This window comes from Candidatus Filomicrobium marinum, from assembly GCF_000981545.1.
GTDB lineage: Bacteria > Pseudomonadota > Alphaproteobacteria > Rhizobiales > Hyphomicrobiaceae > Filomicrobium > Filomicrobium insigne.
This window is the reverse complement of sequence record NZ_LN829119.1, coordinates 3,720,399-3,777,344: the sequence shown is the minus strand read 5'-3', so window position 1 is coordinate 3,777,344 and position 56,946 is coordinate 3,720,399. Positions and strand designations below refer to the sequence as shown.

Sequence of the window (56,946 nt, the reverse complement as noted above, 5' to 3'; positions counted from 1 at the left end):
AACTGTCTGCACGCCCAAGCGGCCATCCTGCCTCATGTGCCCGATTCAGCCCGACTGCCACGGATACGCCAAGGGCATGGCGGAAAGCCTCCCGCTCAAGCTCGCCAAACCCGACCGCCCCTCACGATTCGGCTACGCCTTCCTGGCGCTGAGCGAAGACGGTCACATCCTTCTCCGCCGTCGCCAAGAGGCCGGCCTCCTTGGCGGCATGATGGAAGTCCCCTCGACGGAATGGCGCGATGACTGGCTCTCAGTCGAAGATGCCATGCGCTCAGCCCCATTTAAAACAGACTGGTGGCCGGTCACTGGCACTGTCACACACACATTTACGCACTTCCGCCTGCAGCTGAACGTTTACCGCGCGATCGTACCGGCCGACGCCACGTTAACCTTTTGGTCTGAACCGAACCGCTGCCGCTGGGTGAATCGCCGCGATCTTCACAACGAGGCCCTTCCAAGCCTTATGCGCAAGGTGATTGCACACGCATTGCCACAATAGGAGCGGTGCATCCCAATTTCAGGCTTCGGACAGATGCAGTTTCGAGGCATCGCGAACGGATTTTCCGTCTTCGGCAATGGCCGCTGTTACAAGCTTTAATGCACTTTGCCCCCTGCGCGGTTTCGTCCTATGATACGGGGCCTATGAGGGCTTCACGGTTTCTTGACACCCCCCTGGCCTCTCTCTATGTTCGCGCCGTCAATCAACCCGTCCAGAGGCTGTTTTGTGCCTTGGTTCGAGGACGCGCTCCCATGACAAACGGATCCAAAGGCGACGCACCTGAAAACGGGGCGCCGGACCCTAGGGAAAAGGAAGCGCTCGAACGGCGTTTGGAAGGGTTGGGGCAACGGCTTGATAAAATCAGGTCGGAGGAAGCCGCCAAGGCGGAGGCCGAAGAAGACGCCAGAATTCACAGCCGTGGCATGGCCTACGGCTTGCGGATGGCAAGCGAGCTCGTCGGAGCCGTGCTGGTCGGAGGACTGATCGGGTTTGGGCTCGACACTTTGTTGGGCACGGTACCATGGTTTTTCCTTTTCTTTTTCGTTCTGGGCTTGATCGCCGGCATCCGTAACGTGATACGAGGGTTTGAGCGGCTTCAGGCCGAGATCGCCGCAAAAACACGCGGAGATATCGGAACCGACATCCGCAACAGTGACGACGACGATTGATCGGGAGAGCTACGTGGCATCGACGCATAATGGGGCGGAAGGCGGCATGCCGGATCCTATCCACCAGTTCGAGATCAAACGGCTCCTGCCACTCGAGCTTTTTGGATTGGACGCGTCCTTCACCAATTCTGCGCTTTACATGATCATTACGGTTGCCGTCACATTCGGCTTCCTGATGTACGCAACGCGCGGTCGTTCGCTGGTACCCTCACGTATTCAGTCTCTCGCGGAAATCGCGTACGAATTCATCGCGAAAATGGTACGCGATAGCGCCGGCAAAGCCGGCATGCAGTTTTTTCCGCTCGTGTTCACGCTATTCATGTTCATCTTAATCGCGAACATGATCAGCATGGTGCCGGGCAGTTTCACGGTAATGAGCCATATTGGCGTGACGGCAGCGTTGGCCCTGCTCGTCTTCGCGACGGTTATCATCTCCGGTCTCATCAAGCACGGTTTTGGCTTTCTCAAGCTGTTCGTGCCCTCGGGTGTTCCGATTTACGTTTTGCCGCTGGTTAGCTTGATCGAGATCGTCTCGTTCCTGTCCCGCCCGGTAAGTCACTCGGTGCGTCTGTTTGCCAACATGCTCGCCGGTCACATTACGCTAAAGGTGTTCGGCGGATTTGCAGTCATGCTGATCGGTTCGGGAACCTATGCAGCTTTGACGCCGCTCCCAGTATTCATGGCGATCGCGATTACGGCACTGGAATTCCTCGTGTCATTCCTTCAGGCCTACGTCTTCGCCATGCTGACCTGCATGTACCTTAATGATGCGCTTCATCCCAGCCACTAGGGTTGAAGCCTCGTAACCCGAAATCCAACTCAACAGACCTGTTTTTGAACAAAAGGGAGAAGTCAATGGATCCAGCAGCCGCAAAGCTTATCGGTGCCGGCCTTGCCGCAATTGGCCTGGGCTTCGCCGCTATCGGCGTAGGCAACCTCTTCGGCCAGTTCCTGCAGGGAGCGCTCCGCAATCCGTCGGCTGCCGATGGTCAGTTTGGCCGTCTCATTTTCGGCTTCGCCGTGACCGAAGCACTCGGCATCTTCGCACTGCTGATCGCCTTCCTGCTTCTGTTCACCTGATCATCAAAGTTGCGGCTTGGGGAGTGTGTCGGGGAACCCCGTGTTCCCTTTGGCTCCCCGGGCGGCATCGATATTGGCACGGGCGGAACTTTCCGTCTGGCCTAGGATTCAGGTAAATGACGCGGACACCGAGTTATGGCCACACCTGACAATACCGGCACCGAAATCCCGCACGACGGGGCCCATCCGGTGGCGTTCCCACCTTTGGATGGTTCTACGGTTGCCCCTCAGCTCGTCTGGCTGGCGATCACTTTCGGAGCCCTCTATCTGCTGCTATCGCGCATTGCGCTGCCGCGGATCGGCGAGGTCATCGAGGAGCGGCGCGACCGTATCCAACGTGATCTTGATTCAGCCGAGCGTTTAAAAGGCGAAACCGAACAAGCCTTGGCCGCATACGAACAGGCTTTGGCCGACGCGCGTGCCAATGCAAACGCCATCGCCAAAGAAACCCGCGACCGTCTCGCTCAGCGTGTTGATGCGAAGCAAAAGCAGGTTGATACGGAGATCGAAGCCAAGGTATCCGAGGCCGAACGGCGTATTGATGAAACCCGCACGAAGGCGCTTACGAGCGTTGACGAAATTGCTTCGGGCATCGTCGGACCATTGGTTGCGAACTTGGTCGGAACGTCTCCGTCTGACGACGAAGTCAAAACGGCGCTCGCCAAGCAGTCTGACTGATAAAAGGATCGAACGTTCGCCATGTTGCTAAGCGCTGAGTTCTGGGTCCTCTTCTCCTTTATCGCCTTCATGGCGATTGTGCTCTATCTGCGCGTACCACGCACAGTCGGTTCGGCACTCGATAACCGCGCCGATAAAATCCGTCAGGAACTGGACGACGCACGCCGCCTGCGTGAAGAAGCGCAGGCAATGCTGGCAGATTACCAGCGTAGAGCGCGGGAAGCCGAAGAAGAGGCGAAAAGCATAGTCGACCAGGCCCGCCGCGAGGCTGAAGCTCTCGAAGCGGAAACGGAACTCAAGCTCAAGGATAACCTGGAGCGTAGAACTCGGCTCGCCGAAGAAAAGATTGCACGCGCGGAAGCCCAGGCAATCAGCGAGGTTCGTTCCAAAGCGATCGATGCTGCCGTTGCTGCTGCTGAAGCAATCCTTAGGAACAAGACCTCCGGCCAAAGCGGCAATGAGTTGGTTCAAGACAGCATTCGCAAGCTGTCGAACCGACTGAACTAGGCTACACCGCACGATCACAACAAATACTGAAACGGCCGGACAGCGATGTCCGGCCGTTTCGTTTTGAGATGATCTTGCGGCGTAAAAAAAACGCAACACAACGCGCGAGATGAGCAAGCCGCAATTGGCGGCCCGCCTGCTGGATTCGTAGCGTTTCAGAGTGTAGGTCGGTTATCCGCGAGCCAAGAAGGAGAAGGGAAAGCGTTTCTGCTCTTAGCCTGCCCCAGGGGCTTTTCGGTCGAACGCGACGAACATTTCGTATTCGCCGGGGCGCGCGCCTTGAGCAACATCGAACGAGATTGACTGGACGGCTGAGAAATATCCGATCGGCTGATCCATCACCATGTCGACGGAAACCTGCATGGCGTCGGTGGCCACCTTCTCGCGTTTCGCATCGGTCACGAAGATATGTACGGGCAATGTCACTGGACCTGCCACGCCACTTGGCCCAAGCAGTACCCGACCCGAGATGCCGTATTTCACCGTGACACGACTGCCATCAACCACACATTCGCGAGCTGTCTTTGTGATCTCGCCGCGATGCCGTATCGCAAGGCTATCGCCGACCCGGCCTTCCATATAGATGGTAAGGTTGTTATCGCGCGGCCAAACCTCGAATTTCGGACAACCTGGCGAAATACCTGAGGCACTCGTGGTTGTACCACCCGTCACTTCGGCTTTTGCAGCCGACAGAAGTTGTTCTTCGCTAACCGATTGAACTTGTGACGTCTGCTGGCTAGAGCCGCCAAATCCGCCGGGCCCAAGCCCTGACGTCAAAGAAGGGAGGCCACACCCCCCAAGCGCAGTAACCATAAGTCCAACGGCTAAAACGTGAGCGCTCCGCCGTATTGGTTTTGCCACCGATTGCATCCCGACGCCCCAGTTCCCATAATCGGCCGGAAAATATTGCATTGGCTTGACTGTCCCCCAAGGCCTTGACTTTCGGCCCCCAATGCCATTTCGAGTCACCTCGAACCATCCTATCATGTAACCGGTCCCACAAAGGCGGGGTGCCCATGTAGTCCCCAGCCGTGATAGATCCGATACCTAATGCCTCCGACCGAAACGGTCCGGAAACCAAAGGAAAGAATTCCTGTGCCGCATAAAGCCATCACGATCCTGCTTGCTGCCCCGCGTGGTTTTTGTGCCGGCGTTGATCGGGCAATCAAGATCGTAGAACTTGCTTTGGCTAAGTTCGGCTCACCTGTCTATGTACGCCACGAGATCGTCCACAATCGCTACGTCGTTGACAAATTGAGGGAAAAAGGCGCCATTTTTGTGGAAGAACTGGACGAGATTCCAGTAACGGACCAGCCTGTGATATTTTCGGCACACGGTGTCGCAAAGGTGGTACCCGAAGCTGCAAAGTCCCGAAACCTTTTCGTCATAGACGCCACCTGCCCGCTCGTCTTCAAAGTCCACTTTGAGGCAATCCGCCATCACGAGCACGGATTGGAAGTGCTCCTGATCGGACATGCTGGTCACCCTGAAGTCATCGGCACCATGGGACAGCTTCCGCCCGGTACCGTACATCTGATCGAGACGGTCGGAGATGCGCACGCATTTACTCCTCGCGACCCGACCAAACTCGCTTATGTCACGCAGACAACACTATCGGTGGACGACACCGCAGAAATCTCCGGTGTTTTGCGCAGCCGCTTTCCAGGCATCGTCCATCCTCCAAAGGAAGACATCTGTTACGCCACCACCAACCGGCAGATCGCGGTAAAAGAGATTGCGGGCCGCTGCGACGTCCTCTTCGTCGTGGGGGCGACCTACAGTTCGAATTCGATGCGGCTCGTGGAAGTTGCGGAACGCGCCGGATGCAAAAAGGCGATGCTCGTTCAACGAGCAACAGATATCCCATGGGAGATCATCGAAGACGGGGCCACGGTGGGCCTTTCGGCTGGCGCCTCCGCACCGGAAGTGCTCGTCAACGAAGTGATCAGCGCATTGCGCGAGCGCTTCGATGCAAAACTTGAAACGGTGACCACCGCAGAGGAAAATGTAGCCTTTAATATTCCCCGCGCGCTGCGCGACATACCCGTCGATGCCAACACGTAACGTCTAGGCCGCTCACCAATCCTCCAATTCGAACAACCGCGAAAGCCCTGCGACAAGGACGAACGACCCTCCATGGCGGTCTATACCGAAGTCAGTGATGACGACTTGGCCTCTTTTCTCAGCCGCTATGAAGTCGGCGAATTGCTGTCCTACAAAGGCATTGCCGAAGGCGTTGAAAATACCAACTACATCGTCCACACCACGACAGGCCCATATATCCTGACGCTCTATGAGAAGCGGGTTTCGGCGGACGATCTTCCTTTCTTCCTCGGGCTGATGGAACATCTCGCCGCGCGGCAGGTCACCTGCCCCACGCCCGTGCGTGACCGAACGGGAAACCACCTCGGCGAGTTATGCGGACGAGCAGCCGCACTCGTCACCTTTCTCGAAGGCTTCTGGATACGGCGCCCCAAACCTGAGCATTGCTCCAAGGTCGGTCACGCCCTTGCGCAACTTCATCAGGCAGGCGCTGATTTCAAACTAACCCGCCGCAACGCCCTGAGCACGTGGGATTGGCGTCCTCTCTTTGAACGCTTTGCGTCTGAAGCAGACTCCATCGCGCCCGGCCTAGAAGCGCTGATCAAAGCCGAGCTCGATGTGCTCGAAACCGATTGGCCGCTGGCGCTACCGGAAGGCGTCATCCATGCCGACCTCTTCCCGGACAACGTCTTTTTTCTGGCGAAAGACGTTTCCGGACTGATCGATTTTTATTTCGCCTGCAATGATGCGCTCGCCTACGACATCGCCATTTGTCTAAACGCCTGGTGCTTCGAACAGGATTTTTCGTTCAACGTCACCAAGGCGCGAGCGCTGCTGCGCGGCTACGAAGAAGTACGCAGCCTGACGGAAGACGAGCGCAAAGCCATGCCGCTGCTCGCACGAGGTGCCGCCTTGCGCTTCTTGCTGACACGCTGTTACGACTGGCTCAACCGGCCTGCCGGTGCCGTCGTCAATCCGCATGATCCGATCGACTATCTGCGCCGGCTCCGCTTCCATCAGAGCGTACGTTCAATCGCCGACTACGGTTATGGAGATGGCTCCCGATGAGTTCAGAAAAAACCTCAATGCCATCGGTGGTCATTTACACCGATGGCGCTTGTTCGGGGAATCCAGGTCCTGGCGGCTGGGGCGCCATCCTGATGTCAGGTGAGCACCGCAAGGAACTTTCAGGCGGTGAAGCGCAATCCACGAACAACCGCATGGAGCTGATGGCCGCCATATCGGCGCTGGAAGCTCTCAAGCGCAAAAGCAACGTCGAACTGCACACAGACTCGAACTACGTCAAGAACGGCATCACACAGTGGATTCACGGCTGGAAGCGCAATGGCTGGCGCACTGCGGACAAAAAGCCGGTTAAGAACGCTGAATTGTGGCAGCGCCTCGATGAAATGCGCCAGCGCCACAATGTCGATTGGCATTGGGTGAAAGGTCACGCTGGCCATGTCGAAAATGAACGCGCCGACGAACTGGCCCGCGAAGGGATGCGCCCTTTTCTCAAGGGCGCAAAGCAGACAGCGGGCGATTGACCTACATATCAATCGCCCCCTCGCCATCACGTCTCGCTTAGATGCTGTTTCCAATCATCGAGCACAGCGTATCCGCACTCGATTTGTCATGGACCGGCGGCGCATCATCAATATTGAGAATCTTCACGACACCGTCTTCCACGAGCATAGAGTAGCGCTTGGAACGCACACCTAATCCGTGCGCAGAAAGATCAATATCGAGGCCGAGCTTCTTTGCGAATTCCGCACTACCGTCCGCGAGCATCTGCACTTTGCCGCTCGCACCAGTTTGCTCCGCCCAATTGTTGAGGACGAAAGCGTCGTTGACGGCCGTGCAGGCAATCGCAACGACGCCCTTTGCTTTGATTTCATCGAGACGAGCAAGAAAGCCCGGCATGTGCTGCTTGTGGCACGTCGGTGTGAACGCACCCGGCACCGCAAACAGAGCGACCTTCTTCCCACCAAAGACATCGTTGGTGGTGACCTTATGCGGCCCTTCAGCCCCCATCACAAAGAAAGTCGCGTCAGGCAAGCGGTCGCCAACACTGATACTCATGAGCTGTCTCCTCCGGAAAAAAGACGCGACACGATCAGGTCGCGCATAGTTGGAAAGGCGTCGCGGAAAACATAAACCAAGCCCTACCGCGCAACCAGCTTTCAATCGAAAGCCCAGAACGCAAGCATCACTTGACGACGAATGTTGCCTCTGACTGCCCTTCAGCTCCCACAAGGGTTAAACGAATAGTTTTGCCCTTCAGCTTGGACACGTCATCAGCTTCTCGAAGGTCGATCTCAAAACGGCTCGCGGTCGTGCTTCCTTCCTGCATTCGGGCCGGCATAGGGAGATAGAAGTCGTCCGATGCTTCCGCAAAAACATCACCCTCATGCGCAGCTGAGCCAAAATCAACATCGAGAAGAATACGAGGCTGATCACCCGAAAGATGAACCTCATGTTGCACAAGCTTGGGGTCACCTACCTTGGCGGACGCCTCACTACGGGGAATAAGATCGAGTGCCTTTTGCAGGAGAGAAGGCAGTCCCACTTGAGCTTGACGGGGTACGTTCACCGTCAACTCCTGCTCCACTGGGACGCAGATGTCGGCACAGATGCCAAAGTTGAACTTCACGCGAAGTTCCACATCCTGATCTGGATCCGCCGGTCGCACCAGAACGGGCATCACGACATTTCCTTTGTACCCGATCGTTTCACCCGCCGGATCGCGAAAACGTTTGGGCGCCGGATAAAGAACTTCCGTGTTCGCGACATTGCCCGACCCCGACCAGTCGAATTCGGGTGGGACGCCGCCAGCGTCCCCAGGATTACGCCAATAGGTTTTCCAACCAGGTTGAAGTGCGACTTGTATACCCGCAACGATGTCCTGTCCGTTATCTCCACGGCGCGCAGCGATCAAACGGACTTGAGACATATGCGCCTCGTGCCAGGGAGACGACAACTCTGCCGTCTGCCCCGTAGCACTCAAAGTCACGGTGGCCGTCACAAGCGCTGCGCTCAGCAAAGCGACGCGGTGAACGTGTCCGGAGAAACCGGCATCATTCATGGGATTTCCCTTGTTAAGCGTATCGGCGCCATCCGTATCCGGTGAGGTTATGCACACTGTCGCGACGGCGACATTCAGTGTCAAATAAGACGCAGGTAACCGACAAGTCACGTCTTACTGAAGCCGCTCCCAGCGCACGCACGCTCCACACTTGCCGTGGCAACCACACCAAAATGCGGCTTAGAACAACAAATTACAACGCACCCTGAATTATAGGCTCTATAGCACGCCCAACGATTCAGTCTTCACAGGGCGCCAGCCGCAGAGTTAGTCTAACGTATGTCGACTCTGCGCTCACTGCCGCTCGACGGCGCACATTCATTCCTTGACGGCCAACTTCTGGTCGCCATGCCATTGATGACAGACACGCGTTTTGCGCGCTCTGTGATCTATCTGTGCGCCCATTCCGAAGACGGTGCCATGGGTCTGATCATCAATCAAACAGCACCGAACATCTCCTTTCCCGACCTTCTCGATAGGCTCGACATAATGCCTGGCGAAGGCAGCCATTCATGGCAACCTGATGCACTTGCGTCCATGCCAATTCACGTCGGCGGACCTGTGGAAACCGGTCGCGGGTTCGTGCTCCATAGCTCGGATTACTTCGTGTCCGAATCCACGCTCTCCATAAACGAAGGTATCTGCCTGACGGCAACTCTAGACATTCTGAAAGCAATTGCCGATGGCCGCGGCCCTTCGCGGGCCATCCTCGCACTAGGCTATGCAGGATGGTCTCCAGGCCAGTTGGAAGATGAGATCCAGGCGAACGGCTGGCTGCACTGTCCGCCGGACCCCGACATTATCTTCTCGCCCGACCCACATGCGAAATACCAAAGAGCAATGGCGAAGATCGGGATTGATCCATCGCATCTCGTTGCCGATGCCGGCCACGCCTGACATCGAGCGCCATCTCACCTGATTTCAATGATGTAAATGTGGTATCGGCAGTCAAACCATGCGGACCCGCATTCGCGCCCGCACTGCAATCACTTATCACCAAGCTTGCCATTGGGCGTAGCGGCCTTCTGTGACGGGCCACGAGCCGCGCTATCGCTACGTGGACGTGGCGTCCCGGCAAGCCGCGCCAAGCTTTCTGCGATACCTGGTGGCAATGAGCTGTAGTCCGGCGGAGCCGCAACGGGCTGCACCGGCCTTTCCGCACCATTAGGAACACCATTTCCTGCAGGCGTAACTGGCGGTGCTGTCACCGGCACCTCTGCCCCAGCCATCGCCACGTTGAGCGGCTGCGTCTGCCCAGTGCTGACAGGCGGGCGCGGCGACTGAACCGCTGGACCGTTGTTCATACGGGGCCGCCCATTGGCTGCAGCGGATGGCGATGGTGGCGGCGGCGGGCGATGACCGACCGCTCGGCTACCCGCACTGCCTCCAGGAGGAGCAGATTGAATTGGAGGAGGTTGAGATACCCCCGCCCCATTCTGCGCCCCCCCCCGCCCATGACTAAATGGCGGTGCCGAAGGAGGTTGAGGTGGAGACGAAGGAGCGATCCCCGCATTGCCGTTTCGTCCGGTTGACGTTGGCTGGGACAGGTTTGAAGGATAGCCACCGTTGGAGCCGGCTCCCGAAGCTGACGAACTTACCGGCGGAGGCGGTGTCAAAGGCGGCGGTGATGACGAGGCTCTTGGCGCCGATTGCGGCGCTGCCTGCCCCCCGTGCGCGGCTTGGGCAAGCGATTGAGCCAGTGTCGGCTGCGACGGCGCGACCGGAGGCGCTAACGCCGGATGGGTAGCGCTAGAAATCTGACGATTATCGCCAACGCTCCCCGTTGGTAACATACCACCGCGAAGCAAGGGCCGTTCCCGGCCATTGCCGCGTGCTGCAATTGGCGGTGGACCAGTAACCTCAGCAGGAGGCGGCACTTCACGTAAGGGTATAGAGCCCGGGTCACCGCGACTAGGCGCTTGTCCGTTCGCAGCCACCACCGCAGTTTTCTTCGGCGACGAAGGCTTCGGCGCTTTCGGTGCGGCCTCAACGTGTACGGAAGCCTTCTTGCGATCCTTTTTGCTCTTTGACTTCGGCTTGAAGAGGTTGCGCGCTTCGATCTTGCGCTCGGATTTGGCAATGATGCGTAACAACGCGATCACATCATCCGCTGGCATCGGGTCGCCGTAGTAGAAGCCCTGGCCATACTCACAGCCGATCGAGCGCAGGAACACCACGTCATCTGGCTCCTCGATCCCTTCCGCCACAACTTTCTTACCGAGCTCATGGGACAGCGCCACGATAGAGCGCACAATGGCACTTCCTGTACCTTCGCTCCCGCCACCGTTTTGCACCAAGCCACCGTCGATCTTGATCGTATCAACGGGGAAGCGTTGCAAATAAGCAAACGAGGAATACCCCGTGCCGAATTCATCGAGCGCGATCTCGACACCCGTTCCCCTCAGCACGTCGAGCATCTCGGTGGCCTGCTCAGGACTTTCCATAACCAGGGGTTCGCTGACCTCGAAACGGAGGCAGTTCACCGGGACGATTCCCTGACCGATGATGTGACGCAGCTCTTGAATGAAATCCTGTTTGAAGAGCTGCCGACAAGAAACGTTAACCGAAACGAACAGGGGCGACTCGTGTCGCGGCAATATCTTCTGCCAACTGGCAGCCGTATGTGCAGCCTTCGTCAGGACATGCGTGGAAAGCTTGATAATAAGATCGGAGTTCTCGGCCAGGGGTACAAAAGTCGCCGGCGACAATAGTCCTTCACGCGGGTGCTCCCAGCGAACGATGGCCTCAAACCCGGCAAGATCCTCAGTCGGAAGATAAACGATCGGTTGGAAGAATACCTTAAGCTGATCCTTCTCGACCGCCTTACGTAACTCGGCTTCCATCGCCGCCCGATCATCGCGGCTCGAACGCATCTCTGGGCGGAAAATCTCGATACGATCCGCACCGCTGCGCTTCGCTCGATACATCGCAATCTGAGCTTCCTTCAGAAGCTCATCTGGGCCACGCTCTTCTCCATCGTAAACCGAGACACCTAGCGATCCCGTGAGAACGATTTCCTTCCCTGCGATCTTGATCGGCGAACGCAAAGACCGCCGGATCCTCTCAGCCAACCCAGCCAGATCCCGGGCGCTCTGCTCGTTCAAAATCAGAATAGCGAACTGATCACCACCAAGCCGCGCCAGAGTATCCTGCGGCCCAAGATGCCGACTCAAACGCCGCGCCACTGTCAACAGCAGGCTATCGCCTACGACAAGACCAAGGGAGGCATTAACGCTTTTGAACTTGTCGAGATCGATACAGATGACCGTAGGCCGTACGGCAGCTTCACTAGCCGCACGCATACAGGCTGTCCCAAGACGGTCGAGAAAGAGTTCCCGGTTGGGAAGATTGGTAAGACCGCAGTGTACCGCATTGTGCAGAAGCCGCTCCTGGGCGCGCTTGCTTTCTGTGATATCGCGCATCAAACCAACGCAACGCACATCACGCCGGTCCGACGTTTCAATGCTCGCCGCGTCCAACTCATACCAGCGATACGAGTTGTCGCTGTGGCGCAAACGGAAATCGATACGGATCTTACCGCCAGCGCGTTCCTGCACGGACCAGAGCATAAGACGGAATTTCTCACGATCTGCCGTATGTAGGTGCGGAATGAAGTCTTCGACCTTACAGGTCAACTCGCCGCCGTTGAGCCCCAACGCAGCTTCGATAATCGGGCTAACCTTGACCTCATCGCGACGCGCATTCCATTCCCACGTTGCTGCACCGGCCCCCTCGACCGCGAGCGCCTGTCGCTGCTGTTGACTGGGCGAGGCGCCATACACCGGCTCTAAAGAGCGGAACGCAAACTGCGTAACCGTGAAACCGATCATCAAAACGATCAGAACCAAACCTGCTGCGAGGCCAGCTTCAATAACATCGCCCGACATCCTGCCGGTAAGCGTTACCGCTGTGCCAAAAACCCATACGAGGAAGATGATCCAAGTCGGTATGATCGACAGGGCCCGATCCTGACCTCGGAAAGCGAGGAACAGTATGATCGCAGCCCCCACACCGCCGATCACACAGAACGACAGGCGTGCAAACGTTGAAGCCAGACGCGGATCGACAACGGCAACCGCAACAAGCGCGAGCTGAGCCAGCATCCACACGCCAAAGAGCATGCGCACAAGCCCGTGACTTAAGCCCAGCCTGAGAAATGTGTGGAGGAAGATGACAAGACTGGCCGCAATCGACGCTTCACCCGCCGCGCGATAAACCGCGTTATCCTCAGGCCGCAAGTTGAACAGCTTATGGAAAAAGCCGAAATCGACGCACAGATAGACGAGCACACACCAAGCGACGAGTGCCGCGGACGGAAAGATCGCTTTGTGGTTCGCGGCAAAGATCGCCGTCAGAAAGATCGCCAATAGACCGGTCAGACCGAGCAACGCTCCGTTAAAGAGCTGCCGTTCGCGTACCTCAAGCTCATATGCCAATGGCTTCCATAGAAAGATCCGCGAAAAGCGCTCGGACGAAAGCTCAGCGACAAACGTGATCGTTTGGCCAGGTTCTAGCGTGATGCGGAACACGTCGGCCCGGTCGCTGTTCACACGCTCAGGCACAAAGCCGATTGATGGCGTCACCGCCTCAATGCGCCGGGCATCAAGATCCGGCCAGACCGTTCCGGAACCGACCACCGTGTAGCGATCTGCCGTAAGCCATCGCTCCATATCGGTATTGGTCGGGTTAGTCAGCGCGAAGACAATCCAGCTTGGATTAACCCCTGGCGTAGCCGCTTTGACGCTCATGCGCCCGACAACACCATCAAGCCCAGGTGCAGTTTCGACCTGCAGGCTGTCGCCGCGATTGTCGTAAAATTCGCCGTCGGTGGTTATCTCGATGCGATCCTGATCGGAACCGACCGTAATCGCCTTAAGCGCCGAAGCCGGGGATGTCGCAATGAGATTGGCGCAGCAAACCACAAGAACAGCCACTGCCAAGCTCAGCAGCCGCGCCGTGCTACAGCGCACGCCCGCGAGCACGGCGCCCGGCCATCCGGCTCGATCAGGTTGCTGATGCCTCATTCGTCGCCTGTCCCCCTGGCGATATCTTCAGCAAGAAGCGCAAACAGGACGTGATCCTGCCATACGCCATTGATCTTCAAATACCGCCGCGCGAGCCCCTCGCGCACGAATCCCACCCGTTGCAACACATTTATGGACCCAGTATTGGACGGCATCGAGGCAGCCTCAATCCTGTGTAACCGCAATTCGTCGAATGCGTAGTGGACAGCGGTACGTACCGCATCTGTCATAAACCCACGCCCGACAAACGGAAGACCAAGCCAATATCCAAGAGACGCCGCCTGAGTCACACCGCGACGCACATTCGTCAGCGTCAATCCACCGTACAGCTCACGCCCGTGCTCGTTGAAGACACCAAACGCGTACCCTGCATCATCGCGTGCTTCACGTTGATAGTGCCGAACCCGACGCCGAAACGAGGTTCGTGTGAGATCATCATGCGGCCAAACTGGCTCCCACGGCCTGAGATGCTCACGGCTCCGCGCCCGTAACTGGGCCCAAAGCATATAATCTGACGTCAAATAAGGCCGCAGCAGGACACGCCCACCGCGCACCGCAATCTGTATATCGTTTCCCAGGCCCACCTTAAGGAAAGCCACGGCCCGACCTCACTGCCGAATCGTGCCCAAACAATGGCTGGCACGTTGCGCGTGTCCACGCGATGAAGCCCCGGCACCAACCACAGCTGCCGCCGGCTGCTTGGCTATCATACGTTGCATAAGCTCTTTAACTTGGGTGGGGCTGACCTCTTCAACCTTTGCAATCAGCTCCTCCTTTTCGATCAGACGCCCATGGGCCATCAGATGCCGCGCCATTTGCTCAGCACGCGCCGACGAACTTTCTAGCCCCATCATAAGCCCGGCTTTGAGTTGGGCCTTGGCCCGTCCCATCTCAGCGTCCGTGGGACCATCCTGTGCCAACCGTGACAGCTCTTCAGACACCACATCAACCAGCTCTTGCATTTGCTCTGGCCCGGTTGCCGCATGCACAGCCAACAGCCCAGTATCGCTTAATCCCCAGGCTGACGAATAAATAGCGTAACACAACCCACGCTTTTCACGGACTTCTTGGAAAAGGCGGGATGACATCCCCCCGCCGAGGAGCCCAGAAAGCACCTGAACCGCAAAGAAATCCTCCGCGCGATAGGCAGGACCTTCAAAGCCGATCACAATGTGGCTTTGTTCAAAGGCCTTCTTTGAGGACCGGACCCCCCCGGCGTAAACTGCGCCACTGGTCGGATCACCGGACGGCGCAGACCCGTCGTCAAAAAGGGCCTCGGCTTGACGGCACAAACTGTCGTGATCAACAGCACCCGCCGCGCTCACCACCAACCGGTTCGCGGCATAGTGACGATCAAGGTAAGAGCGCAAATCCCTCGACGTAATTGCCTGCACGCTTTCAGGCGTTCCCAGGATTGTTCGCCCGATAGGCTGTTCAGGATAGGCTGCATCCTGGACGAGATCATAAACAAGATCGTCAGGGCTATCCTGGCTGGCAGCGATTTCTTGCAGAATAACGTCGCGTTCGCGATCAAGCTCCATCGGATCAAAGAGCGAGTCTTGCAAAATATCAGCCAGGATCTCCAAAGCCGTGCCATCGTCACCTTTGAGCACGCGCGCATAATACGCCGTCGTTTCGATGCTGGTGGCGGCATTAATTTCACCACCGACCTCTTCGATCTCTTCAGCGATCCGCTGCGCAGTCCGCGACGTCGTTCCCTTGAACGCCATATGTTCGAGAAGGTGAGAAATACCGTGCAGCGTTTCCGGTTCATGCCGGGCGCCGGTGTTCACCCAAACGCCAAGTGATAGCGTCTCCAGGTGATCCATCTGATGTGTCACCACCCTCAGACCATTCGCGAGCTCAGTGATCCTGGTCGTCATACTTGCCCCTGACGGATTGCACGCGCGTTCTGCTCGATGAAGGCTTCGACTTGACTGAGATCATTATCGAGAACTGGGTATCGCTCCTCATCACTGAGCAGCGTTGAAAGTCGGTCCGGGAGGCCTGGACGCATTCCCGTAATTTGCTCCATCGCATCAGGGAACTTGGCGGGATGTGCCGTCGAGAGCACAACTTGAGGAACGCCCATATTGGACTCGGGAGCGCGATCCGCAGCCCAAACCGCACAGGCCGTGTGCGGGTCCAACAGATAACCGCTCTCCGCCTGAACACGACGAATGGTATCGGCGACCTCGTTCTCACCAGCACGCGCCGCAGCAAAGTCAGCCTTGAGCGTCTCGAACGCCCGTGAACCGACATCGAACCGCCGAGACTGCTTCAGGCTCTCCATTTGAGCCCTGACGACATCGGACTGTCGCCCGCAAGCCTCGAACAGGTAACGTTCAAAATTCGAGGAAATCTGGATATCCATCGACGGTGACGTTGTCGCCGTCACACCGCGCATTTCATAACTGCCCGTTTCCAAGGTACGCGGCAGAATATCGTTCTCGTTGGACGCGATCACGAGTCGATCGATTGCAAGCCCCATCCGCTTGGCGACGTACCCCGCAAAAATGTCACCGAAGTTCCCGGTTGGCACCGCAAAGGAGACGGGACGTCGCCCCGCTCCAAGCGCAACAGCGGCAACAAAATAGTACGTCACCTGCGCCACGATACGCGCCCAGTTGATCGAATTCACACCTGACAGCTGCACCCGGTCACGAAACGCATGGTGATTGAACATCGCCTTCACCAACGCCTGTGCGTCATCGAAGGTCCCGCGCACCGCGATGGCATGGACATTCGCCTCCCGGGGCGTCGTCATCATGCGCCGCTGAACATCGGACACCCGCCCTTCCGGAAACAGGATGAACACATCGACGTTTTTCGATCCCCGGAACGCTTCGATCGCAGCCCCGCCCGTATCCCCAGACGTCGCGCCTATAATCGTCGCACGGCTATCGCGCTTCTCCAGGACATGATCCATAAGCCGGGCCAGGAGCTGCATGGCAACATCCTTGAACGCCAGCGTCGGCCCATGAAAGAGTTCCAGCACGAAGCGATTGGTATCGATCTGAACGAGCGGGGTTACAGCGGCATGCCCGAACGCTCCGTAAGCATCGCGGGCCATCGCCGCCAGATCTGCGCGCGAGATCCCTTCGCCCACATAAGGGCTCAAGACCTCTACCGCCACATCGCTGAACGGCATGCCGGCGAAGGCCTCAATGGCCTCCTGCGAAAATTGCGGCCACTGCTCCGGGACATATAAACCGCCGTCGCGTGCCAATCCCGCCAGCAAAACATCTTCGAAGTCGAGCGACGGGGCTTGGCCCCGTGTTGAGACGTACTTCAAGCCTTGAAACTTTCGTTTTTCGTTATGAGCAATTTCATGAGGCTAACCGCCCTCGCGCAGCACCCTAATGCGCTAGGCCGTGCACAACAAGACAGGCTTCTTGAGCCAATCCCGGTTACTCCGGGGTCCGCCGGCTCTCCAGCCTATGCCAGACAAAGGCGACATACACGCCGAGCAAGGTCAACGCCAAGCCGTACCATGTCAGGGCGTATTCAAAATGTCGGTTGAAAATCTTGACCTTACTGGTGCCTGGTTTGGGCCATTCCGCAGCCGGCACACCGCCAGCGACCGGCTCTGCTTCAATGAAAAAAGGCACAAGATCGGTCTTCGACGGATCGAACGCGGAGGCATGCATTCCGGCTAAATCACGCCAATACCACAGGTTGTCTGCCACATTGTTATCCGGTGTAAACGTTTCCTGTTTGGCACTCAGGCGAACGATCCCGATTATTGTGCGATCCTCAGCGCCACCCCCAGCAGGCCGAGTATCCGGAGATTTAAACCGCTCCGGCACATATCCGAGGTTAACCCACACATAACGCTTCTCCCCCACCCGCATGGGCGCAAACACGTCGTACCCGGGGCCATAGCCCTGATGCGGCGCGTACAGATAGCGCTCCTTTTCGTGATGCAGGATGCCGGGAACCTCCACACGCGTGTACTCGACATCACCGTCACGCGATCGGGCAATAACCTCGTCCAGCGATACCGGAGCCGCCTCCGCACGACTGTGTAGCCGCGAGATAATCGCGTCCTTTTCCACCTTGCGGCCCATCTGCCAGGTCCCAAGTCCAATCAGGATAGCAAGGCCCAGCAAAGTGAGGAGGCTGGGCCAGAGCAGACCGAGCTTTTGGTGGGATTGTTGTGAATCCGATTGCGTCATTCGTCAGAGAGCCGGCCTTCCTCGGCGCTGTATTTGTATTGCAATGCGATCAAGCCCCCTTTGAGAAGCCGCAAAAGCCCAAGCGCAACAACTGGGAGAATCAAAATCACGGCCGGTAGGGCGACCCACTCCGGCACGTCATATTTCAAGGTCGCGATCAGAGCCCCGCCAAGTCCGAGAAAACCAAGAATGAAAATGCCGAAGACGGCCGGACCATCACCAGTGTCAATGAAGCGGTAGTCCAAGCCGCAATGCTCACATGCGTCGGGCACATTGATGAGCGAACGAAACAATCGACCCGTGCCACAACGCGGGCACCGCCCGCTCAATCCCGCTCTAATCGCCGATACCTTTGGCTCACTCATGTCCTGCTCTCAACGGTCTCGACCTGCCGCAGCACCCATTGTTGTTGCGCAATCTTGCTTCAAAAAAGTTCAGGGCAGCCAGAGCCGCCCCGAACCAGATCCATCGAATTCGCGGTCTACGACTTGTCGCCGTACCGAAATTAATGCCCGCCTGGGTTAGGGCCTGCGCCCCAGACGTAGATCGATACGAACAAGAACAGCCAGACCACGTCAACAAAGTGCCAGTACCAAGCGGCCGCCTCGAAGCCAAAATGCTTCTTCGGCGTGAAATCGCCGCCGATCGCACGCAGCAAGCAGACGAAAAGGAACACCGTACCGATGATGACGTGTGCGCCGTGGAAGCCCGTGGCCATGAAGAAGGTCGCACCGTAGATGTGACCCGAATAATTGAAGGCTGCGTGGCCATATTCGTACGCTTGGCAGAATGTGAACAGGACGCCAAGAAGAACCGTCAGCGTCAGCCCCCAGATCAGGTGTTTGCGATTGTTCTCGAGCATCGCATGGTGCGCCCACGTCACCGTTACACCCGACAGAAGCAGGATCAGGGTGTTGACGAACGGCAGCCCCCACGGATCAAACGTCGAATGGAACGCATCGTTGGGCTGCGGAGGCCAAGTACCACCGATAAACTCATTGCGCTGAACCAGGCCGATTTGTTCCGTGACGTTGGTCGGCTGGAAAATTCCCGAAGGGAACAGCGCAACGTCGAAGTACGCCCAGAACCAAGCGACAAAGAACATCACTTCAGAAGCGATGAATAGGATCATGCCATAGCGAAGGTGGAGCTGAACCACCGGCGTATGATCACCGTGATGGCTCTCCTTGATGACATCGCGCCACCACATGAAAGCAGTCGCCATAACCAGCATCGCACCGATGCCGAACACCCAAGGCCCCTGGACGCCGAAAAGTCCGGCTCCGCCAGCCTGCGAGCGCATCCAGACGATAGCGCCCACAGCGAGGATGAGAGCCGAGAAAGAAGCAGCTATGGGCCACGGACTAGGCTCTAGCAGGTGGTAGTCGTGGTTCTTAGCGTGTGAATCAGCCATTAAGAGCTCTCCCGTTATCCCCTTTTTTGCCTAGGGCAGTTCTTCAAGGGCTTGCGCCCAGCCTTCCTTGCGTATTCACCCTCTCTGGTCGTCTTTTGATCGGAGAAACCAAAGCAGGGAGTAATCTAGTTTTCAGCCACCTTGCGCCGGCGTTTCCTTTGGCGCCTGCGCACTTTGACTGGGATTCTTTACAGGGTAGAAAGTGTAGGACAGTGTGATCTCCGACAGGCGTCCCGCATCTGCGTCATTGACGATTTCAGGATCGACAAAAAAACTCACGGGCATGTCCACCGACTGACCAGGCTCGAGCCTCTGCTCGGTAAAGCAAAAGCACTCAAGCTTATTAAAAAACTGTCCTGCAGACTCCGGCGTCACGTTGAACACAGCCGTCCCGGTGACCGGATGATCCGAGGTGTTGGTCGCGCGATAGCTCGCGAGCTTGGTCTCACCAAGATGAACCTCCATCGTGTGTTCAACCGGCTGAAATGCCCAGGGCAGATCCCGCGAAACGTTAGCGTCAAATCGCATCGTGATCGTTTGCGCCAACACCTTCTCCGCAGGCGCGCTGGCGACCTGGGTCGTGCCACCGAACCCGGTGACTTGACAGAACATGCGATACAACGGCACCGCCGCGTAAGCCATCCCAAGCATGCCGACCGCCATACCCAGGCAAATGATGCCCACCCGGCGATGACGGGCACCCATGCTGACTGACGGTGACTGATCAGCTGGTCCTTGCGAACTGTCTTTCGTCACGTCTTCCAAAACCCTCTCTATATCCTCAACCGGCACTATTACATGGGCCGATTGAAAACATTACCGCCAAGCCTCACGATCGTCGCAGCGTAAAAAAGGACGATCAACAGCCCCAGCGCGAGAGCGATCGCGATCGACCGCATCCGTTGCCGCTTCTTGTAGTCCTTGTCGTTATGGTCGTCGTTGTCCGACATCAAAACAAGCCTAACCCGGTGACCTGCGCGCCTGTCACAGTTGCGATCACATGCTCAGTCAGAAGTACTGCGAACAGTGCGAAGAGATAGAAGATCGAGAAGCCAAAAAGCTGCTTCGCCGCATGATCGGCTTCGCGTCCCTCGGTCACCCGCGCAACCTTAAAGGCAAACCACAGGAAAACTATCCCAAGCACGACTGACGTCGCGCCATAGGCCGCACCACCAAGACCGATGAACGACGGTGCAACGGCCAAAGGCACAAGCAAAAGCGAGTAGATTACGATCTGACGCCGTGTCTCCTTCGGACCAGCAACCACCGGTAGCATCGGCACACCAACACGCTCATAGTCCCTGCAGCGATAAAGTGCGAGAGCCCAGAAATGAGGTGGGGTCCACATGAAGATGATTAGGAATAGCAGAACACTTTCAATCGAGATTCCTCCCGTGACTGCAGCCCAACCAATCATCGGAGGAAATGCCCCGGCGGCACCGCCAATCACGATGTTCTGCGGCGTCCGGCGTTTAAGCCACATCGTATAGACGAAAATGTAAAAGCCGATTGTTAGGGCGAGAAGCCCTCCGGCGGTCCAATTGACCAGAACGCCAAGCGTCATGATCGACGCAACAGACAAAACGATACCGAAGCCAAGGGCTTCGCCTGCGCTTACGAGGCCACGAGGGATCGGCCGAGCTGCCGTGCGTGCCATATGCCGATCGATATCGGCGTCGTACCACATGTTGAGTGCACCGGACGCCCCAGCACCCACCGCGATAGCAAGGATCGCGATAATCGCCAGCACTGGATGCAGGTGCCCGGGCGCAGCAACCATTCCGGTCAGCCCGGTGAAAACAACAAGCGACATGACGCGCGGCTTCATCAAAGCCACGAAGTCTCCGACGCTTGGCGTCCCCGTAACCGCCACCGTCTCAACATCTGCCTGCAATCTCGACGTCACCGACATCTCGCAACCACTGATAAAGACCAAGTCTCTACGGAACCAACGTACCGCATCCCAGCCCCGACGCGTCCAGCAAGAAGCTCTGCCGATTACGCGCCTGGGTACCGCTCGACGGAACTATTCCTGATCCGCTAGCAACAGCGGACGATGCCGGTTGGCCCGCCCGCCACTTTAATACCCGCTTGTTCAGATCAAACAGGCGGCCCGGCCACAGATCGCGGCCGGACCGATCCCTGTCCCGATCAATGATGATCGGTTGCTTTGATCCGCGGCAGCGTTTCGAAGCAGTGGTACGGCGGTGGCGAAGACAGTGTCCACTCCAACGTCGTTGCGCCAGCACCCCAAGGGTTGTTGCCGACCCGCTCTTTGCGAGACAGGGCTACAAACAGACCGATGAAGAAGCAGATCGCGCCCACCGTTGTGATGTAAGAACCGATCGATGAGACCATGTTCCAAGTCGCAAAGGCGTCCGGATAGTCGACATAACGGCGCGGCATACCGGCAGCTCCGAGGAAGTGCTGCGGGAAGAACAGGATGTTCGCGCCAATAAACGTCAGCCAGAAGTGCAGCTTACCCCAGAACTCGGAGTACATTTTGCCGAACATCTTCGGGAACCAGTAGTACCAGCCGGCGAAGATCGAGAACACCGCACCCAGCGACAGCACATAGTGGAAGTGAGCAACCACATAGTAGGTGTCGTGAAGTGCACGGTCCACACCGGCGTTAGCCAGCATCACGCCCGTAACGCCACCAACGGTGAACAGGAAGATGAAGCCCAGCGCCCACAGCATCGGCAGACGGAACTGGATAGATCCACCCCACATCGTAGCGATCCACGAGAACACCTTCACGCCAGTGGGAACAGCGATGACCATCGTCGCAAACACAAAGTAAGCCTGAGATTCGACGCTCATGCCTGACGTGTACATGTGGTGCGCCCACACGACGAAGCCGACAAGGCCGATGGCAACCATAGCGTAGGCCATGCCGAGATAGCCGAACACTGGCTTCTTGGAGAAGGTCGCAACGATGTGGCTGATCATACCGAAGCCCGGCAGGATCATGATGTACACTTCAGGGTGTCCAAAGAACCAGAACAAGTGCTGATAAAGAACCGGATCACCGCCGCCAGCTGCATCGAAGAAGGTGGTGCCAAAGTTACGATCGGTCAGCAGCATCGTGATCGCGCCAGCGAGAACCGGCAGCGACAGCAGCAGCAAGAACGCCGTAACAAGAACCGACCATGCGAACAGAGGCATCTTGTGCATCGTCATGCCCGGCGCGCGCATGTTGAAGATCGTGGTGATGAAGTTGATGGCGCCCAGGATCGATGAAATACCGGCAAGGTGCAGCGACAGAATCACGAAGTCGACGGATGGCCCCGGATGTCCGCTCGTAGATAGCGGCGCATAAACCGTCCAGCCCGTTCCTGCGCCGTCCATGCCCGGAGGGCCTTCAACGAACATCGAAGTTAGCAGCAGAATGAAGGCGACAGGCAGAAGCCAAAACGAAATGTTGTTCATGCGCGGGAACGCCATGTCAGGCGCACCGATCATCAACGGCACGAACCAGTTGCCGAAGCCACCGATCATCGCCGGCATGACGACAAAGAACACCATGATCATGCCGTGGCCGGTCACGAACACGTTGAACATGTGCGGGTTGCTGAAGATCTGCATCCCCGGCTCTTGCAGCTCCAACCGCATTACGACTGAAAGCGCAACACCAATGATCGACGCCATCATCGCGAAGATCAGATAAAGCGTGCCGATATCTTTGTGGTTGGTCGAAAACAGCCACCGCTTGACGAAGCTCGTCGGCGCGCCCTGCTCATTATAACCTGCGTGAGCTTGATTGCTCATTGCGTTCGCCCCTTCAGATCTTGAGATCTTGCCTAGTTCCAACTGAGTTTCTGGCTCGTGAACCGCCGCAGCGCACGCCGGTTCACTCGTCGAGATCACTGCTGAACGGCAGCTACGTTTTGCTTAGCCTGTTCGATCGCAACTGCACGAATGATCTCACGGGCTTTTTTCTTGTCCTTCGCTTCCATAGCGCCGGCCCAAGCATTGAAGGTATCCTCACTGACGACACGCACCGCAATCGGCATGAAGGCGTGGTCCTTGCCGCACAGCTCAGAGCATTGCCCGTAAAAGATGCCTTCCTTGGTGGCCTTGAACCAAGTTGCCGTAACACGGCCAGGAACCGCATCGGTCTTCGTACCAAACGAAGGAATCGTCCAAGCGTGAATCACGTCCTGCGACGTCACCAGCACGTGCACCACCTTGTTAACCGGCACGATAACTTCATTGTCGACTGCCAGCAGGCGCGGCGAAGGAATACCTTCGTCGATCAACTCCTGCCGCTCGTCGTCCGTCAGCATCAACGAATCGAACGAAAAACCGCCCCGGTCGGGATATTCATGCGACCAGTACCACTGATAGCCCGTCGCCTTAATCGTCAGGTCGGGCTTCGGGTACGAGTACTGCAAATTGAGCAGCTTGAATGACGGAACCGCGATAGCAACCAGGATGATGATCGGCACCACCGTCCAAGCTACCTCCAGCATCGCATGGTGCGTCGTCCGCGATGGCGTCGGATTCGCCTTCTCGCTGAACTTGAAGATTACGTAGACCATAAGCGCCAGAACGAAGATCGTAATAGCGACGATGATGACGTTCACGAGGTCATAAAAGCTATGAATGTCATCGGCGACAGGCGAAGCAGCAAGCTGCATGCCTATCTGCATATCCGCAGGCTGTCCCAGTTTTGCCGCCATGGCAGGAACTGCCAAGCATACAGCCGTGACGATACCGGCGAGAACCGTCGACGACATAACGCCGAGCCATCGTTTCACCATTCTCCGCTCCCAAGTTACGCTCGGCCGTCGCCGAGTCTGCCCCTTTGATTGATAATCACGCCGGCCCCGGTCCGGCTCCGAGCATCCACTGGAGTGGCATCCTCACGGTCGTCGATCGGAGAGCAACTCCAGACCGCCGTAGGCGCCTTTATACAGCGCCAGTAAGTCATAGACTGAACGAAGTCGTCTAAGGTGCTCGGCAAGCGTTCCCAACCCTATCCAGAACACAAGCCGCATGCGGAGCTCAAGTCAAGTTCCATGCGGCATATATTCGCGATGGTCTTTGAACAATATTTGCACCCCTGTCCACCAAAACCGCCCAACAGCTCGGACAGTCCCAATTTAGCCTTTTTCGTTCCCGAGACGACACGACAAAGACTTCTCGCCAGACTAGATCATCAGCCACGCTGAAATCAGAAACGGCGGGGCTCAGCAATGGAGACGATCGCGTGCGGACCTGTGAAATTCCTCTGTCAGTTTTCCGCAGCAGCCGATTCGTTATTGCGGCGGTCATAGCAGTCCTAGTGACAGCCCTCGCTTTCGCACCCGCACAAGCGCAGGACGCGTCTCCCGACGGAAAAGTCAGATCTCAACACGGCGACTGGCAAATTGTTTGCAAGCCCCCGCCGCCGGGTGCCAGCCACGAAGTCTGCGCCGTTGTGCAGAGCGTCACGGCAGAAGACCGCAACAACGTCGGGCTGACCGTCTATTTTCAGCGCTTCTCGAATGGGACCCAGGTCCTGCGCGTATTCGCACCGCTCGGCGTCCTCCTGCCTCCCGGCCTGGGCTTGAAGATAGACGGCGCCGATGTGGGCAACGCACCATTTTTGCGCTGCCACACATTCGCTTGCTATGCGCAGGTGACCGTCGAAGAAAAGCTGGTCCAACAGCTCAAGAATGGAAAAACGGCAATCTTCGTAATCTTCCAAACCGAAGAGGCAGGCATCGGTATTCCGATTTCGCTGTCCGGCTTTTCCGATGCGCTGGCCGAACTGGCAAAGAGCAACTAATGCCCTTCTCGAACCCAACTGCCAATCTCAGCTAGTTTTTCGGAGCTGGTCGCGAAACCGCCAACGCGCTCCGGCGCACGAGCTGGCCCCAAGTGTCGTCATACTTGTGCACCAGCGACGTCGCTCCGCGCCCATCGACAAGGCCACGCTCTTCATTGTGCCAGTGGAAAATCCCACCGTTCAAATTGTAAACGCGATCCGCACCCGCCGCGAAAAGCTCCCTCTGGACGCGCTGTGCCAACGCTGAACTGCGCATCCCCACCGAACAGTAAAAGACCACCATCTTGCCGCGCACCGAGGACGAATAGCGCTGCAGGAAGGCGTCGGTGGGGATATTCGGATCAACCCGGATAGAGTTGGGAAGATGGCCGACGGCAAACTCATCCGCTTCACGCACATCTAACAACAGCACACCGGACTTACCCGACAGCCGTTGCGCCAAACCTTCCGACGACAAGTGAAGGACATCAGGAAACCTGCGGCGAACCATCGTCTCGGTCGCAAGCATCCGTTCGGGCTGCAGAGCGACCGCCTTAGGCGCCGTAACATCCGCCGTACGGCCAAATCCGACCCCAGTAGCAGACGCAGATGCAGTGAAAACGATCAAACCGATCGTCACAGATACCAGCGACACTCTGTCCACAACGCGCCAAAGCATAGACCAGATCCGTCGTTCACTGACCAACGCAGCAGCTCCTCAAAAAGCAACCTGAACTCAAACGACTTGCATGTCTCACAAGTGACGAACGAACACTATAGATGCGGGTTCCAACGACATCCCCACGTGACGGCAATTCACTCGAGAAGCCCAATACGGTCACGTGAAGATCCGCCCTTTCGCCACTTTATTCAAGGAGCATGAAAACCCGAAGCCGTAGGGCAAAACCAACACCAAGGGAGGCGTTAGTTGAAGGCAACTCAACATCCATCTTCAGGGATCGATGAAACTGAGGAGACGCGCCGTTATCGCCGTCTGGAAGCCTTCAACCCTGCATTCCGCCGCGATATTGAACGTTTGATGCAAGTCTCTCCTGAACTGGAGGATCTTGCCGATAGCTTTCCCGGATTGTTGTTTGCGTTGGCGACAGGCTACGGCAAACCCGCGAAGCAACGCGCAAGTATACAGGCGATCCGTCGCGGCTTACCCCTTCAACGCGCAGCGATGACCTTATCGCTGCCATGGTGGCTGCGCCGCCTTCCTCCCGCCGCCTATACTCACAAAATCAGCATGCTACCGAGAAACGTAGAGTTCTCCAGGCATGTCGTTGATTTGATTCCGACACAAACATCGGACATGGGCCCCTGGCTATGGGCCATTGAGCATGGCTATCGCGGATGCCACTGGCACTTCGCTCTTTGGGCCGCGCGCTGGCTATCTAGATCCAATCGCGTCCTGGCAAGCCCGGGCGGAGAAAATAATTTCCGCTTTCTAACGGCCTGGGCATGGCACGCCGAGCGAGAGGGAACGCCAGGCCACCAGCTTGTACGCAAACCCTGGTCATCAGAAATGGGCCTGCGTAAAGCACTGGACGAAGTGGGCATATGGCGCCGCCGTGTGGCCCTGGCCGTCGCGCTAAACTCACAAAAAGAAACCGACTGGCTCACCGAAGGCAGCGCCAACGGCTACGAATTTGTCGCATTACAGACACCGGAGGATTTCATTCGGGAAAGCGATAAGATGGAGAACTGCTTGGATCAGTTCAGCGATCATATGGAAGGCGGCCTCTCGCGCATCTTCTCCATCAGAAAGAAGGGGCGCACCGTCGCAAATCTGGAAGTCGCCCCTCACGACAGCGAACCCACAATAGCCGGCATCCGTCAGTTGCGTGGACGCCGCAATCACAAGGCACGACCGGAGGTATGGCGCGCAGCATATACTTGGCTCAGCGAGCAACCCTTGCGACCGCCACACGCTGCGGCTCGGCGCAGCGACCGGGCGAGGACACAGCAAGCCGCATTGGAATTGTGGCTACCCTACCTGGAATTTCTCGATACGGCGGGGCTCGCCGAGGAGTTCGCGGCCTCAGCAATTGGCTTGAAGCCCATTGCGAGCAAGCGCCTTCCAAAAAGGAAAGTAAGTCTCTAAACCAGCACTCGAACACCCCGTGGCGCACCTCGCAAAGTAACATGCGCAAGGCAACCGCCGTCAAAGAAAGGAATGGTCAGGCCACACGCCGTTGTTCTCCTGTTGATTTGACGTGCACTCGTGTCGAGCGGCGCGACTTCTTTCCAACCGGCAAAGAAATGAGATCACGCTCGGGTTCGTCAGAAACCTTCTCAACCACAGGCGTTGCATGGGTTGGCGCGTTTGCCGTTACGTCAAGCACCTGCGCGATGCGCCGTGTGCTCTCCGCCCCTTGCGAAAAAGCGGCTTCCCAGAATTGAGCCTGCACATTGAGAATATCCATCGGCGTCCGGCATCGTGCCAACTTACTGGGCATCCCAAGACAGGCCTGCATCCTTCTGCTCGTCAGTCCCCACAGCTCTAGCTGACACTGACCAAGCCCCTTAAATTTCCGTTGTGTTTCATCGGATTGGGCAACCGGGCTTGCAAAATACGCTTCGCACATCGCTTGCCACGAACCGAAGCCTAAATCACTGATATTATGTAATGATTTCATAACTCGACTCCCTGACCGCGACCAGCTTGCCTCCTACCAGCCGCTTGAAGTGGAAGTATAACTCACGATCGAAAATTCAACCGCCGGAAGTCAATTTGTCCACAGCTCGCCAGAACAATTAAGATGCTGCAGCGCAAAATAAATTTCCCAACCTTCTCGAAACTCTCAACAGATGCTCGCCATCAAAAATTTCAATCAAAAATAATTATCGAACAAAACTCACAACCAAAAATTGAATATAGAGCCATTAACCACTTTATATTTGACAGTACTCGTCCTATATATTTGACAGTACTCGTCCTATCGCGAAGCTTTAGCCATGTTTCCCATCGCCGCTCCATGTTTCCCGCGGCGGAAAAACCCTTTGTATTTGTGTATTTTCATGTTGAGTTTCGTCTTTCTCAAGCAGGTCGAAAATATAATTTCAGCACGAGCTCAAGCGTGCTTATACCCCAAAGCATTGGTAGCGCTCGCTCTAATTATCAGCGCTCAACCCGTAGCAGCGAATGACGGAAACACGCCAACGAGGCACTATGAAACCTGGGTCGGCGCGGACACCGCCAAGAATGTTTGGCTTCTATATTCGGGAACGACTGCATCTCCATTCGGGCACATCTATGAAGACGGCCTTCGCCTAAGGTTTGTTGGCGGCTATGGCCAGTATACTTACGGCGGCAAACGTCCTGAGCTTAATCCTGCCTACACGGGTTTCGGAGCTGAACCGTGGCTCATTACGCCATATAAAACCTTCAAGGCACGGGTGCAGTTTGCGGAGGCTCTGATTGGCTATCAGTTACGTACTGGCGAACTTACGACCAAAGCTTTCGTCGGCATTTCGGCCATCGATCACGATATCCGTCCCGGAGACTATGCGATCCTTCCCGACGCAAACGGGAAACCGCAAAAATACTCCTTTAACTTTGCAAGTGGGCTTGATGTCGGCGTCAAAATCGCCCTTGAACTATGGTTGAATCTCGGTGCCGACGCCTATGCCTCTCTCGACCTTGCTTGGTCGGACGCCCACCTGACGCGATCCGCACGTGCGCGGATCGGACATTACTTATTTGATGGCCTGTCCGCAGGCCTGGAAGCCAACTTCAACTTGGACAGAAATGGCGAAGTCCGCCTCAAGGACGAAGAATTCGTCACGGACGCACCTATCGATTACGCCCGCTTCGGTGTGTTCGCGAGATACAATTGGGACGGAGGAGAAATTTCCGCTTCAGCCGGTCTACTCGGGGACTTCACGCAAAATCAGTCTGCATATGGTACAGTGAACTGGGTAACTCAGTTCTAACAAACCATCAGCCGCAGAGAGCGCATCGAGAGCAATCATGATCGGACTACCATCTGCGAACATTTCGCGAGCAGCAATGGCGGCCGCTTCATTGCTTGTCTTGCTCACGGCCCCTGTCCACGCGAAGACGTGCGCGGATCAAACGGTTTGGGCGCGCGGAGAACCCTCCGTCCTACAATGGCTCGCCAAAGCGAAAACAAAAGCCAATTGGCGCGCAAAGGTCAGAGCTTTGCCGGATCTTGGCGATCCATTTGCCAATTGGGAACGGGCAGAGAACGCCACCGAACACTGCGTCTCGGGTCCATCCGGAACGGTCTGCGACTTCGAAGGCACCCCATGTCGTAAAGACTGAGAAGCCCGTTAGCCATTTGTAAAATATGAGAATATCTGGACAATAAAACCCAGATGAGATTTTTGCGCGTCGGGATCGATTTGCAATCGAACGACTTGACGACGCCACAATTCATCAACAAATAGAACGCCCATTCTGTTTGCGAACAGTGAATTGACACTCTGTTACCTGCGAAACACCGGTTGCTCCGATAAAGCGGTTACTTTGACGATTTGCGTAGCACCCAACCACAGCACTTGAACAAGTGCCGCAGACAACTCGATCCAACCTCGACCTTTCGGTTCGGCCACCCATGCCCAAGTTAAGGCCAGAAACTCTGACGGCACGTCGCGAGCACATTCTTGACGCTGCGGAACGCTGCTTTGCGCGTTCCGGCTTCCATCAATGTACGATGGCTGAGATTTGCGCTGAAGCGGGAATTAGTGCTGGCGCTCTCTACAGTCACTTTCCTTCGAAAGAAGCCCTAATCGCTGGTAGTGCGGAACGTGACCGGTCCAATCTCACACGCCAATTCGCCGAGGTCGCGGATACCCCGGATCTGCCGACAGCTCTCACAAAGATTGCCGAGTACTACACGGTCGACGAACCCCAATATAAGCGCATTTTGACTGCCGAAATCGGACTGGAAGCCACACGCAACAATGGCATTCGTGAGATTTTTAACTCCGTCGACGGTTTTGTAGTGAGCAGCCTTCGGGAAGTTATCGAGCGTTCCCAACAGGAAGGTCGCATCAAACCAGATCTCGATGCGCGAACTTTGGCTGAACTCCTCAGCGTCATTGGCGAAGGCTTGATGTGGCGGCGTGCTGTTATTCCAGACTTCGACGCCAAGCCGTTGCTGCCTGCGATCACCAGCATCGTCGAAACGCTCTTTAACCCAACCTCACAACAACCAGGTGCCGCGACGCCGGCCAGACCTGCCGAGATCGAGGAAGACGCATGAAAAAGTGGCTTCTACTGATCGCGGTCGTGGCCGTGCTTTCCGCCGGCGGCTACGCCTACGTCTACGGCGATCTGCAAAAGCAGTTGGCTGAGAAGTTCGCGCCATCCAAAACCGATAACAAATCCGCAGATAAATCGAGCAAAGAAACAACCGAAGAGCAATCCTCTTCCTCCAAGGCCGTAGCGCCTGAGGATTCGGCAATTGCAGTTTCAGTGGCGGTAGTCCAACCCGCACTGTTTGTCGAAACCGTTATGGTCACGGGCTCTCTTGTTGCCCGCGAGCAAATCTTCGTGGCGGCGGAAATCGAAGGCCAGCGGATTGTGGAGCTTTCGGCCGAAGAGGGTGACTACGTAAAGAAAGACGATCTGCTCGCGACACTCGAAAGCGAGGCGCTCTCGGCCCAACGCGCCCAAATCACGGCAACCATTGCACGTGCCGATGCTGCCATCGACCGAGCCAAGAGCCTGATCGTGGAATCTGAAGCGCGCCTCGATGAAGCGGAAGCCGAGTTAAAACGCGCAACGCCATTGCGCTCCTCCGGATATCTTTCCGAGAGCACATATGACCAGCGCCGGGCGACAGCACGTACCGCGCGAGCCCAGCTGACGGCAGCCAAGCATGGCCTGGTCCTCGCCGAAGCCGAGAAGAACCAAGCTGGAGCTCAGGGCCGGGAACTGGATTGGAAACTATCGAAGACGGAAATTCGAGCCCCGACCAGCGGCCTGATCTCTCGCCGCACCGCGCGCATCGGCGGCCTCGTTTCGAGCACAAAGGACCCGTTGTTCCTGCTTGTCTCGGATGCCGAGATTGAACTCGACGCCGAAGTGCCCGAAACCAAACTCACGCGCTTGAAAATCGGACAGAAAGCTCAGATCAGCGCATCCGGCGGACCAATGGTTGAAGGGACCGTCCGCCTTATCTCACCAGAGGTCGACATCGCCTCAAGGCTCGGTCACGTCCGTATCTTTCTTGGCGCAAACCCAAACTTGCGTGTTGGAGCTTTTGCGCGCGGAACCATTGAAACGTCACGCACAAACGGATTGGCGGTCCCACAGTCAGCGGTACTGTACGAGACAAGCGATACCGCACAGCGCCCTATGGTCCAGCGCATTGTGGAGGGCAAGGTGGAAACCGTCGAGGTAGAGATCGGCTCTATTGCCGCCGGGTTTATGGAGATCACATCCGGTCTTACGGAAGGTGACGTCGTCGTCGCCAAATCCGGAACATTTCTGCGCAATGGCGACCACGTCAGACCAATCAAGCCCTCACCCAAAATCAGTGAGGCAAACTAATGAACACCAACGTCTCAGCGTGGTCGATACGACGACCAGTCCCCGCCCTGGTCCTTTTCATGGTACTGGTTGTGATTGGTACGCTGAGCTTTGGCACGCTGCCCATTACACGCTTCCCAAACATCGACATTCCGATTGTTCAGGTCTTGATTACTCAAGCCGGCTCCGCGCCTTCTGAACTCGAAACGCAGGTCACAAAAAAAGTCGAAGATGCCATTTCCGGTGTTAACGGCGTCAAACACCAAACGTCGACGATCACCGAAGGCTCATCCACCTCGATGATCGAGTTTCGGTTGGAAATTGATCCCGACCGCGCATTGAACGACGTCAAAGACGCAATTGCGCGCATCCGCGCAGACCTGCCACGAACCATCGACGAGCCGATCGTTCAGCGTATCGAAATCGAAGGTCTTCCTATCGTGACCTACTCGGCGCGCGCGCCGGCGATGACCCCAGAAGAGCTGTCGTGGTTCGTTGATGATACCGTTTCGCGTGCTCTCCGAAGCGTTGCCAACGTCTCAGCTGTTGATCGCATCGGCGGCGTCACCCGTGAGATCCATGTTGAGTTAGATCCTGATCGGCTTCTCTCACTCGGCATCACTGCAGGTGACGTGAACCAACAGATCCGCGCAACCAACATCAACCTCGCCGGGGGCCGGGGTGAAATTGCCGGACGCGAACAAGCAATCCGTACCTTGGCTGGCCAGAAGTCCGTGGCAGATCTGGCCGCAACCAGCATTGCGCTACCGGGCAACCGCTACGTCCGGCTCGATGAACTTGGCAAGGTCGTTGATACTGTCGAAGAGCCACGCACATTCGCCGACCTCGATGGCGAACCCGTCGTCGCTTTTGCAGTCTCGCGCGCAAAAGGAGCCAGCGACACCAACGTAGCTGACGCAGTCGCAGAACGTATTAAACAGCTCCAAACCGAATACCCGAACGTCATCTTTACACGCATCGATAACACCGTCGATTACACCTACGGGGTGTTTGAATCGACCATGAAGACCTTGATGGAAGGTGCCGTCCTCGCCATTCTCGTCGTCTTTGTTTTTCTCCGAGACTGGCGCGCAACCATCATCGCGGCAATTGCCCTGCCCCTCTCGATTATTCCGACATTTTGGGCGATGGAGACCATGGGCTTCTCGCTCAATCTCGTGTCGCTTCTCGCAATAACTATCGTTACTGGCATCCTGGTCGATGACGCCATCGTCGAAATCGAAAATATTGTCCGCCACATGCGCATGGGCAAATCCGCCTATCGCGCAGCCCTTGAAGCGGCCGACGAGATAGGTCTGGCTGTGATCGCGATTACGGTCACGATTATCGCAGTCTTCATGCCCGTCAGCTTCATGGGTGGAATCGCCGGACAGTACTTCAGGCAATTCGGCATGACCGTGGCGTTTGCCGTCGCGTTCTCGTTGCTCGTCGCGCGATTGATAACACCGCTCCTCGCCGCCTACTTCATGCGGTCCAACAAAGAAGCCGTCGAAAAAGAAAGCTGGCTCCTCCGGATCTATACGCGTCTCGTCGGATGGTCCGTCCATCACCGCATCAAAACCGTTCTTCTCGGCATTGCGATCTTTTTCTGCTCGATCGGCTCATTCTATTTGCTCCCGTCCGGCTTCCTTCCGGTAGAAGACGTCAGCCGGTCCCTCCTGGCCATTGAACTGCCACCGGGCTCACGCATTGAGGACACGCGCGAAGTCACGGAACGCATTGCCAACCACCTGCGCCGCCGTCCTGATGTCGAAAGCGTGTTCGTCAACGGCGGCAACCTGATGGGTTCTGGCGCCGAGGTGCGTAAGGCGACTCTCATCATCACGTTGAAGCCCAAGGACAAACGCGAGAAACCGCAAGCCGAAATTCAGGAAGAGATCGGCCGTGAACTGGCCGACATCCCGGACGTGCGCTACTGGTTCCTCCAGGACAACGGCCAACGCCAGTTCCAGCTCGTCGTATCCGGCCGAGACGGCGAAGCTGTTGATCGCGTGGGAGCTGCACTGACGAGCCAAGCCAATCGCCTCCCGCAACTCCTCAACGTTGTCTCGACAGCGGAACTCGATCGACCGGAACTACGCGTCTTTCCAAAGAGCGATGTTGCAGCCGACCTCGGCGTAACAACCCAAGCCATTTCTGAAGCGGTCCGCATCGCAACGATCGGCGACATCGGCGCCAACCTCGCAAAGTTTGACGTCGGCGACCGGCAAATCCCCATTCGCGTCAAGCTTCCCGACAGCGCGCGCGCCAATCGGCACATGCTCGAGAGTATCAAGGTTCCGACAGCGTCCGGCGGATCAGTGCCGTTATCCACCGTCGCGCGCTTTGAACTGAGCCAAGGCGCGACATCTATCGATCGCTACGACCGAACCCGCCGCGTCCTCATCGGAGGCGATCTGGTCGGTCGCACTCCTTTGGGCGATGCAGTGAACGCAGTTATGAAACTGCCGGCCGCACAAAACCTGCCCGAAGGCGTTGTGATCAAGCAATTCGGCGATGCCGAGGTTATGGCGGAAGTGTTCGAAAGCTTTGGCCAAGCCATGGCCGCTGGCTTGATGATGGTCTACGCTGTCTTAGTCCTGCTTTTTGCAAGCTTTTTGCAGCCCGTTACCATTCTGTTCTCCCTGCCGCTCTCGATCGGTGGCGCCATCGTCGCCCTAGCAATAACAGCAAACTCCATCAGCTTGCCTGTCGTCATCGGCGTGCTCATGCTTATGGGTATCGTGACCAAGAATGCCATCATGCTCGTGGATTTCGCTGTAGAAGAAATTGCGAGCGGCGTCCCGCGCAATGAAGCCATCGTCGACGCTGGCCGCAAACGCGCGCGACCCATCATCATGACGACAATTGCAATGATCGGCGGCATGCTGCCATCAGCCTTGGCCCTCGACTCTGGCGGTGAGTTCCGCGCGCCTATGGCCATCGCTGTAATCGGCGGCCTAGTTTCTTCGACGGTGCTCTCACTTGTATTTGTACCCGCCGTCTTTGTTCTCATGGACGATGTGGGCCGCGTGTTAGGCCGTGTCTTCGGGCGTTTCGTTGGCGCCGTCGACGAACCGGATGAGCCCACCGCGCATTCCGCAAAACCGCTTCCGTCAGGCTCTCCAGCAGCTTCGGCCGAATAGGTCACGGTGGATTGTTAATCGGGAAACAAATTTATTGCCCCACACCACGAACTTAGCGCTATCAGCTAGCGTTCACCGTTCGTCGCAAAATGAATTTCTTGCAGCCCGGAAGGGAACTAAATCCATGTTTGACGCGAAAAGCCTCCTCGATGCACTGGTGGGCGGCGCAAAGCCCGCACACACATCAGGCGCACCAGATACAACAGCACACGGCGACCCACTTGGCGACCTCCTGCGCAATATCATTCCCGACAAGAACTCAGAAAATGCAGGCGCCGCAGCGCCCCCATCGTCGTCAGGAGACGACATTGGCGACATCCTCAACAACCTAAAGGAAAAAATTGGCGCTGAAGGCGGCCTCGGTGACATTCTCGGCCAAGTCTTTGGCCAAGCCACTTCCGGCGTCCGTGAAGGCGCCGGCAAGATCGACGAAGCCACGGGAGCCAGCGACAGCGTCGGCGATGCCGTCCGTCAACTTTCCGGCAAATCACCAGAAGAACTGATCGCCACCGTCCGCGAAATGATCGCCAACAACCAGCTCGGCGCTGGTGCGGCATTGGGCGGCCTCGGCGCCCTGATCCTCGGCACTCAGACGGGCCGTTCAGTCGCCGTGGGCGCGGCCAAGATAGGTGCGCTGGCGCTCATCGGCGGCCTTGCCTACAAAGCTTATCAAAACTACCAGCAAGGTCGGCCTTTGATCACCGGAAAGGACGAGGTCGTAGCCGAACCTCCTCCAGGCTCAGGGTTTGAACCCTCAGCCGTCAGCAATAGGGAAGCGTTGACGCTTATCCGCACTATGGTGGCCGCCGCAGCAGCGGATGGCCGGGTCGACTCGATCGAGCAAAATGCAATTCTCGGCAGTCTTCCCCAACATGGCCTGAACGGAGAGGCCGAAGAATTCCTCGCCGCCCAACTCAATCACCCCGCATCGATCGACGAAATAGCCGGAGCGATCCGATCTAAGGAAGAAGCAGTCCGGGTCTACACAGCCGCGCGCATTACCATCGAACCCGATTCCGATGCTGAAAAAGACTTTCTGGCCAGCCTCGCCTCACGGCTCAACATTGAGCCAGAGCTGGCTGCACATCTCAATGCCTCAGCACGCCAAGTTGGCGCCTAGCTATATTCTTTAGATACGAGAAAAAAGGGGAGGCCAAACGCCTCCCCTTTCGATTTCTGTCTTTTACCGCAGCCGGTCTCAAACCATCCGAGGCAATAGACAGCGTTGGCTGTCAGTTGTTGTTCATGCCCGTCGTAACTGACGACTGCTGATCCTGATCCTTCTTGAAGAAGACATCGACACGCATGCCTGTCAGCAGCGGCGGTGATCCATCCAGATCAGCAACCACTTCCAATACATCGACATCGTTGGGACGACGCGGACCACGTGACGCGATACGCGGGCTACCCAGCGCCGACGCGATTTCAGTCACTGCGCCAGTGAATTCACGATCAGGATAGGCGTCGGCCTTAATGACGACCTTCTGACCAACGCGGATCTTGGAAACATCACGCTCTTCGACTTCTGCGCGCACACGCAATCCCGAAACGTTACCAAAAAGGACGAGAGGTGATTGCGGGCCCGGTGTTGCGATCTCGCCTTCGCGCGCGATCACGTTCAAGACCGTACCGTCAAACGGCGCCCGTACACGCGTCTTTTCATAGGCATTTTCAGCCATGGAAAGCTCAGCCCGCGCAATCGTCAAAGACGTCTCCAGCCGTGTCGGCAGAGGCATGTCTGAACGCTCCGCAACCTTGGCGAAATTCTTGCGTTCATCGCGCACTAACGTCTGAGCCTCATCGACAGCTTTGCGCACATCGGCAAGGTCGGCCTCAGACGCATCGCCCGCCCGTACACGCTCAGCGGTGTCGTCGAATTTCCGCCAATCGTCAAAGAGCGAACGTTCGGCATCTGCCAACGCATCCTCCGCGCGGCGGCGATCAAGCGCAGGCCCTGTGGCCTCTTCCTCGCTGCGCTCGCGCTTGCGCACCTCAACTTCTGAACGTGCTGCTACGACCCGCTGCCATGCGTCATCCGCATCAAGCTTGACCAGAATATCGCCCTTGCGAACTTGCGCGTTCGTCGCGACGGGAATCTCAACGACCAATCCGCCGGTCTCAGCCGAAACCTTGACCTCACCCGATTTGGGCTCGATCCGCCCAGTCGCCGAAGCGGCCCACCGCGCGCGAATAACCGAGTTTGAATCCACTTCCGCCGCGGTCTGGGCATGCGCTGCACCCGCGGTCCAACTCTGCTTGAGAACCGTCGATGCTATCGAAGCCGCCAGAACGCTCGCAATAGCGAACGTTGCCAAGGTCGAGTTAATTTTAGGCATGAGCTTTGCGCCTCTTTGTCAAATCCGTAATTTCTGGAGCATCTAGCCCCTGCGGCCGGCGCTCTTCGCCGACGATAAGACCGTCTTCAATCTTGACCACGCGATCGGCGTAGCCGAGCGTTCGCGGATCGTGTGTCACGGCAAGAACGCTACGGTTCTGCTCGTGAGCGATCCGCGCCAAGAGCTCCATGACGGCATGACCGTTCTCACTATCGAGCGCAGCGGTCGGCTCATCGGCGAGAACGATAGACGGTGAGCTGACAATGGCGCGGGCAACCGCCACGCGCTGTTGCTCACCACCCGACAAATTGCCGGGGTAATTCATCAATCGGGCACCGAGCCCAACCTCGCGCAGAACATCTTCGCTGCGCGCCGCCGCTTTGTAACCTTTTTGCCCCCGGACATCGAGCGCGATGCGCACGTTCTCGAGAGCAGATAGCGTCGGAAACAAATTGTAGGATTGGAAAATGAAGCCAATGTGAGCGCGTCGCAACTCCGCCAGTTGCTCGGCACTGAGCCCCTCCGTGTTCGTCCCTGCGACGGTCAACGACCCTTCCGTAGGAGTCATGATACAGCCCAGGATCGAAAGGAGCGTAGTCTTGCCACTGCCTGAAGGCCCCATGAGCAACGTGAGTTCGCCGGGCACGAGCGACAGGTCAACGCCCTTCACAGCGACGACCTTGCCCGCACCGCGTCCAAGCTCTTTCACGATGCCCTTAGCTTCCAGAACTGGCTTACTCGTGGTCATCGGCTAAACACCGTCGCTGGGTCGATCTTCGTTACCTTGACGATGGCCGATATCGCCGAGATGGCGCACATGAACACGGTCACGGTAAAGAGTGCGGCCGCCAATTGCGGCGTCATTAGAATTGGCAGCGGCGTTGACTGGCTCGCAAAAACAATCACGCCCGCCAATATCATGCCTAGCATATAACCAAGAATAGCGCTGAGGCCTGCTTGGGCTAGGATTACTTTGTGAATATATCCGGATGAAGATCCTAATGCACGCAGAGTTGCAAACTCGTTGATGTGATCCTTCGTACTGGAATAAAGGGTTTGCGCCACGATTACAGTGCCCACCAGAATACCGAGCAAAGCGCCACCAATAAGCGCAACGCCAGCACCCGTACGGAACAACCATTGTTTCAGGCTACGGTCGTGAAATTCTTCTTTTGTCAGAACTTCCGCCGACTCAAGCCGGTTCAGCAATTGTTTTCTAACCGTCTCGACATCGGCATTTGGTGCGAGTTTTACAAGATGAAAGGTCGCAATATCGCTCGGCAAATTGAGGAGCTGCCGCGCACGCGATAGAGGCATGTAAACATAAGGTGACTGCGTGAATGAGCGAATGCCGTCTGTCAACGCATTGATCTTAACGCGCCCAAAGTCGATTTGCGCAGAATCGCCAATCCCATGAACACCGAGGTCAGAAAGATAGGTGCGATCAACTGCAATCGCGTCCGGTGCTTTGATGTCTTCCCACGTCCCCTTCACCAAATTCCAGGGCTTTAACGCACCGTCTTCGGCGTCGGATCCGACAACGACAACACGCGTAGAGCCGCCCTCAGGTTTACGCCACTCGGCAAACTTCACCACGATAGGCGTCACCGAAACAACGCCAGGTGTCGCGAGTGCCTGATGCCGTTCGCGCGTGCTTAGCAGCGCACCGCCATCCTCGAAACTTTTCGCCCCAAACGCCGTAATCCAGAGCGTCGCATCTGCTTGGTCGATGTTCGCTGTGATCATGCGGCTCGCGCCGAGATAAAGGCCAAGCTGAACCGCGACCAGCACAATCGAAAAGAGAATGCCGACCAACGTAACCGTAAGTCGTACGCGATCATGAAATAGGTTTCGAAATGCGAGTGTCAGAACCATTTAGCCAACCCGGCGTTGCGCCATTGATTTTTATCGCCATCAGTTCAACAAGAACTTCGCAGGCGCATAGAGTGCCGCTAGCAAGGTCCGAATTCTGTCGCCTAGAAGGCGTTCCTATCGGGCCATTAGCGCGGGAACGAAAAATCATGCCATATCGTTAGGTTTTACAATACAATTTTATAGTTAACGTATGGCAAGATATAAGTTTTTTGAAGGCTACGACCGATTTTCCGGCTATCTCGAAGCCGAGCCCCGATCCATCAGAGTGTAAAATATTAGCCTACAGTTGAGAAACCAAGCTTTCGCCGCTTATTTTGTTTACATCAGCCTCTAAAACCCTCTCGTCAACTATTGAAAAGCCCAGCCATGTCAAGTCTTTCACTGACCTCAACCCGGAAACTGCGCGTCATCGCCGCAGGCGGCGCCGCGGCTTGCGCGCTCGTCATTCATACGACTATAGGCTCAGCGATCGCCCAGGAACCACCTCAGGAACTTGGCATTTGGTATGACGACACCGGTCGTGGTGCTGTCAAAATCTCTCAATGCGGCACCTACCTGTGTGGCCACATCCACTGGCTCAAATCGCCTCTCAACAGCAAAGGCGAACCGCTTCACGACGCCAACAACCCAAACCCAAATGCGCGCATGCGTCCCGTGTGTGGCATGCAGGTTTTCGGCCAACTTACGCCCCAGGGCGACGGCACATGGGACGGCGGCTGGATCTACGATCCCAAGGTCGGCAAGTCCTATGACGTCGAAATCAAGAGCGCAGGCGCCGATGTCTTGGAGGTCCGCGGCTACGCTGGAATTAAGATGTTTGGCAAAACTCTCGTTTGGCGCAAAGCCCCCGACGATCTACCCAATTGTGATTTAGCCGAAGCGAACGGGAGCAAGCGCTAAGGCAGCAACCAAGAGCCTCCAGAAAGGTTCCTGGAAATAAAAAAGCACAGCACAATTCCAAGCGCTGTGCTTTTATTTTTCTCTCAATAGCGCGCAGCTCTCGTGAACTATTCTGCAGCGCCGGCTTGCACCGCATCAGCAACGCCAACGCTTCCGACACGTGCCCGCTGCTGGTCACGCCGCGCGAGCATGCGCTGAACGAAATCAACGGCACGCTCCATCACGATATCTCTCTGCCGATCGAGCGTAACCATATGGTAGCTGTCATCAAGCACGATCGTCTCGACGTATCCACCTAGATCTTTCTGCAAAACCAGTGTGTTAGAGAGGTTGCTCTGATCGTCGTGACGCGGATGGACGATGATCGCCGGAGCCGTGCACGCACCTAGGTTGCGCTTCACAGCCTTCACCAGTCGATGGAACTCCAACACCATCACGCCCGAACGCGCATAAGCCTGCTCGACGCCAGGACCCGAGCCCTTGAACGCCTCGATCATGAAATTGCGAACGCGCTCATCCTTGATACCGTGCGGCTCGCGCTGCTTGAAACGGAACATCCGCGCAAACCAACGCTGCGTAACCAAGCGATAAAAATTGAAATACCAGGGAATAGCCCAGCCGTTCGGCCACAACGTCGGCGCAAACACGAGCAGGCCTTCCACTTCGTTAGACCGCTGCTGAGCAAGCCGCATCGCGACAATAGAGCCAGCCGAAAGCCCGCCAATAAGAACCGTATCGCACTTGGCCTTGAGCTCGTCGAAGGCCTTTTCGGCTTCCGCATACCAGTCCTGCCACCGCGAAAGGCTAAGCACGTCAGTACCATTCGCCATACCGGGAAGCATAGGGCAACTCACCGTGTAGCCGTTGCGCGCAATGCCCTGAGCTAAGAATTTAAGCTCCATGGGCGTCCCGCCGAGGCTATGGAACAACAGCACCCCGACTTTGCCGCCCCCGTAATGTATGCTGCTCAGATACCCTGTATTCTTCTTTTTGTTCATGCTTCTGTACGCTTCCGCTGACATCCGAGCCGAGCTTTGTGTAGGCGATCTTTATCACTGCGAGCGTCGACCTTTAGCCGACACATGCTCCCGCGCGTGTAACCTACGGAACTGCCATAATGTATTGGCGTCCCCCGCTTGGCTCGGTGACTCTACCGAGAAGGTTTATTCCGCCGCTCTGGTCATCCCGCTCATCCCGACAACCTCACCGCGACGAATACCCTCCTGCTAATTCGCAGGCTAAAACTCCCTCTGCTATCATTTGAGCTTTCCGGCGGCCTTATAAGACAAAGAATGTCATGGCACCGTTAATTGGCTTGTATGTCACCTACTGAACGAAACGTATCGCCTTGACGATAGGGCAACGTGACGCAATTGCGAATATCCAAAAATTGAAACGCGTAAAATGAATCTTTTCGTAATGTCATATCTATAAGGATACATTATCGATAACTTACGCAACGCATTTACGCCCTCTGTGTGCGGATTGACACATCTGTTGTCACGCTTCCGCCGTCCACGACCGCGGCACTTTCCGCAATATAATTGTGACTCCCGTATGACCGAATGCCCGCGACAATTCGGGTAAGCCGCTCGTTACGTCTTATCTCCACAATTGTGGCAATGCTGTAGATTCGTAGACGTACATCTGACATAGCTCGTCCATTGTGGCATATGCACAACACGAGACTAAGGTATGCGACATTTCCGTAGGCCGCGCAAAGTCCTGAGCAAAGAGCCTCAGACGCGCCTAGAAATATGATGTTAAGGTTAATGTATCACCGTTGTGATCAGGGCCTTTCCACCTCCCTGGGTAGCGATGCCTCTCCGATCACGAATTTCTCATTATCGAAATTGCAAAACGCCCCCGGCACATTTCCATAACTTCACCGCGCTCTGCTCAAAAGTTCGCCATCTGAAAAATATGAAATCGTTGTCACTATTAACCACAAGCGCGCACGTTATAGTTACCGGAAATTGCGCAGCGCACTTCACACTGACTTGGTCGCGTGCGGATTTGGCAAAATTATCGAGCGGAGGTTGAATCGTTGCTGCGCGCCTATCGTTTGCCGGTTTCCATACTTTTGAGCCTGACGCTTTCACTTGCGCCGGTTCTGGAGCCACTTCACGCCCAAACGTCAATCCCGCTGCCTGATATCGAAGCTTGCAAAGCTCAAGATGAGGAGGCCTTCCGATCCGCGATCAAGGCCGTCACGACAAGCGCCTTGCGAACCAACCTTGGCACCGTCGACTACGACGCCCTTGTCGCCGAGCAATGGCGCAAGAACAACGTCAGTCAACTGATTGATGATCGCGTCGACATCGCTGTTGCTGAGGTCCGCGACGAGTCAAGCTGGGGCACACTGCTTAAGTCTCTCGCTTATAAAGAGCAGGCCCAGAAACTGGCAACTGAAGTCGCCGAACGCGTTTATCGCTCGGACGCAATGAAAACGGCTATCGCCGATCTCGCGACAGCCGTCGGCCTGGAAGTTGGTGGCCGCATCGAGCAAGCAACCCGCGACGCCTCCCAACCGGCATTGCAATGCCTGCAGAGCTATCTTGGGCCTCGCTACGGCGCAACGGTCAGCGCAATCGTTCGCGATGATGCGCAAAGAGATTTCGCTGGAGCGTCGGACGCTGGGGGAGCCGATATATCGGCGGGTTCCATTTTACGCGAATCCAGCGCGGGCATCACTGGCGCAGCTATTCTCCTTGTACGTCGACAACTCGCAAATCTCGCGCGGAGCGTTGGGCAGCGCATGGTCGGCAGTGTTCTGTCCCGCCTTGTCTCGGTTGTGGCGGGCGGCGTCGGCCTTGTCCTGATCGCGAAGGACTTATGGGATCTGCGTTACGGTGTCCTGCCGATCATCGCATCGGAAATGAAGTCGGATGCCAGCAAAGATCAGGTTCGCGCAGAATTGGCCAAGAGCCTAAGTGAGCAAATGCGCAGTCATGTCGACGAAATTGGCGCTGCGGCTGCTGACCGCGTCGTCGAGGTCTGGCGCGATTTCCGCAGCGCGCACTTGAAAGCACTCGAACTCGCCGAAACCAATCAAGAATTTAGAACCTTCCTCGATAACGTCCGACAATCCGACCTTGGGCGTCTGGATGAAGTTGTCGGTCTCGTTCTGGCAAGTGAAGGCGAAACCGGGGTTCTCACGCGGCTGGAGAACGGCACTCTGAACGAAGCAATCACCAGTCTGCCAGAACCCGCGATGGAGATTGCGCGCGCTACACGCTCTCTTGAAACTGCTCTCAAGTGGTCGGCAGTGGCTGGAAACAACATCAGTGCCGTTGTCGAGTACGGTATCTATCAGCAAGCCAGTCCGGACTCGTTTTCCACCTACACGCTGCAACGCGTTCTCGCTCTGAAAGATCGTATCGCCATCGCCCGGCTCGCCGGTGTCAACCGCGACGCTCGCGAAATCTTATTAGAACTAGGCGACTCCTCTTTGCTTGGATTGTCACGGAGCCTCACCAGCGATGAACTGGCGACACTAAGCAGCTACCTTACCGGCCTGAAACGTGAACCCCGCGAACGCGTTTTGCGCGCCGTTGCGGCCTCACCGGCGAAAATGCAGGTTCTGGCGTCGGAAGGTGTGCGCAATGCTGTCGTCGCAAGCTCCGATCAGAACGCAGCTGTAGAGATGATGCTGCGAAATGATACCTCCGTAGATCCCACCAAGGTTGCCTCCGATTTCAAACTCGTTTGGGATGGCCGCGTCAGCCCGTCCCTCCTCGTCAATAAACATCCCCTCTCATTGGGGGCATTGGCGGTCGCGTTGGTCATTCTTCTGTTGCTCCTCCGTCGCCTCTTCAGCGTGAGGCGACCATCGAAGATTGGCACCGACGCGTAGCAAACAGAGGCAAGGCCTGACCTCAATTTTCAAAGATTGTGAGACCGTCAACAGAGGCGGATAGGCCACAGCGCATTGGTACGGTTTCATGCTAGAGCAGTCAGCCGAAGCGGATTTGCCCCGGCACATCCGCAAGAGGGACCGTAAAGACTTGGGACGGGAGACTAAAAAATGGGGCTTAAGGCACCGGGGATCATCACTTTTCTAATAGCGATTATTTTGACCGTCACTGTACTGATCATGAAGTTCTTTGACGCCAAGATTCCTTTTCTGGAGAATCGCGAGTTCTGGGTACTTTTGTTCTCCCACTTCCTCTTAATACTTGGGTGTTTGACACGTGGGCTGTAGCCACTAGCGTTGAATTTCTCAGCGACCCACAACCGACGGCTGTCCAACCCAGAATTTAGCTTTCTCATGTGCCCAACTGTCGCGCGGCACAATTTGGACTCGCCTCAACCTGCCCATCTGGGTGACGTTTCTCGTATGAACCGGGAACCGTACACGTTGACAAATTTCGCTAATCGCATCCGAATGTCATCGCCTGGGATTGTAGCCGCCGTCGTTTTGACGGTGGCAGCCGCAGGTTTCCTCCTTGCAGCACTGATCGGTCGCGGTGGTGTTAACCCCGTAGCCGGTATGGTGCCCGTCGCGGATCAGCAGCAGACCGCTGGTCCAGTCGGCAACGACAGAACATCGCGTTGAATATAAATATACTCAGCGCGACGGCTTGAGCGGATATTTCCGCTCAGCCAGCCAACCGTTTTGCGCGGCATAGTCCGCGCACTGAATTACCCAGATAAACCGTATCGGCGTTTTCAAGATCTGGAAGGGCAAGCGGCGCTTCTACAGCCCGTCCGCTCGCGAGAAGTTCGGCGCGGAAGGTTCCTGGGAGGAGACCGGCCGACAATGGCGGCGTCAAAAGCTTTCCGTCACGCTCGATGAAGATGTTGGTGCGGCTCCCTTCGCAGAGCGCTCCATTCTCGTTGAAATACACCACCTCATCAGCGCCGCAGGCCGCGTTGTAGTCCGCCCACTCAGCATCATACAGTTCACGCCTTGTCGTCTTGTGATATAGGAACGCATTGGCGCTCGAAAGCCGCGTGGAAGAGATGACATAGCCCATCTCATAATCTGGACTTGCCACCGGCTGGTTTGAAACGGTGACCTTAACAATCCCGTCTTCCGAGAGCGTCAGCCTTACACGCAGGCGTTCATTCTCTCTCCCACTCAAAGCATTCGAAATTGCTGCACGAACGGCTGCCGCATCATACACAAAACCGAAATAGGCGGCAGAACCCGCCAGCCGTGAAAAATGCCGGTCTTCGAGAACGATCCCTTCGCCTGGCTCATAGAGCATCGTCTCAATCAGTTCGAAGGTCTTCGGCGGGTCCGTTAGAAACTTCATTTTCAGAAGGCATTCGTCATATTCGTGCCCACCCTGGGAGTCGAATACAACCCCCGAACCGATACCCATTTCCCCGCGCCCATCACGCATCACAATCGGCGTCCGTATTGCAACGTTAAGCTGAGTGACACCGCCTGGCGCCAGATATCCGAGCGCTCCGCAATAAACACCACGCGCCTCAGTCTCAAGCTCTGCGATCAACTCCATCGCACGGATCTTTGGCGCACCCGTGATCGATCCCGGCGGATAGATCGCACGCAAGAGCTGCTCCAAGCCAACGCCTTCCTTGAGCTGCGCCCGAATGCCCGACGTCATCTGATGGAGTGTCTTGAAGGTTTCAACGGTAAAAAGATCCGTCACCTCCACACTACCGATCTCAGATATGCGCCCGATATCATTACGCATAAGATCGACGATCATAAGGTTTTCGGCGCGTTGCTTAGAGTCAGTCGCGAGTTCTTTGCGCTTATACGCGTCGCCCTCAATCGTACCGGCGCGCGCCGCTGTTCCTTTCATAGGCCGCGTTTCGATAACGCGATCATGTTGCGCGATAAACAATTCCGGAGAAGCAGACAGCACCGTTACTTTGCCGGTGTCCACGATACCGGCAAACGCGACCCGCTGCTTCGCCCGCAGATCGCGATAGAAGGTCAGAGGTGAACCATTGAGCTGAAAGCGAGATTTGAATGTTAGGTTGAGCTGATAGATATCACCAGCTCGGATCATCGCTTGAACCTTGGCGAAACGAGCCTCGTATTCCTCTCGGCTCCAAGCCAAAGTCACCGAGCTAAATTCATGGCTTTCACTCCGCGTCGTCGTATCGAGCCATGCACCCACTTCAGCACCAGACATGCGCCGGGGCGGATGGTATAGCCCGAACCACAGAAGCGGAACGTTGCGCTCCTTCGGCATGAGATGAGCGAGCTTGGGCTCCATGACGTAACCAAGCTCGTAGGAGAAAAAGCCCGCGGCATGATAGCCCTGGGTGATCCCGGCTTCAATCCGCGCCAACGCCGCTGCGACCTCTTCCGGCGTTTCTGCACTGACGATTTCAATCGGGTCCGTAAACAGCAGCGACGGCTCTGCCGAACCGGAACTATTGTCCAGCAGCACAAACGCTTCCGACAGCGTCACGGCGTCGCTCGACGCCGGCGGACGCGGCAATTGGCGGTTCTGAGTGGTCATTCGTGAATATAACCCGTGAGTGCGAAGAACGACACGCGTCGGCTAGCTGCCGGCCCTGCGGGAATATCCTGCTGGCCGAGTGGCACCGAGGTTTCGAAAGATCGGATCACGGAACTCCTTTCGCCAACTGTACTCACCAACAGCACTGGGCCGTCACTGCCGGTGAAGGGCTGCATCAATTCAAAGTGGTCTCGGGGCCGCCCGCCTCCGCGCCATGCACGGATCGGTGTCGGATCATTACGCATATAGTAAAGCAGTTCCGCCGTTACGGGCCTGTCGTCGGTTATCACCGTGCTAAACGGCTGTCCACGCTCTCGCGCCTCCTGAAGTTTAGCTTGCGTCGCTTTGGCGATCTCTTCCCAGCCCAAAGTCCGCGCAAAAGGATCGGCTCCAATCGGCGGCGTAAGACGTCCCGCAGCGGCAACACCCACGACAAGCACCACCACCATAGCGATATGCACGCCGAACGAAGTCTTAAGCCAAATCCACGCGGCATCCCGCATCATCGTCGCCACCACCAGAACGCACGCTGCGACATACGCGACCGCCGCCCAATTCGCATGCGCGCGCGACAAGAACGCCTGAAGCGTGATGATTGCAATCAATGGCAGAGAAAACGCCAACAGCAGCCGATCAGCATCCGGTAGCCGCTGCCGACACGCGCGCCAGGTAATGATAAGGAGCCCAGCAAACAAAATCGGACCGAAAACGCCGAACTGCGCGCCAAAGAACTCTGCCGCCTTATCGGGATGGAAGAGTGCCCCACCCCACTTGGCGTTGTCGGCCGTATGCGAAAACGTCGCGAACTTATGGTCAAGATTCCAAACGAGGTTCGGCACGATCATAAGTACGCCGAGCCCCAGCCCCACGTAGAGCCGCGCATCCCGCAGCAAATCCCGCCGGGCGGGCGTCATAACAAGATAAACCGCCAGACAAACGATGAACCAAGCCATCGCATACTTGGCGTTGAGACCCAATCCGAAGGCAAGACCGAAGAGAAGTGCCGGCCACCAGCCTGGTCCCTGCACCATCCGTACAAACGCACCAAGCGCCAGGGCCCAAAACAGCAGCAGCGGAACATCGGTCGAGATGATACCGGCCGAAACCGACACACCGGGGAGCGTGGCATAGGCCAAACCGGCCACAACGCCGACCTTATAATCATAAAGCTGCTGACCAATCCAAAACACTGCAACGGCTGTAGCCGTGTGCAGGAAGGGTGAAGGCAGCCGAATACAGAATTCGGAAAGACCACAACTATCGGTGGATAACCGGATCAGCCAAGCGATCAATGGCGGCTTGGAATAATAGCCAAACGCGGGCTCGAGACTCCAATACCAATACTGTGCTTCATCGAAAAACAGGTCCGTCCCATTGACAGCAAGCGCCAGGATGCGCACGACGAGCAGTGCGAGCAGTGCCGCGGCAAAGGCGCCGAGCCACGCCCGCTCCTGCAGGTTCTGAGACGTCCCGGCAATTTGGCTCATGCGTATTAGTCCCTGCATTCTATGGCCCAACGGGGTTGTGTCGTCAGCCGGCGGCAGCAAGCCTCAATCGCGGGCGATTTGCAAGGTTGAGGCGGACTTAAGCCCGCTGATATTGTAGCGTCCGCCGAGAATCCTCCGCCGCCAGGCCCTAAGGCCGGCCGACAAGGAGCCCGAATGCGTATTTCCGTCGTTATCCCGGCGTTGAACGAGGCCGGTAACATCGGCCGGTTGGTCGCTGAAACTTACGAACATGTGCCGGCCGAAATGCTGGCTGAAGTCATCGTGATCGACGACGGCAGCGACGATGCCACCCCTGACGAACTAAGAGATATGATCGCAGCCGGTTCCTACCCAGGCCTGCGTTTGCTACGTCACGAAGGCCGTTGCGGCCAATCAACCGCTTTACGCAGCGGAATCCTTGCCGCCACCAGCCCAGTCATTGCGACAATGGACGGTGATGGCCAGAATGACCCGCGTGATATTCCTCGCATGGTGGGCCGCCTCGCCGCGCCGGGTACAGAAGGACCCGCCCTGGTCAACGGCTGGCGTACCAATCGGCAGGCCGAAGGCTCAAAGCGGTGGGCGTCGGTCGCAGCAAATCGGATCCGTGATTGGGTTTTACGCGACGAATGCCCCGATACCGGTTGCGGCATTAAAGTCTACTGGCGCGAGGCATTCTTACGGCTTCCATTCTTCACGAGCATGCACCGCTACTTACCGGCGTTGTTCCAGACCTACGGCCACAAGGTTGTCTATGAGCCCGTCAACGACAGACCCCGCCAAGTCGGCATCTCGAAATATTCGAACATCGGCCGCGCCATCATCGGCCTGTACGATCTGTTCGGCGTAAGTTGGCTACGCCGCCGCACGCGCGTACCAAACATTATTGAAGCCCTGCCATCAGACCGCCGCAATGCGGGCGTCGCTCAGTTAGGGCACGAGACAGCCGCTCCAAGCGTTGGAACGGCGGCACGCACTCAATAATCCGGCTTGGGGCACATCCGAACCAAGTCTGCGATTCTTGAGAATTTGAGGGCATCCAGCCAATGGAATTTTTAGCCACTGCCGCAATTAAGCTGGCTGATTGGTGGTCCGCCACCCCAACGGCCGAAATTATCTGGCTTGTAATTGGGTTCTCCGCTCAGCTCATGTTTTCCATGCGCTTCATCGTGCAGTGGATTGCGAGTGAGCGCGCACGCCGCTCCATCGTACCCGAGACCTTCTGGTATTTTTCATTCGTAGGCGGCGCAATGCTGTTCGCATACGCCATTTACCGCGTCGACCCGGTCTTCATCCTTGGCCAGGGCACAGGACTTCTGATCTACGCACGCAACATATACTTCATCTCAGCTCACAAGAAGGAAACCGCGGCCGCTGAAGCGGGGCCGTCACGAGCGTCCGATCCCACCAATATCCCCGCCGAATAACGGCGAACCGATAAAGGATTGCTCTGCGCACGGCACATTGAGCCGATACAAAAAGCGATGCGAAATCCGTTTCGTTGGGTTCAAGCAACAAAGCCGCACATAAGGGGCTTCACAATCTGCCAGAATGTGCTACATGACCACTCCCGGTGCCGCTACGACGTGTTCGGCACCTGCCTTGCAGTTCATAGCGTCATGACCCACATGAAGGCTTAAGCAAGGCTCCTTCGCATCAGTCCCGGCACTTCATTTGTGAAGCTCGCCTTGGCGCGCAAAGGTCGGGATATTGATTGGTGACGCGGGGTGGAGCAGCCCGGTAGCTCGTCAGGCTCATAACCTGAAGGTCGTAGGTTCAAATCCTGCCCCCGCAACCAAATTTATCTAAGAAAATCAGCAAGTTAAGAAGCCAGGTTCCAGCCGGGCTTTCTTGCGCTTGGATTTCGTGCGCCACCTGTGCGCCACGGCTCGGCGAACGCCTATGCTGCGCACCATCCGCAAATGGCTTGTATGTGTGCATGAACCGGTCCGGCGGATTCACCACCATCAGAGCATGTCTCAGGAGCGACGGGTCTTGCTCCAATTCAGCGCAGCTATGTCGGCAAAGCCGCGTCAACAGCCATAGAGCGATTGTGGTCTCCTATTCACGTAGTCGATGTTGCGCGTAATCCCATAAACGACCTTCCCGGGTGCTTTTGTACAAGCAAACCACCGGATTGGCTCAGCAAGTTGCTGGCCTGCGAACCTTCGCGACAGTACACTAACGTGGCTCGAAGACGGATTTGGGAAGAGAGCCATCACGGACGGAACGTCCAGGCGGGGGCGACCGAAAAGGAGACTCGTCATGGCAAAGCGCAATGGAAGCAAGAGACAAGACGACGAGAACAAAGCAGAAGACCAGCGCGTATCGGAACTTGGCGGCAGGGAAACACTGAAGCGAAAAGAGTTCGAAAAGGCGCTGAAGCCACTCCACGTAGAGCTGGTTAAACTTCAGGAGTGGGTTCGCCATGAGGGCCGCAAGGTATGCATCGTATTCGAAGGACGAGATGGCGCAGGCAAGGGCGGCGTGATTAAGGCCATCACCGCTCGTGTCAGCCCTCGCATCTTCCGCGTCATCGCTTTGCCTGCGCCGACAGAGCGCGAAAAGTCTCAGATGTACGTCCAGCGCTACTTGCCTCACTTGCCCGCAGCGGGCGAGATCGTGATCTTCGATCGGAGCTGGTACAATCGCGCCGGCGTCGAAAGAGTGATGGGCTTCTGCACGGACGAGCAGGTCCAGGACTTTCTCAGAGTCGTACCGAACGTCGAGAAAGCCATAGTGGACTCCGGTGTCATCCTCTTAAAATACTGGCTCGAGGTGAGTGCGGAGGAGCAGACAAAGCGGCTTGAAGACCGCATCGACGATGGACGCAAAATCTGGAAGCTGTCCGACATGGATTTGAAGTCCTACACCCGCTGGGACGGCTATACGAAAGCGCGTGACGATATGTTCAGTGCCACCGACACGGCCTGGGCGCCGTGGTACGTGGCACGATCCGACGACAAACGCCGCGCGCGGCTGAACATCATCAAACACCTTCTGGGCAATATCCCCTACAAGAGTGTGCCGCGCGACAAGGTGAAGCTTCCGAAGAGGAAGGCGACTGCAAGCGCGCCAGCGCACCCGGTGAAAATGGTGCAGGAACTGTACTGAAGAGAGCTGTCTCCTTTTTTCTATTGGGCCGTCCATCCGCCTTCGATCGGGATCGCCGCCCCCGTGATCTGGGCGCCCGAGTCGCCGCAGAGGAATACGGCTAGCGCGCCGATCTGCTCGGCCGTAACAAATTGGTGTGTTGGTTGTGCGTGGAGTAACACATCCCGCACAACCTCTTCTTCCGAAATACCCCGCGCCTTGGCAGTCTCAGGAATCTGCTTCTCGACTAACGGCGTGAGCACGTAGCCCGGACATATGGCGTTCACCGTAATGCCGTGCTCGGCCGTCTCGAGCGCCACCACCCTGGTCAAGCCGAGAATCCCGTGCTTCGACGCGACATAGGCGGATTTGAACGGCGACGCGACGAGCGCATGCGCCGAAGCAATATTTATGATGCGGCCCCACCTGCGTTTCTTCATTTCCGGGACGACGGCCCGCATGGCGTGGAACGCTGCCGACAGATTGACCGCGATAATGGCATCCCATTTCTCGGCGGGAAATGTCTCGATAGGTGCGACATGCTGGATGCCCGCGTTGTTGACGAGGACGTCTACCTTCTGGAACATGCTGTGCGCCCGCTCCACCATGGCCGCAATCTCGTCCGCTTTGGACATGTCGGCGCCCGAATAGCCGGTGTTGACTCCGAACTCCTTTTCGATCGCTGTACGGGTGCGCTTGACCTGCGTCTGATCGCCGAGGCCATTGATGAGCACGTTCATGCCCTGCGCGGCGAAAGCCCGCGCAATAGCGAGACCGATTCCGCTCGTCGAGCCGGTGACGATTGCCGATTTTCCCCTGAGTTTTGGCCGCGGTGTTACCTCGACCTTTGCGGCTGCGCTTCCATGTTTCATGGCATTTCTCCAATACTAGCCAAGCCCCGCGGGTTTTCCTCGTCAGAGCACCATCTCAGGCACCCGGCGTGGAACGATCAGTTCGGCGTCCGTTGCTTTCACGACGTCGGCTACAGACACGCCAGGCGCTGTCTCGGTCAGCGTTGCACGGCCGTCGGGGAATGCGATCACTGCCATCTCCGTGACGACAAGATCGATAGGGCGGACAGACGTCAGCGGAAGCGAGCATTCCTTGAGAATTTTTGGCTTTCCCTTGGCTGTGTGCTGCATGGCGACGACAACCCGCTTCGCGCCGGTGACTAGGTCCATGGCGCCGCCCATGCCCGGCACCATCTTGTCCGGGATCATCCAGTTCGCAAGAAGCCCACCCTGATCGACTTGGAGCCCACCGAGCACCGTCAAATCGACGTGACCGCCACGGATGAGACCGAATGAGAGCGCGCTGTCGAAGGTGGAGGCGCCCGGGAGAGCGGTGACTGGGCGGCCACCAGCGTCCGTCAGCGTCGGATGGGCCATGCCTTCCTCCGGCGGCCGCCCAGTGCCTATAAGGCCGTTCTCAGACTGGAAGAATACCTGAATGTCAGACGGAACGTAATTGGCCACGAGGGTCGGGATTCCAATCCCGAGATTGACGAGCATGCCGCTGCGCAGTTCGCGCGCAATGCGTTTGGCTATGATCGTCTGAGCGTCCATGATGGTCACACATTTGCGACGAGATAATCGACGAGAGGTGCGGGAGTGACGACATGGTCGGGCGCAATTAGCCCCACCGGGACGATGTTCTCAGCGCCGGCAATGACGTTCACGGCCGCCATGGCCATTAGCGGATTGAAATTGCGCGCTGTAAGGGCGTACGAGAGATTGCCTAGATAGTCGGCCAGGAAGGCGTGGACGAGAGCGAAATCGGCGCGCAAGGGCGTCTCCAGCAGGAACACCTTGCCGTCGACATCGACCTTCCTTCTGCCATCCTCGGCCATGGTGCCTACCCCAGTCGGCGTCAGTACCCCTCCGAGACCAAAGCCCCCCGCTCGAATGCGTTCAGCGAGGGTTCCTTGCGGGACCAATTCGACGGAGAGCTCGCCAGCCAGCATTTGCTGTTGGGTTTCCGAATTGAGGCCAATGTGGCTTGCGATCACCTTGCGCACGAGCTTCGCGCTAATGAGCTTGCCGATCCCTACGCCAGGCTTGGCGGTGTCGTTAGCGATAACACAGAGGTTGTGCTTTTCCTGACGCACGAGTTCATTCACGATGCGCTCGGGCGTGCCGACGCCGAGGAATCCGCCGATCATCAGATCGGCGCCGTCGGGTATCATGGCAACTGCCTCGGAGACCGGAATCGTCTTCATTTGCGTCGCCTAGTTGGGCGGGGTTCAATCCATGATGTGGTAGCCACCATCGATGTAAAGCGTATCACCGGTGATCAGCTTGGCGCCGTTCATGGCGAGAACTGCCACCGCCACACCGACATCGTCGATCGACACGAGGCTGCGGCTTGGCGCTTTCGCCTGCGCTTTCTGGAGTAGCTTGTCGAATTCGCTGATACCCGACGCCGCGCGAGTCTTTAGAGGGCCGGGCGAGATAGCATGCACTCTGATGTTCTTGGGTCCGAGTTCGGCGGCTAGGTAGCGTGCGGAGGATTCGAGTGCAGCCTTTACCGGCCCCATCATATTGTAGTTCTCAACCACCATCTGCGAGCCGTAATAGGTCATGGTGAAGAGCGTTCCGCCATTCTTCATAAGAGGTTCGGCTAGCTTGGCCATCCTTATGAATGACCAGCACGAGAGTTCCATGGCAACGAGAAATCCGTCCTTGGAGCAGTCGACGACGCGCCCGTGAAGGTCGTCCTTGGGAGCATAGGCGATCGAGTGGAGCACGATATCAAGGGTGCCCCATTTCTTTTCGACAGCCTCAAAGGCGGCCTCAAGCTCGCCTGGCTTCTGCAGGTCCATCGGCATCAACAGAGGCGAGCGGATCTCTTCCGCGAGCGGCTGGACGAAGCGCTTCGCTTTCTCGTTGAGATAGGTGACGGCAACCTCGGCTCCAAACGCGTTGAAGGCCTTTGCACAACCCCAGGCGATCGATTGGTCGTTGGCGACGCCTGTGACGAGCGCCTTCTTGCCTTTGAGAAGCGTCAACGACGAAAGATCGATCATGTTCTCTTCTCCTCAAGCTGCCGCCGCATGCTCATGCAATGCGCCGAGCGTATGGCGAGCTATCATCAGTTCTTCGTCCGTCGGGATCACCAAGCCAACGACACGTGACCGCTTGCGTGAAATGACGAGATCACTCTTTTCGTTTGCTTTGCTGGAAAGTTTGAACCCGAGCCAGTTGAGCTTGCTCGCTACGGCCGCCCTAATCGCAGGCGCGTTCTCGCCAATGCCAGCCGTGAACACGAAGGCATCGAGCCCCTCCATCGCGGCTGCCAACTGGCCTGTAAATAAAGCGATGCGGTAGGCGAAGTAATCGAGTGCGAGCTTGGCTCGCGGATCGGGACTCGCAAGAAGGTCGCGGACATCGTTGCTCAAGCCCGAAAGTCCTTTAAGTCCGCAATCGTGATAGAAAAGGTGCTCGACTTCCTTCGCGCTTACTTTTTTTTCACCCAAGAGGTAAAGAACAATACCGGCATCGAGTTGCCCCGGTCGTGTTCCCATAGGCAGACCGTCAAGCGCCGTGAACCCCATCGTGCTCTCTACGCTTTTGCCATTGACCAGAGCGCACATGGAGGCCCCGCTACCGAGATGGGCGACAATTACTCGGCCTTTAGCAAGCTCGGGGGCTTGCTCGCGAAGCCTCCCGGAGATGTATTCATACGATAAACCGTGGAAGCCGTAGCGGCGAATGCCGGCCGCGTAATAGGCCTCTGGCAATGCATAGCGATCCGCGACTTCGGGATGGCCGCGGTGAAAAGCCGTGTCGAAACAGGCGACCTGCATGAGATGTGGCTGCCGCTCCAGAACGACCCTTATGGGGCGCAAATTATTGGGCTGGTGAAGTGGGGCGAGCGGCACGTATTCCAGGAGCTGATCAACCACCGCCGCGCTGACGATGACGGGCTCCGAGAAGCGGGGCCCTCCATGAACCACGCGATGGCCGATTCCTATCGGGAGCTTGCCAACGTGCGAGCGTAGAAAGTCAATCACCTTGTCGAGTGCGGCCGGCACATCGTCAACCTCAGGAGCTGGCCACGTTTCATCGATGACGACTTCACCTTTCGGATTCTTCGCAATGAGGTACGGGTGCGTGCCGATGCCCTCAATCTGACCTTTGAGGGATCGTTCAAGGTCGCTGCCTTTCCGAATCGCGAATAGCTGGAACTTGATGCTTGAGCTGCCCGCATTCACCACAAGGATCGTTTCGCTCATGGCTCATGCCCGGATCGGCTCTATCGCTCTGCGACGGTGTGCAATCAGCGTAGCGACAGCGCAAGAGGCCATTCGCGTGCGCAGATTGTCGGCGCGAGAGGTCAGGATGATGGGGACTTTAGCGCCGAGAACGATGCCTGCGGCGTCGGCTCCCGACAGGAAGGTGAGGTTCTTAGCCAGCATATTTCCGGCCTCTAGATCCGGAACAACGAGGATTTGAGCCTCGCCTGCGACGCGTGAGTCGATGCCCTTGATCCGCGCGGCTTCCGGGCTGATGGCATTGTCGAATGCGAGCGGACCATCTAGCTCGCCCCCCCTGATCTGTCCTCGATCCGCCATCTTGCAAAGCGCCGCGGCCTCAATCGTCGACGGAATGGCGGGTGTCACAGTCTCGACAGCGGAGAGAATGGCGACCTTGGGTACTCCGAGACCTAGGGCGACGAACAAATCGATAGCATTCTGCACGATGTCGCGTTTTGCCATGAGGTTCGGAGCGATGTTGACAGCCGCATCCGTGATGAACAGGGTTTGCGGGTGGTTGGGTACGTCCATGACGAAGACGTGGCTGATGCGCCGGCCGGTGCGCAGCCCGGTTTCCTTGTTGGTCACGGCTTCCAAAATTTCGTCGGAATGCAGGCTGCCCTTCATGACCAGTTCAGCTTTGCCCGACCGCACGAGTTCGACGGCCTTCGCCGCTGCGGTGCGGCTATCGGGAGCATCAACGATCTCAAACTTCCCAATGTCGAGTTCGAGTCTGTGAGCTAGGGCAAAAATCCGTTTCTTGGGGCCTACCAGAATGGGAGCGAGCATGCCGAACTGGGCGGCGTCCACGGCAGCACGGATGGAATTCTCATCGCAGGGATGTGCGACGGCAGTCGGAACGGCCGCCAATTTTGTCGTGGCTGCGATCAGATTTTCGTACTTTTGGTGACGGCGGATGTGAGTAACAGCGGCCTTTTTAGTCATGGCTTGTCCTCTACGCACTCAACTTCTGCCCGCTACCATTTCAGGAAAAGTCCAACGTCTCCAGGCATACCTCCCGGAAAGCTGATGATCTCTGCATGCATCTTGTATCCGAGGGGCCGCAGCTCCTTTACGTAGAACTCGTAAGCCCTTTTGGCAAAGCCCTCGAGCGTGCTCGGCCACTCCGGATCCGCGATGTTGATACGCCGTCCGCGGTCGGTGCAGTAGCTGCTCGGGAACGTCACGACCTGAATTTGGTGAAGGCCCTGTTCTGCGGCAATTCGGACGGCGTGATTGAGCCGGTCGAAGACCTCAGGCTGAACGTCACGCTTCATGAATGCGTCACGCAGGTCGAGCAGCTGCTTCTCCTGTTTCTTCTTTTTCTTCTGCTCATCATCCATTTTAGCGACTTCAGCGTCGGAGGAGATCAGCTGCAGGTCCATCGGTTTCAGAAGAGTGGCCATCGTCTTCACCTTGAGTTATTGAGCCGGCCAATATGGCTCGGGCCTATCAGTGCTTGGAGTGTCTCGCCGCGTGGTCCCTCATCGGTCGCACGAGACCCTTCTGCGATTTCTTCGGGTCCGTTGCGGGCTCTGGCTCCCGTTTTTCACCTTCAGCAGTGTCTGAAACGCACCGATCTAGAAGTGTTCGAATCTCTTCCAATCGGATTTTGGTCTCATCGCTTTGGAGCGGCACCACATCAATCAACCGCTCGAAGCTTCGACGCAGGCGCGAAGCTCGCTCTCCGTCCTTTTTCAACATCGCCGGGATGGCATCCACGGCGCCACGCTCATCCAGCAACAGCATGAAAAACTGCTCGCGCAGAAGCGCCTTGAACTCGGACAACGACAGGCCTCGTCCTACTTCATCCCTCATACGACGCAGGAGATTGAAGCTGCGTTCATCGACCACACCGTCAGGCATCCGGACGTAGAGGAGCGCGCGGAGCAGCGCTTCCCGGGCTCCTCCGTCCTTTATGCCTCTCTTGAGCTCTTCCACACGTTTGTCCACGAGTGCCTGGTGCGAAGCG

The 56,946-nt window shown here is 56.9% G+C and carries 55 protein-coding genes and 1 tRNA gene (2 of these 56 running past the window's edge); 25 read left to right on the top strand and 31 right to left on the bottom strand.

All coding sequences use genetic code 11. From position 1 onward, the window contains the following. From mutY to YBN1229_RS17610, 6 genes are all read left to right on the top strand, one after another. Positions 1-499, top strand: partial view of an A/G-specific adenine glycosylase gene (gene mutY / locus YBN1229_RS17635; RefSeq protein WP_046479482.1) — the 3' end only. 605 nt of this gene lie to the left of the window's left edge; only the last 499 of its 1,104 coding nucleotides appear in the window; the start codon falls outside the window, past its left edge; its stop codon occupies positions 497-499. A 251-nt stretch (positions 500-750) separates the two neighbouring features. Continuing rightward, the gene (locus YBN1229_RS17630) at positions 751-1,167 is read left to right on the top strand and encodes an AtpZ/AtpI family protein (protein ID WP_046479481.1); all 417 of its coding nucleotides are present in this window, start codon (positions 751-753) and stop codon (positions 1,165-1,167) included. A gap of 46 nt (positions 1,168-1,213) precedes the next feature. Then, positions 1,214-1,957 carry a F0F1 ATP synthase subunit A gene (locus tag YBN1229_RS17625; RefSeq protein WP_046480794.1) on the top strand — a complete coding sequence of 248 codons (744 nt, stop codon included), beginning with the start codon at positions 1,214-1,216 and terminating at the stop codon, positions 1,955-1,957. A gap of 65 nt (positions 1,958-2,022) precedes the next feature. Continuing rightward, a complete protein-coding gene (locus YBN1229_RS17620) occupies positions 2,023-2,247 on the top strand; it encodes a F0F1 ATP synthase subunit C (RefSeq protein WP_046479480.1) in 225 nt (74 codons plus the stop codon). A 135-nt stretch (positions 2,248-2,382) separates the two neighbouring features. Beyond that, entirely contained in the window at positions 2,383-2,925 is a 543-nt protein-coding gene (locus YBN1229_RS17615) for a hypothetical protein (RefSeq protein ID WP_046479479.1), read from the top strand. A gap of 21 nt (positions 2,926-2,946) precedes the next feature. Then, positions 2,947-3,432 (top strand): hypothetical protein, encoded by a 486-nt coding sequence (locus YBN1229_RS17610; protein ID WP_046479478.1) that lies wholly within the window; start codon positions 2,947-2,949, stop codon positions 3,430-3,432. 213 nt (positions 3,433-3,645) lie between these two features. Here the strand turns inward: YBN1229_RS17610 and YBN1229_RS17605 are convergent, their stop codons facing one another. Beyond that, positions 3,646-4,302 carry a hypothetical protein gene (locus YBN1229_RS17605; protein WP_082101289.1) on the bottom strand — a complete coding sequence of 219 codons (657 nt, stop codon included), beginning with the start codon at positions 4,300-4,302 and terminating at the stop codon, positions 3,646-3,648. A gap of 180 nt (positions 4,303-4,482) precedes the next feature. On the opposite strand from YBN1229_RS17605, the gene ispH reads away from it, so the two are divergent. The 3 genes from ispH (at position 4,483) to rnhA (ending at position 7,022) form a co-directional block, all read left to right on the top strand. Further along, on the top strand, positions 4,483-5,496 hold the full coding sequence (gene ispH, locus YBN1229_RS17600; protein ID WP_046479476.1) for a 4-hydroxy-3-methylbut-2-enyl diphosphate reductase: 1,014 nt from the start codon (positions 4,483-4,485) through the stop codon (positions 5,494-5,496). A gap of 72 nt (positions 5,497-5,568) precedes the next feature. Further along, positions 5,569-6,543, top strand: coding sequence for a homoserine kinase (locus YBN1229_RS17595; RefSeq protein WP_046479475.1), 975 nt, complete (start codon positions 5,569-5,571; stop codon positions 6,541-6,543). Positions 6,544-6,560: 17 nt separating this feature from the next. Continuing rightward, the gene (gene rnhA, locus YBN1229_RS17590) at positions 6,561-7,022 is read left to right on the top strand and encodes a ribonuclease HI (RefSeq protein ID WP_046480791.1); all 462 of its coding nucleotides are present in this window, start codon (positions 6,561-6,563) and stop codon (positions 7,020-7,022) included. A gap of 37 nt (positions 7,023-7,059) precedes the next feature. Here rnhA and YBN1229_RS17585 read toward each other — a convergent pair whose 3' ends face one another. Both YBN1229_RS17585 and YBN1229_RS17580 read right to left on the bottom strand, forming a co-directional pair. Then, the gene (locus tag YBN1229_RS17585; RefSeq protein WP_046479474.1) at positions 7,060-7,557 is read right to left on the bottom strand and encodes a peroxiredoxin; all 498 of its coding nucleotides are present in this window, start codon (positions 7,555-7,557) and stop codon (positions 7,060-7,062) included. A gap of 127 nt (positions 7,558-7,684) precedes the next feature. Then, positions 7,685-8,560, bottom strand: coding sequence for a protein-disulfide reductase DsbD domain-containing protein (locus YBN1229_RS17580; protein WP_046479473.1), 876 nt, complete (start codon positions 8,558-8,560; stop codon positions 7,685-7,687). A 279-nt stretch (positions 8,561-8,839) separates the two neighbouring features. Here YBN1229_RS17580 and YBN1229_RS17575 point away from each other — a divergent pair, with 279 nt between their 5' ends. Then, positions 8,840-9,457, top strand: coding sequence for a YqgE/AlgH family protein (locus YBN1229_RS17575; protein ID WP_046479472.1), 618 nt, complete (start codon positions 8,840-8,842; stop codon positions 9,455-9,457). Positions 9,458-9,546: 89 nt separating this feature from the next. Here YBN1229_RS17575 and YBN1229_RS17570 read toward each other — a convergent pair whose 3' ends face one another. The 12 genes from YBN1229_RS17570 to coxB all read right to left on the bottom strand — a co-directional run bounded on the left by YBN1229_RS17570 (position 9,547) and on the right by coxB (position 23,942). Beyond that, the gene (locus YBN1229_RS17570; RefSeq protein WP_082101200.1) at positions 9,547-13,584 is read right to left on the bottom strand and encodes an EAL domain-containing protein; all 4,038 of its coding nucleotides are present in this window, start codon (positions 13,582-13,584) and stop codon (positions 9,547-9,549) included. Next, positions 13,581-14,183 carry a GNAT family N-acetyltransferase gene (locus YBN1229_RS17565; protein ID WP_046479471.1) on the bottom strand — a complete coding sequence of 201 codons (603 nt, stop codon included), beginning with the start codon at positions 14,181-14,183 and terminating at the stop codon, positions 13,581-13,583. Before YBN1229_RS17565 ends, YBN1229_RS17570 begins: the two co-directional genes overlap by 4 nt. Positions 14,184-14,192: 9 nt before the next feature. Then, on the bottom strand, positions 14,193-15,467 hold the full coding sequence (locus YBN1229_RS17560; RefSeq protein ID WP_046479470.1) for a M16 family metallopeptidase: 1,275 nt from the start codon (positions 15,465-15,467) through the stop codon (positions 14,193-14,195). Next, positions 15,464-16,879, bottom strand: coding sequence for a threonine synthase (thrC, locus tag YBN1229_RS17555; protein WP_046479469.1), 1,416 nt, complete (start codon positions 16,877-16,879; stop codon positions 15,464-15,466). Before thrC ends, YBN1229_RS17560 begins: the two co-directional genes overlap by 4 nt. A 115-nt stretch (positions 16,880-16,994) precedes the next feature. Further along, positions 16,995-17,762 (bottom strand): SURF1 family protein, encoded by a 768-nt coding sequence (locus YBN1229_RS17550; RefSeq protein ID WP_052744059.1) that lies wholly within the window; start codon positions 17,760-17,762, stop codon positions 16,995-16,997. Next, positions 17,759-18,127, bottom strand: a complete 369-nt coding sequence (locus tag YBN1229_RS17545; protein ID WP_046479468.1) for a DUF983 domain-containing protein — start codon at positions 18,125-18,127, stop codon at positions 17,759-17,761. Before YBN1229_RS17545 ends, YBN1229_RS17550 begins: the two co-directional genes overlap by 4 nt. Before the next feature lie 140 nt (positions 18,128-18,267). Further along, positions 18,268-19,176 carry a cytochrome c oxidase subunit 3 gene (locus tag YBN1229_RS17540; protein WP_046479467.1) on the bottom strand — a complete coding sequence of 303 codons (909 nt, stop codon included), beginning with the start codon at positions 19,174-19,176 and terminating at the stop codon, positions 18,268-18,270. Positions 19,177-19,308: 132 nt separating this feature from the next. Further along, positions 19,309-19,932, bottom strand: coding sequence for a cytochrome c oxidase assembly protein (locus YBN1229_RS17535; RefSeq protein WP_244464958.1), 624 nt, complete (start codon positions 19,930-19,932; stop codon positions 19,309-19,311). Between the two features lie 38 nt (positions 19,933-19,970). Further along, positions 19,971-20,126: a hypothetical protein gene (locus YBN1229_RS19015; RefSeq protein WP_170832441.1), complete on the bottom strand. Its 156-nt coding sequence runs from the start codon at positions 20,124-20,126 to the stop codon at positions 19,971-19,973. Further along, a complete protein-coding gene (locus tag YBN1229_RS17530) occupies positions 20,126-21,088 on the bottom strand; it encodes a heme o synthase (RefSeq protein WP_046479466.1) in 963 nt (320 codons plus the stop codon). The genes YBN1229_RS19015 and YBN1229_RS17530 overlap by 1 nt, the downstream gene beginning before the upstream one ends. Positions 21,089-21,327: 239 nt before the next feature. After that, entirely contained in the window at positions 21,328-22,947 is a 1,620-nt protein-coding gene (gene ctaD / locus YBN1229_RS17525) for a cytochrome c oxidase subunit I (RefSeq protein ID WP_046480784.1), read from the bottom strand. Between the two features lie 95 nt (positions 22,948-23,042). Then, positions 23,043-23,942, bottom strand: coding sequence for a cytochrome c oxidase subunit II (gene coxB, locus YBN1229_RS17520; RefSeq protein WP_046479465.1), 900 nt, complete (start codon positions 23,940-23,942; stop codon positions 23,043-23,045). A 449-nt stretch (positions 23,943-24,391) separates the two neighbouring features. On the opposite strand from coxB, the gene YBN1229_RS17515 reads away from it, so the two are divergent. Beyond that, positions 24,392-24,952: an invasion associated locus B family protein gene (locus tag YBN1229_RS17515; RefSeq protein WP_046479464.1), complete on the top strand. Its 561-nt coding sequence runs from the start codon at positions 24,392-24,394 to the stop codon at positions 24,950-24,952. A gap of 31 nt (positions 24,953-24,983) precedes the next feature. On the opposite strand, the gene YBN1229_RS17510 is transcribed toward YBN1229_RS17515, so the two are convergent. Continuing rightward, on the bottom strand, positions 24,984-25,586 hold the full coding sequence (locus YBN1229_RS17510; protein ID WP_160298734.1) for a rhodanese-like domain-containing protein: 603 nt from the start codon (positions 25,584-25,586) through the stop codon (positions 24,984-24,986). A 273-nt stretch (positions 25,587-25,859) separates the two neighbouring features. Here YBN1229_RS17510 and YBN1229_RS17505 point away from each other — a divergent pair, with 273 nt between their 5' ends. After that, positions 25,860-27,038: a PcfJ domain-containing protein gene (locus YBN1229_RS17505; protein WP_046479463.1), complete on the top strand. Its 1,179-nt coding sequence runs from the start codon at positions 25,860-25,862 to the stop codon at positions 27,036-27,038. Between the two features lie 76 nt (positions 27,039-27,114). On the opposite strand, the gene YBN1229_RS18790 is transcribed toward YBN1229_RS17505, so the two are convergent. Further along, positions 27,115-27,573 carry a hypothetical protein gene (locus YBN1229_RS18790; protein WP_139165311.1) on the bottom strand — a complete coding sequence of 153 codons (459 nt, stop codon included), beginning with the start codon at positions 27,571-27,573 and terminating at the stop codon, positions 27,115-27,117. 382 nt (positions 27,574-27,955) lie between these two features. Here YBN1229_RS18790 and bcsS point away from each other — a divergent pair, with 382 nt between their 5' ends. The 6 genes from bcsS (at position 27,956) to YBN1229_RS17470 (ending at position 35,702) form a co-directional block, all read left to right on the top strand. Next, positions 27,956-28,870, top strand: a complete 915-nt coding sequence (gene bcsS / locus YBN1229_RS17495; protein ID WP_046479461.1) for a cellulose biosynthesis protein BcsS — start codon at positions 27,956-27,958, stop codon at positions 28,868-28,870. Positions 28,871-28,907: 37 nt separating this feature from the next. After that, positions 28,908-29,222, top strand: coding sequence for a hypothetical protein (locus YBN1229_RS17490; protein ID WP_046479460.1), 315 nt, complete (start codon positions 28,908-28,910; stop codon positions 29,220-29,222). A gap of 292 nt (positions 29,223-29,514) precedes the next feature. Then, positions 29,515-30,165, top strand: a complete 651-nt coding sequence (locus YBN1229_RS17485; RefSeq protein ID WP_046479459.1) for a TetR/AcrR family transcriptional regulator — start codon at positions 29,515-29,517, stop codon at positions 30,163-30,165. Beyond that, complete coding sequence (locus YBN1229_RS17480) at positions 30,162-31,457, top strand: efflux RND transporter periplasmic adaptor subunit (protein WP_052744057.1); 1,296 nt, start codon at positions 30,162-30,164, stop codon at positions 31,455-31,457. The genes YBN1229_RS17485 and YBN1229_RS17480 overlap by 4 nt, the downstream gene beginning before the upstream one ends. Then, on the top strand, positions 31,457-34,582 hold the full coding sequence (locus YBN1229_RS17475; RefSeq protein WP_046479458.1) for an efflux RND transporter permease subunit: 3,126 nt from the start codon (positions 31,457-31,459) through the stop codon (positions 34,580-34,582). The genes YBN1229_RS17480 and YBN1229_RS17475 overlap by 1 nt, the downstream gene beginning before the upstream one ends. 124 nt (positions 34,583-34,706) lie before the next feature. Beyond that, positions 34,707-35,702 (top strand): tellurite resistance TerB family protein, encoded by a 996-nt coding sequence (locus YBN1229_RS17470; protein ID WP_046479457.1) that lies wholly within the window; start codon positions 34,707-34,709, stop codon positions 35,700-35,702. A gap of 112 nt (positions 35,703-35,814) precedes the next feature. Here the strand turns inward: YBN1229_RS17470 and YBN1229_RS17465 are convergent, their stop codons facing one another. Genes YBN1229_RS17465 through YBN1229_RS17455 form a run of 3 tightly spaced genes read right to left on the bottom strand, consistent with a single transcriptional unit; the run spans position 35,815 to position 38,793 of the window. Next, a complete protein-coding gene (locus YBN1229_RS17465; RefSeq protein WP_046479456.1) occupies positions 35,815-36,918 on the bottom strand; it encodes an HlyD family secretion protein in 1,104 nt (367 codons plus the stop codon). Next, positions 36,911-37,666 carry an ABC transporter ATP-binding protein gene (locus tag YBN1229_RS17460; protein WP_046479455.1) on the bottom strand — a complete coding sequence of 252 codons (756 nt, stop codon included), beginning with the start codon at positions 37,664-37,666 and terminating at the stop codon, positions 36,911-36,913. The genes YBN1229_RS17465 and YBN1229_RS17460 overlap by 8 nt, the downstream gene beginning before the upstream one ends. Then, positions 37,663-38,793 carry an ABC transporter permease gene (locus YBN1229_RS17455; protein WP_046479454.1) on the bottom strand — a complete coding sequence of 377 codons (1,131 nt, stop codon included), beginning with the start codon at positions 38,791-38,793 and terminating at the stop codon, positions 37,663-37,665. Before YBN1229_RS17455 ends, YBN1229_RS17460 begins: the two co-directional genes overlap by 4 nt. Before the next feature lie 366 nt (positions 38,794-39,159). Between YBN1229_RS17455 and YBN1229_RS17450 the strand changes: the two genes are divergently transcribed. Beyond that, on the top strand, positions 39,160-39,693 hold the full coding sequence (locus YBN1229_RS17450) for a DUF2147 domain-containing protein (RefSeq protein ID WP_052744056.1): 534 nt from the start codon (positions 39,160-39,162) through the stop codon (positions 39,691-39,693). A 107-nt stretch (positions 39,694-39,800) separates the two neighbouring features. Here YBN1229_RS17450 and YBN1229_RS17445 read toward each other — a convergent pair whose 3' ends face one another. Then, entirely contained in the window at positions 39,801-40,691 is an 891-nt protein-coding gene (locus YBN1229_RS17445) for an alpha/beta hydrolase (protein ID WP_046479453.1), read from the bottom strand. Positions 40,692-41,740: 1,049 nt separating this feature from the next. On the opposite strand from YBN1229_RS17445, the gene YBN1229_RS17440 reads away from it, so the two are divergent. Together YBN1229_RS17440 and YBN1229_RS18940 are read left to right on the top strand one after the other, a co-directional pair. Then, positions 41,741-43,549 carry a hypothetical protein gene (locus YBN1229_RS17440; protein ID WP_046480773.1) on the top strand — a complete coding sequence of 603 codons (1,809 nt, stop codon included), beginning with the start codon at positions 41,741-41,743 and terminating at the stop codon, positions 43,547-43,549. A 504-nt stretch (positions 43,550-44,053) separates the two neighbouring features. After that, positions 44,054-44,251: a hypothetical protein gene (locus YBN1229_RS18940; protein WP_152025038.1), complete on the top strand. Its 198-nt coding sequence runs from the start codon at positions 44,054-44,056 to the stop codon at positions 44,249-44,251. Between the two features lie 43 nt (positions 44,252-44,294). On the opposite strand, the gene pabB is transcribed toward YBN1229_RS18940, so the two are convergent. Beyond that, on the bottom strand, positions 44,295-46,139 hold the full coding sequence (pabB, locus tag YBN1229_RS17435; protein WP_082101199.1) for an aminodeoxychorismate synthase component I: 1,845 nt from the start codon (positions 46,137-46,139) through the stop codon (positions 44,295-44,297). After that, entirely contained in the window at positions 46,136-47,626 is a 1,491-nt protein-coding gene (locus YBN1229_RS17430) for an ArnT family glycosyltransferase (RefSeq protein ID WP_052744055.1), read from the bottom strand. The genes pabB and YBN1229_RS17430 overlap by 4 nt, the downstream gene beginning before the upstream one ends. A 174-nt stretch (positions 47,627-47,800) precedes the next feature. On the opposite strand from YBN1229_RS17430, the gene YBN1229_RS17425 reads away from it, so the two are divergent. The 4 genes from YBN1229_RS17425 (at position 47,801) to ppk2 (ending at position 50,740) form a co-directional block, all read left to right on the top strand. After that, a complete protein-coding gene (locus YBN1229_RS17425; RefSeq protein WP_076605356.1) occupies positions 47,801-48,610 on the top strand; it encodes a glycosyltransferase family 2 protein in 810 nt (269 codons plus the stop codon). Positions 48,611-48,672: 62 nt separating this feature from the next. Continuing rightward, complete coding sequence (locus tag YBN1229_RS17420) at positions 48,673-49,053, top strand: lipid-A-disaccharide synthase N-terminal domain-containing protein (RefSeq protein WP_082101197.1); 381 nt, start codon at positions 48,673-48,675, stop codon at positions 49,051-49,053. Positions 49,054-49,347: 294 nt separating this feature from the next. Further along, positions 49,348-49,424, top strand: a tRNA-Met gene (locus YBN1229_RS17415). 467 nt (positions 49,425-49,891) lie between these two features. Then, on the top strand, positions 49,892-50,740 hold the full coding sequence (gene ppk2 / locus YBN1229_RS17405; protein ID WP_046479452.1) for a polyphosphate kinase 2: 849 nt from the start codon (positions 49,892-49,894) through the stop codon (positions 50,738-50,740). Between the two features lie 20 nt (positions 50,741-50,760). Here ppk2 and YBN1229_RS17400 read toward each other — a convergent pair whose 3' ends face one another. The 8 genes in view from YBN1229_RS17400 to YBN1229_RS17365 are tightly spaced (at most 46 nt apart) and all read right to left on the bottom strand, a layout consistent with a single transcriptional unit that may run on beyond the window. Continuing rightward, positions 50,761-51,591, bottom strand: a complete 831-nt coding sequence (locus YBN1229_RS17400; protein ID WP_046479451.1) for a 3-hydroxybutyrate dehydrogenase — start codon at positions 51,589-51,591, stop codon at positions 50,761-50,763. A gap of 42 nt (positions 51,592-51,633) precedes the next feature. Further along, a complete protein-coding gene (locus YBN1229_RS17395; RefSeq protein WP_046480763.1) occupies positions 51,634-52,284 on the bottom strand; it encodes a 3-oxoacid CoA-transferase subunit B in 651 nt (216 codons plus the stop codon). A gap of 5 nt (positions 52,285-52,289) precedes the next feature. Next, entirely contained in the window at positions 52,290-52,937 is a 648-nt protein-coding gene (locus YBN1229_RS17390) for a CoA transferase subunit A (protein ID WP_046479450.1), read from the bottom strand. 24 nt (positions 52,938-52,961) lie between these two features. Then, a complete protein-coding gene (fabI, locus tag YBN1229_RS17385) occupies positions 52,962-53,744 on the bottom strand; it encodes an enoyl-ACP reductase FabI (protein WP_046479449.1) in 783 nt (260 codons plus the stop codon). Between the two features lie 12 nt (positions 53,745-53,756). Next, positions 53,757-54,953 carry an acetate/propionate family kinase gene (locus YBN1229_RS17380; protein ID WP_046479448.1) on the bottom strand — a complete coding sequence of 399 codons (1,197 nt, stop codon included), beginning with the start codon at positions 54,951-54,953 and terminating at the stop codon, positions 53,757-53,759. A gap of 3 nt (positions 54,954-54,956) precedes the next feature. Next, positions 54,957-55,919 (bottom strand): phosphate acetyltransferase, encoded by a 963-nt coding sequence (locus YBN1229_RS17375; protein WP_046479447.1) that lies wholly within the window; start codon positions 55,917-55,919, stop codon positions 54,957-54,959. A 32-nt stretch (positions 55,920-55,951) separates the two neighbouring features. Next, a complete protein-coding gene (locus tag YBN1229_RS17370) occupies positions 55,952-56,380 on the bottom strand; it encodes a hypothetical protein (protein WP_046479446.1) in 429 nt (142 codons plus the stop codon). 46 nt (positions 56,381-56,426) lie between these two features. Further along, positions 56,427-56,946 carry the final stretch of a DUF3141 domain-containing protein gene (locus YBN1229_RS17365; RefSeq protein ID WP_082101196.1) on the bottom strand. It continues 1,772 nt past the right edge of the window, so the window shows 520 of its 2,292 coding nt (coding positions 1,773-2,292); its start codon lies off the right edge, out of view — the gene reads right to left on this strand; its stop codon occupies positions 56,427-56,429.

What these genes read in the sequence shown, in the direction of transcription:
- YBN1229_RS17545 (WP_046479468.1), bottom strand. Translation starts at nt 18,127, where the DNA reads ATGAGTGAGCCAAAGGTATCGGCGATTAGAGCGGGATTGAGCGGGCGG.
- bcsS (WP_046479461.1), top strand. Translation starts at nt 27,956, where the DNA reads ATGTTGAGTTTCGTCTTTCTCAAGCAGGTCGAAAATATAATTTCAGCA.
- YBN1229_RS17540 (WP_046479467.1), bottom strand. Translation starts at nt 19,176, where the DNA reads ATGGCTGATTCACACGCTAAGAACCACGACTACCACCTGCTAGAGCCT.
- YBN1229_RS17450 (WP_052744056.1), top strand. Translation starts at nt 39,160, where the DNA reads ATGTCAAGTCTTTCACTGACCTCAACCCGGAAACTGCGCGTCATCGCC.
- YBN1229_RS17465 (WP_046479456.1), bottom strand. Translation starts at nt 36,918, where the DNA reads ATGCCTAAAATTAACTCGACCTTGGCAACGTTCGCTATTGCGAGCGTT.
- YBN1229_RS17420 (WP_082101197.1), top strand. Translation starts at nt 48,673, where the DNA reads ATGGAATTTTTAGCCACTGCCGCAATTAAGCTGGCTGATTGGTGGTCC.
- ctaD (WP_046480784.1), bottom strand. Translation starts at nt 22,947, where the DNA reads ATGAGCAATCAAGCTCACGCAGGTTATAATGAGCAGGGCGCGCCGACG.
- YBN1229_RS17575 (WP_046479472.1), top strand. Translation starts at nt 8,840, where the DNA reads ATGTCGACTCTGCGCTCACTGCCGCTCGACGGCGCACATTCATTCCTT.
- YBN1229_RS17395 (WP_046480763.1), bottom strand. Translation starts at nt 52,284, where the DNA reads ATGGACGCTCAGACGATCATAGCCAAACGCATTGCGCGCGAACTGCGC.
- YBN1229_RS17630 (WP_046479481.1), top strand. Translation starts at nt 751, where the DNA reads ATGACAAACGGATCCAAAGGCGACGCACCTGAAAACGGGGCGCCGGAC.
- YBN1229_RS17560 (WP_046479470.1), bottom strand. Translation starts at nt 15,467, where the DNA reads ATGACGACCAGGATCACTGAGCTCGCGAATGGTCTGAGGGTGGTGACA.
- YBN1229_RS17460 (WP_046479455.1), bottom strand. Translation starts at nt 37,666, where the DNA reads ATGACCACGAGTAAGCCAGTTCTGGAAGCTAAGGGCATCGTGAAAGAG.
- YBN1229_RS17490 (WP_046479460.1), top strand. Translation starts at nt 28,908, where the DNA reads ATGATCGGACTACCATCTGCGAACATTTCGCGAGCAGCAATGGCGGCC.
- YBN1229_RS17425 (WP_076605356.1), top strand. Translation starts at nt 47,801, where the DNA reads ATGCGTATTTCCGTCGTTATCCCGGCGTTGAACGAGGCCGGTAACATC.
- YBN1229_RS17570 (WP_082101200.1), bottom strand. Translation starts at nt 13,584, where the DNA reads ATGAGGCATCAGCAACCTGATCGAGCCGGATGGCCGGGCGCCGTGCTC.
- YBN1229_RS17605 (WP_082101289.1), bottom strand. Translation starts at nt 4,302, where the DNA reads ATGCAATCGGTGGCAAAACCAATACGGCGGAGCGCTCACGTTTTAGCC.
- YBN1229_RS17480 (WP_052744057.1), top strand. Translation starts at nt 30,162, where the DNA reads ATGAAAAAGTGGCTTCTACTGATCGCGGTCGTGGCCGTGCTTTCCGCC.
- YBN1229_RS17620 (WP_046479480.1), top strand. Translation starts at nt 2,023, where the DNA reads ATGGATCCAGCAGCCGCAAAGCTTATCGGTGCCGGCCTTGCCGCAATT.
- fabI (WP_046479449.1), bottom strand. Translation starts at nt 53,744, where the DNA reads ATGATCGATCTTTCGTCGTTGACGCTTCTCAAAGGCAAGAAGGCGCTC.
- YBN1229_RS17400 (WP_046479451.1), bottom strand. Translation starts at nt 51,591, where the DNA reads ATGAAACATGGAAGCGCAGCCGCAAAGGTCGAGGTAACACCGCGGCCA.
- YBN1229_RS17475 (WP_046479458.1), top strand. Translation starts at nt 31,457, where the DNA reads ATGAACACCAACGTCTCAGCGTGGTCGATACGACGACCAGTCCCCGCC.
- YBN1229_RS17550 (WP_052744059.1), bottom strand. Translation starts at nt 17,762, where the DNA reads ATGACGCAATCGGATTCACAACAATCCCACCAAAAGCTCGGTCTGCTC.
- YBN1229_RS17390 (WP_046479450.1), bottom strand. Translation starts at nt 52,937, where the DNA reads ATGAAGACGATTCCGGTCTCCGAGGCAGTTGCCATGATACCCGACGGC.
- YBN1229_RS17625 (WP_046480794.1), top strand. Translation starts at nt 1,214, where the DNA reads ATGCCGGATCCTATCCACCAGTTCGAGATCAAACGGCTCCTGCCACTC.
- YBN1229_RS17455 (WP_046479454.1), bottom strand. Translation starts at nt 38,793, where the DNA reads ATGGTTCTGACACTCGCATTTCGAAACCTATTTCATGATCGCGTACGA.
- YBN1229_RS17595 (WP_046479475.1), top strand. Translation starts at nt 5,569, where the DNA reads ATGGCGGTCTATACCGAAGTCAGTGATGACGACTTGGCCTCTTTTCTC.
- YBN1229_RS17370 (WP_046479446.1), bottom strand. Translation starts at nt 56,380, where the DNA reads ATGGCCACTCTTCTGAAACCGATGGACCTGCAGCTGATCTCCTCCGAC.
- rnhA (WP_046480791.1), top strand. Translation starts at nt 6,561, where the DNA reads ATGCCATCGGTGGTCATTTACACCGATGGCGCTTGTTCGGGGAATCCA.
- YBN1229_RS17580 (WP_046479473.1), bottom strand. Translation starts at nt 8,560, where the DNA reads ATGAATGATGCCGGTTTCTCCGGACACGTTCACCGCGTCGCTTTGCTG.
- YBN1229_RS17430 (WP_052744055.1), bottom strand. Translation starts at nt 47,626, where the DNA reads ATGAGCCAAATTGCCGGGACGTCTCAGAACCTGCAGGAGCGGGCGTGG.
- YBN1229_RS17375 (WP_046479447.1), bottom strand. Translation starts at nt 55,919, where the DNA reads ATGACTAAAAAGGCCGCTGTTACTCACATCCGCCGTCACCAAAAGTAC.
- coxB (WP_046479465.1), bottom strand. Translation starts at nt 23,942, where the DNA reads ATGGTGAAACGATGGCTCGGCGTTATGTCGTCGACGGTTCTCGCCGGT.
- YBN1229_RS17380 (WP_046479448.1), bottom strand. Translation starts at nt 54,953, where the DNA reads ATGAGCGAAACGATCCTTGTGGTGAATGCGGGCAGCTCAAGCATCAAG.
- YBN1229_RS17610 (WP_046479478.1), top strand. Translation starts at nt 2,947, where the DNA reads ATGTTGCTAAGCGCTGAGTTCTGGGTCCTCTTCTCCTTTATCGCCTTC.
- YBN1229_RS17470 (WP_046479457.1), top strand. Translation starts at nt 34,707, where the DNA reads ATGTTTGACGCGAAAAGCCTCCTCGATGCACTGGTGGGCGGCGCAAAG.
- YBN1229_RS17530 (WP_046479466.1), bottom strand. Translation starts at nt 21,088, where the DNA reads ATGTCGGTGACGTCGAGATTGCAGGCAGATGTTGAGACGGTGGCGGTT.
- YBN1229_RS18790 (WP_139165311.1), bottom strand. Translation starts at nt 27,573, where the DNA reads ATGAAATCATTACATAATATCAGTGATTTAGGCTTCGGTTCGTGGCAA.
- ppk2 (WP_046479452.1), top strand. Translation starts at nt 49,892, where the DNA reads ATGGCAAAGCGCAATGGAAGCAAGAGACAAGACGACGAGAACAAAGCA.
- YBN1229_RS17585 (WP_046479474.1), bottom strand. Translation starts at nt 7,557, where the DNA reads ATGAGTATCAGTGTTGGCGACCGCTTGCCTGACGCGACTTTCTTTGTG.
- YBN1229_RS17485 (WP_046479459.1), top strand. Translation starts at nt 29,515, where the DNA reads ATGCCCAAGTTAAGGCCAGAAACTCTGACGGCACGTCGCGAGCACATT.
- YBN1229_RS17445 (WP_046479453.1), bottom strand. Translation starts at nt 40,691, where the DNA reads ATGAACAAAAAGAAGAATACAGGGTATCTGAGCAGCATACATTACGGG.
- YBN1229_RS17615 (WP_046479479.1), top strand. Translation starts at nt 2,383, where the DNA reads ATGGCCACACCTGACAATACCGGCACCGAAATCCCGCACGACGGGGCC.
- YBN1229_RS19015 (WP_170832441.1), bottom strand. Translation starts at nt 20,126, where the DNA reads ATGTCGGACAACGACGACCATAACGACAAGGACTACAAGAAGCGGCAA.
- pabB (WP_082101199.1), bottom strand. Translation starts at nt 46,139, where the DNA reads ATGACCACTCAGAACCGCCAATTGCCGCGTCCGCCGGCGTCGAGCGAC.
- ispH (WP_046479476.1), top strand. Translation starts at nt 4,483, where the DNA reads ATGCCTCCGACCGAAACGGTCCGGAAACCAAAGGAAAGAATTCCTGTG.